This is a genomic window from Nocardioides sp. NPDC054178, from assembly GCF_055585005.1.
Genome location: NZ_JBVJKY010000004.1, coordinates 1 through 54686, shown reverse-complemented (window position 1 = coordinate 54686; position 54686 = coordinate 1). Strand labels below are relative to the sequence as shown.

46 protein-coding genes and 1 pseudogene are annotated in these 54686 nt (G+C 70.4%); 23 read left to right on the top strand and 24 right to left on the bottom strand.

Going from position 1 to position 54686, the window contains the following annotated elements:
• Positions 1 to 154: 154 nt before the first annotated feature.
• The 3 genes from ACZ6WN_RS16205 to ACZ6WN_RS16195 all read right to left on the bottom strand — a co-directional run bounded on the left by ACZ6WN_RS16205 (position 155) and on the right by ACZ6WN_RS16195 (position 2002).
• Positions 155 to 481: a plasmid stabilization protein gene (locus tag ACZ6WN_RS16205; RefSeq protein WP_465865919.1), complete on the bottom strand. Its 327-nt coding sequence runs from the start codon at positions 479 to 481 to the stop codon at positions 155 to 157.
• 176 nt (positions 482 to 657) lie between these two features.
• Positions 658 to 1194 carry a sigma-70 family RNA polymerase sigma factor gene (locus tag ACZ6WN_RS16200; RefSeq protein WP_465865918.1) on the bottom strand — a complete coding sequence of 179 codons (537 nt, stop codon included), beginning with the start codon at positions 1192 to 1194 and terminating at the stop codon, positions 658 to 660.
• Positions 1195 to 1381: 187 nt separating this feature from the next.
• On the bottom strand, positions 1382 to 2002 hold the full coding sequence (locus tag ACZ6WN_RS16195) for a helix-turn-helix transcriptional regulator (RefSeq protein ID WP_465865917.1): 621 nt from the start codon (positions 2000 to 2002) through the stop codon (positions 1382 to 1384).
• 187 nt (positions 2003 to 2189) lie between these two features.
• Between ACZ6WN_RS16195 and ACZ6WN_RS16190 the strand changes: the two genes are divergently transcribed.
• Together ACZ6WN_RS16190 and ACZ6WN_RS16185 are read left to right on the top strand one after the other, a co-directional pair.
• Entirely contained in the window at positions 2190 to 2765 is a 576-nt protein-coding gene (locus tag ACZ6WN_RS16190; RefSeq protein ID WP_465865916.1) for a hemerythrin domain-containing protein, read from the top strand.
• Between the two features lie 68 nt (positions 2766 to 2833).
• Positions 2834 to 3031, top strand: coding sequence for a hypothetical protein (locus tag ACZ6WN_RS16185; protein WP_465865915.1), 198 nt, complete (start codon positions 2834 to 2836; stop codon positions 3029 to 3031).
• A 3-nt stretch (positions 3032 to 3034) separates the two neighbouring features.
• Here the strand turns inward: ACZ6WN_RS16185 and ACZ6WN_RS16180 are convergent, their stop codons facing one another.
• Positions 3035 to 5056: a M3 family metallopeptidase gene (locus ACZ6WN_RS16180; protein WP_465865913.1), complete on the bottom strand. Its 2022-nt coding sequence runs from the start codon at positions 5054 to 5056 to the stop codon at positions 3035 to 3037.
• A gap of 61 nt (positions 5057 to 5117) precedes the next feature.
• Here ACZ6WN_RS16180 and ACZ6WN_RS16175 point away from each other — a divergent pair, with 61 nt between their 5' ends.
• The 5 genes from ACZ6WN_RS16175 to tuf all read left to right on the top strand — a co-directional run bounded on the left by ACZ6WN_RS16175 (position 5118) and on the right by tuf (position 13014).
• Positions 5118 to 5615 carry a beta-class carbonic anhydrase gene (locus ACZ6WN_RS16175; RefSeq protein WP_465865912.1) on the top strand — a complete coding sequence of 166 codons (498 nt, stop codon included), beginning with the start codon at positions 5118 to 5120 and terminating at the stop codon, positions 5613 to 5615.
• A 53-nt stretch (positions 5616 to 5668) separates the two neighbouring features.
• A complete protein-coding gene (locus ACZ6WN_RS16170) occupies positions 5669 to 6448 on the top strand; it encodes an ABC transporter ATP-binding protein (protein ID WP_378733015.1) in 780 nt (259 codons plus the stop codon).
• A gap of 63 nt (positions 6449 to 6511) precedes the next feature.
• Positions 6512 to 9142 carry an ABC transporter permease gene (locus ACZ6WN_RS16165; protein WP_465865910.1) on the top strand — a complete coding sequence of 877 codons (2631 nt, stop codon included), beginning with the start codon at positions 6512 to 6514 and terminating at the stop codon, positions 9140 to 9142.
• Positions 9143 to 9152: 10 nt separating this feature from the next.
• Entirely contained in the window at positions 9153 to 11417 is a 2265-nt protein-coding gene (locus ACZ6WN_RS16160) for an FdhF/YdeP family oxidoreductase (protein ID WP_465865909.1), read from the top strand.
• A 409-nt stretch (positions 11418 to 11826) separates the two neighbouring features.
• Positions 11827 to 13014, top strand: coding sequence for an elongation factor Tu (gene tuf, locus ACZ6WN_RS16155; protein WP_465865907.1), 1188 nt, complete (start codon positions 11827 to 11829; stop codon positions 13012 to 13014).
• Positions 13015 to 13070: 56 nt separating this feature from the next.
• Here the strand turns inward: tuf and ACZ6WN_RS16150 are convergent, their stop codons facing one another.
• Positions 13071 to 13523 carry a PaaI family thioesterase gene (locus ACZ6WN_RS16150; protein WP_465866603.1) on the bottom strand — a complete coding sequence of 151 codons (453 nt, stop codon included), beginning with the start codon at positions 13521 to 13523 and terminating at the stop codon, positions 13071 to 13073.
• Positions 13524 to 13562: 39 nt separating this feature from the next.
• Positions 13563 to 14510, bottom strand: a complete 948-nt coding sequence (locus tag ACZ6WN_RS16145) for an NAD-dependent epimerase/dehydratase family protein (protein ID WP_465865906.1) — start codon at positions 14508 to 14510, stop codon at positions 13563 to 13565.
• A gap of 82 nt (positions 14511 to 14592) precedes the next feature.
• On the opposite strand from ACZ6WN_RS16145, the gene ACZ6WN_RS16140 reads away from it, so the two are divergent.
• On the top strand, positions 14593 to 15489 hold the full coding sequence (locus ACZ6WN_RS16140) for an RNA polymerase sigma-70 factor (RefSeq protein WP_465865905.1): 897 nt from the start codon (positions 14593 to 14595) through the stop codon (positions 15487 to 15489).
• Positions 15490 to 15502: 13 nt separating this feature from the next.
• Here ACZ6WN_RS16140 and ACZ6WN_RS16135 read toward each other — a convergent pair whose 3' ends face one another.
• The 3 genes from ACZ6WN_RS16135 to ACZ6WN_RS16125 form a co-directional block, all read right to left on the bottom strand.
• Positions 15503 to 16840, bottom strand: coding sequence for an acetamidase/formamidase family protein (locus tag ACZ6WN_RS16135; protein WP_465865904.1), 1338 nt, complete (start codon positions 16838 to 16840; stop codon positions 15503 to 15505).
• Positions 16841 to 16927: 87 nt separating this feature from the next.
• Positions 16928 to 17350: a hypothetical protein gene (locus ACZ6WN_RS16130; protein ID WP_465865902.1), complete on the bottom strand. Its 423-nt coding sequence runs from the start codon at positions 17348 to 17350 to the stop codon at positions 16928 to 16930.
• A gap of 4 nt (positions 17351 to 17354) precedes the next feature.
• Complete coding sequence (locus tag ACZ6WN_RS16125) at positions 17355 to 19418, bottom strand: DNA gyrase/topoisomerase IV subunit B (protein WP_465866602.1); 2064 nt, start codon at positions 19416 to 19418, stop codon at positions 17355 to 17357.
• A 386-nt stretch (positions 19419 to 19804) separates the two neighbouring features.
• Here ACZ6WN_RS16125 and ACZ6WN_RS16120 point away from each other — a divergent pair, with 386 nt between their 5' ends.
• The 5 genes from ACZ6WN_RS16120 to ACZ6WN_RS16100 all read left to right on the top strand — a co-directional run bounded on the left by ACZ6WN_RS16120 (position 19805) and on the right by ACZ6WN_RS16100 (position 23369).
• A complete protein-coding gene (locus ACZ6WN_RS16120) occupies positions 19805 to 20011 on the top strand; it encodes a DUF7455 domain-containing protein (RefSeq protein ID WP_040756289.1) in 207 nt (68 codons plus the stop codon).
• Between the two features lie 88 nt (positions 20012 to 20099).
• On the top strand, positions 20100 to 20600 hold the full coding sequence (locus tag ACZ6WN_RS16115; RefSeq protein ID WP_465865900.1) for a DUF456 domain-containing protein: 501 nt from the start codon (positions 20100 to 20102) through the stop codon (positions 20598 to 20600).
• A 94-nt stretch (positions 20601 to 20694) separates the two neighbouring features.
• Positions 20695 to 21462, top strand: a complete 768-nt coding sequence (locus ACZ6WN_RS16110; RefSeq protein ID WP_465866600.1) for an ABC transporter ATP-binding protein — start codon at positions 20695 to 20697, stop codon at positions 21460 to 21462.
• Positions 21459 to 22316, top strand: coding sequence for an ABC transporter permease (locus ACZ6WN_RS16105; RefSeq protein WP_465865899.1), 858 nt, complete (start codon positions 21459 to 21461; stop codon positions 22314 to 22316). The genes ACZ6WN_RS16110 and ACZ6WN_RS16105 overlap by 4 nt, the downstream gene beginning before the upstream one ends.
• Before the next feature lie 51 nt (positions 22317 to 22367).
• On the top strand, positions 22368 to 23369 hold the full coding sequence (locus tag ACZ6WN_RS16100) for an ABC transporter substrate-binding protein (protein WP_465865897.1): 1002 nt from the start codon (positions 22368 to 22370) through the stop codon (positions 23367 to 23369).
• Positions 23370 to 23382: 13 nt separating this feature from the next.
• On the opposite strand, the gene ACZ6WN_RS16095 is transcribed toward ACZ6WN_RS16100, so the two are convergent.
• From ACZ6WN_RS16095 to ACZ6WN_RS16085, 3 genes are all read right to left on the bottom strand, one after another.
• Positions 23383 to 25344 (bottom strand): N-acetylmuramoyl-L-alanine amidase, encoded by a 1962-nt coding sequence (locus tag ACZ6WN_RS16095; protein ID WP_465865895.1) that lies wholly within the window; start codon positions 25342 to 25344, stop codon positions 23383 to 23385.
• A 142-nt stretch (positions 25345 to 25486) separates the two neighbouring features.
• Entirely contained in the window at positions 25487 to 27004 is a 1518-nt protein-coding gene (locus ACZ6WN_RS16090) for an RNA polymerase sigma factor (protein WP_465865894.1), read from the bottom strand.
• Between the two features lie 196 nt (positions 27005 to 27200).
• Entirely contained in the window at positions 27201 to 27779 is a 579-nt protein-coding gene (locus ACZ6WN_RS16085) for an HhH-GPD-type base excision DNA repair protein (protein WP_465865893.1), read from the bottom strand.
• A 118-nt stretch (positions 27780 to 27897) separates the two neighbouring features.
• On the opposite strand from ACZ6WN_RS16085, the gene ACZ6WN_RS16080 reads away from it, so the two are divergent.
• Together ACZ6WN_RS16080 and ACZ6WN_RS16075 are read left to right on the top strand one after the other, a co-directional pair.
• Positions 27898 to 28329, top strand: coding sequence for a nuclear transport factor 2 family protein (locus tag ACZ6WN_RS16080; RefSeq protein ID WP_465865892.1), 432 nt, complete (start codon positions 27898 to 27900; stop codon positions 28327 to 28329).
• Positions 28330 to 28431: 102 nt separating this feature from the next.
• Positions 28432 to 28935, top strand: a complete 504-nt coding sequence (locus ACZ6WN_RS16075; RefSeq protein ID WP_465865891.1) for a hypothetical protein — start codon at positions 28432 to 28434, stop codon at positions 28933 to 28935.
• Here ACZ6WN_RS16075 and ACZ6WN_RS16070 read toward each other — a convergent pair.
• Positions 28932 to 29858 carry a DUF4192 domain-containing protein gene (locus ACZ6WN_RS16070; RefSeq protein ID WP_465865889.1) on the bottom strand — a complete coding sequence of 309 codons (927 nt, stop codon included), beginning with the start codon at positions 29856 to 29858 and terminating at the stop codon, positions 28932 to 28934. The two genes, ACZ6WN_RS16075 and ACZ6WN_RS16070, sit on opposite strands and share 4 nt — an antisense overlap.
• A 136-nt stretch (positions 29859 to 29994) precedes the next feature.
• Here ACZ6WN_RS16070 and ACZ6WN_RS16065 point away from each other — a divergent pair, with 136 nt between their 5' ends.
• From ACZ6WN_RS16065 to ACZ6WN_RS16055, 3 genes are all read left to right on the top strand, one after another.
• Positions 29995 to 31305, top strand: a complete 1311-nt coding sequence (locus ACZ6WN_RS16065) for a DNA polymerase IV (RefSeq protein WP_465865887.1) — start codon at positions 29995 to 29997, stop codon at positions 31303 to 31305.
• Positions 31306 to 31454: 149 nt separating this feature from the next.
• Entirely contained in the window at positions 31455 to 33590 is a 2136-nt protein-coding gene (locus ACZ6WN_RS16060) for a S9 family peptidase (protein WP_465865886.1), read from the top strand.
• A 205-nt stretch (positions 33591 to 33795) separates the two neighbouring features.
• Positions 33796 to 34743 carry a sigma-70 family RNA polymerase sigma factor gene (locus ACZ6WN_RS16055; protein ID WP_406022630.1) on the top strand — a complete coding sequence of 316 codons (948 nt, stop codon included), beginning with the start codon at positions 33796 to 33798 and terminating at the stop codon, positions 34741 to 34743.
• A gap of 60 nt (positions 34744 to 34803) precedes the next feature.
• On the opposite strand, the gene ACZ6WN_RS16050 is transcribed toward ACZ6WN_RS16055, so the two are convergent.
• The 4 genes from ACZ6WN_RS16050 to ACZ6WN_RS16035 all read right to left on the bottom strand — a co-directional run bounded on the left by ACZ6WN_RS16050 (position 34804) and on the right by ACZ6WN_RS16035 (position 38998).
• Entirely contained in the window at positions 34804 to 35973 is a 1170-nt protein-coding gene (locus ACZ6WN_RS16050) for a DNA polymerase IV (protein WP_465865884.1), read from the bottom strand.
• A 35-nt stretch (positions 35974 to 36008) separates the two neighbouring features.
• Entirely contained in the window at positions 36009 to 37301 is a 1293-nt protein-coding gene (locus tag ACZ6WN_RS16045; RefSeq protein ID WP_465865883.1) for a glycoside hydrolase family 3 N-terminal domain-containing protein, read from the bottom strand.
• Between the two features lie 87 nt (positions 37302 to 37388).
• Complete coding sequence (gene coaE, locus ACZ6WN_RS16040) at positions 37389 to 37979, bottom strand: dephospho-CoA kinase (protein WP_465865882.1); 591 nt, start codon at positions 37977 to 37979, stop codon at positions 37389 to 37391.
• 41 nt (positions 37980 to 38020) lie between these two features.
• A complete protein-coding gene (locus ACZ6WN_RS16035) occupies positions 38021 to 38998 on the bottom strand; it encodes a helix-turn-helix domain-containing protein (protein WP_465865881.1) in 978 nt (325 codons plus the stop codon).
• A gap of 89 nt (positions 38999 to 39087) precedes the next feature.
• Between ACZ6WN_RS16035 and ACZ6WN_RS16030 the strand changes: the two genes are divergently transcribed.
• Positions 39088 to 39234 (top strand): hypothetical protein, encoded by a 147-nt coding sequence (locus ACZ6WN_RS16030; RefSeq protein ID WP_465865880.1) that lies wholly within the window; start codon positions 39088 to 39090, stop codon positions 39232 to 39234.
• Between the two features lie 69 nt (positions 39235 to 39303).
• On the opposite strand, the gene rpsA is transcribed toward ACZ6WN_RS16030, so the two are convergent.
• Positions 39304 to 40785 carry a 30S ribosomal protein S1 gene (gene rpsA / locus ACZ6WN_RS16025; RefSeq protein WP_008361841.1) on the bottom strand — a complete coding sequence of 494 codons (1482 nt, stop codon included), beginning with the start codon at positions 40783 to 40785 and terminating at the stop codon, positions 39304 to 39306.
• A 273-nt stretch (positions 40786 to 41058) separates the two neighbouring features.
• Here rpsA and ACZ6WN_RS16020 point away from each other — a divergent pair, with 273 nt between their 5' ends.
• Positions 41059 to 41946: a class I SAM-dependent methyltransferase gene (locus tag ACZ6WN_RS16020; protein ID WP_465865879.1), complete on the top strand. Its 888-nt coding sequence runs from the start codon at positions 41059 to 41061 to the stop codon at positions 41944 to 41946.
• Positions 41947 to 42025: 79 nt separating this feature from the next.
• Here the strand turns inward: ACZ6WN_RS16020 and pgfA are convergent, their stop codons facing one another.
• Positions 42026 to 42988 carry a cell envelope lipid trafficking protein PgfA gene (gene pgfA / locus ACZ6WN_RS16015; protein ID WP_465865877.1) on the bottom strand — a complete coding sequence of 321 codons (963 nt, stop codon included), beginning with the start codon at positions 42986 to 42988 and terminating at the stop codon, positions 42026 to 42028.
• A 110-nt stretch (positions 42989 to 43098) separates the two neighbouring features.
• Between pgfA and ACZ6WN_RS16010 the strand changes: the two genes are divergently transcribed.
• Entirely contained in the window at positions 43099 to 45021 is a 1923-nt protein-coding gene (locus ACZ6WN_RS16010) for a hypothetical protein (RefSeq protein WP_465865876.1), read from the top strand.
• Positions 45021 to 46034 (top strand): annotated as a pseudogene (locus tag ACZ6WN_RS16005) (acyltransferase family protein); the annotation flags it as partial. The gene ACZ6WN_RS16010 and the pseudogene ACZ6WN_RS16005, both read left to right, overlap by 1 nt.
• A gap of 56 nt (positions 46035 to 46090) precedes the next feature.
• Here ACZ6WN_RS16005 and ACZ6WN_RS16000 read toward each other — a convergent pair.
• On the bottom strand, positions 46091 to 50314 hold the full coding sequence (locus ACZ6WN_RS16000) for an alpha-(1->3)-arabinofuranosyltransferase domain-containing protein (protein ID WP_465865875.1): 4224 nt from the start codon (positions 50312 to 50314) through the stop codon (positions 46091 to 46093).
• Complete coding sequence (locus ACZ6WN_RS15995) at positions 50281 to 51066, bottom strand: class I SAM-dependent methyltransferase (protein ID WP_465865873.1); 786 nt, start codon at positions 51064 to 51066, stop codon at positions 50281 to 50283. The genes ACZ6WN_RS16000 and ACZ6WN_RS15995 overlap by 34 nt, the downstream gene beginning before the upstream one ends.
• A 174-nt stretch (positions 51067 to 51240) precedes the next feature.
• On the opposite strand from ACZ6WN_RS15995, the gene ACZ6WN_RS15990 reads away from it, so the two are divergent.
• Complete coding sequence (locus ACZ6WN_RS15990) at positions 51241 to 52359, top strand: glycosyltransferase family 4 protein (protein ID WP_465865871.1); 1119 nt, start codon at positions 51241 to 51243, stop codon at positions 52357 to 52359.
• Between the two features lie 67 nt (positions 52360 to 52426).
• On the opposite strand, the gene ACZ6WN_RS15985 is transcribed toward ACZ6WN_RS15990, so the two are convergent.
• From ACZ6WN_RS15985 to ACZ6WN_RS15975, 3 genes are all read right to left on the bottom strand, one after another.
• Positions 52427 to 52582, bottom strand: coding sequence for a hypothetical protein (locus ACZ6WN_RS15985; protein WP_465865869.1), 156 nt, complete (start codon positions 52580 to 52582; stop codon positions 52427 to 52429).
• A 20-nt stretch (positions 52583 to 52602) separates the two neighbouring features.
• Complete coding sequence (locus tag ACZ6WN_RS15980; RefSeq protein ID WP_465865868.1) at positions 52603 to 54306, bottom strand: MmpA family trehalose lipid delivery protein; 1704 nt, start codon at positions 54304 to 54306, stop codon at positions 52603 to 52605.
• Between the two features lie 9 nt (positions 54307 to 54315).
• The coding region (locus tag ACZ6WN_RS15975) for a hypothetical protein (protein WP_465865866.1) at positions 54316 to 54686 on the bottom strand (371 nt) is incomplete at its 5' end.

Sequence of the window (54686 nt, the reverse complement as noted above, 5' to 3'; positions counted from 1 at the left end):
CCCACCCCCCCCACCCCCCCCGAGGGGGGGGCGGGGCGCGCCCCCCCCCCCCCCCCGCCCCCGCCCCCCCCCCCCCCGCCCCCCCCCCCCCGACTCGGCAGAGTTACTACGCCGCCCTGCCACTACTGGTCGAGACAAGCTCGACCACCGAGAGCTACCGTCCAACCGCCTTCTCGAGCTCAGCCTTGTTCATCTTGGAACGTCCCTTGACGTTCTTGTCCTTGGCTTCTTCGTACAGCTGAGCCTTGGTGCGCCCGCCCGGGCCGCGATGGCTGCGTAAGCCACCGCGGCGGCCTGAGGAGATGTCGTCGGTCGAGGTACGGCTGCGTTCGCGAGACTCTCCTTCGCGAGCGCGCTCCTTGTTCACGGTCCGAGCGGCGATCTCCTCGGCTGTGTCCTCGTTCTCGCCGCGCTCGAGCAGACCGTCCTTGATGTGCTCGTACTGGCGTTCGCGCTTCTTGCTCCAAGCACGTTGCGGCATCTCAGTTTCTCCTCTCAGTCGGCTGATCGAACCGCTCGTCGTCGTCGGCGACGTGCTTGTTACGGCGGGCGTCGAAAAGCCAAGCGGCGATGCCGGCCAGGACGACGATCAGCCCGATCACGGTGAAGATGACGGCTGGGGTAGTCATGTCTCCCGGTACCCACCACGGGCCCGGGTTACGCGGCGACGGCGACTCGCATCCGGCGGATGATCCGAGCCAGGGTGCGCGAGACCTGCGCCTGGGTGGCGCCGATCCGCTCGCCGATCTCGGCCTGGGTCAGGCCGTCGACGAAGCGCAGCTGCAGGATCATCAGCTCGGTCTCACGGAGATCGCCGATCGCCTCCCCCACCAGGACCCGCGCCTCGGCACGCTCGAAGCCTGCGTCGACTTCCCCGAGCTGCTCGACGAGGGACTCCAGCCCGTCGTCCACCCGCTCAGGAGGTACGCAGCGGGCGAGGTCGCGGAAGCAGCGACGCATCTCACCCTTGGCCATCGGCACGGCGTAGCTCAGGAACGCACCCTGCGCGGGGTCGTAGCGACGAGCAGCCTTCACCAGCCCCATGTGGGCGGCTTGGCGAAGGTCGTCGACCTCGACGCCGCGGCCCGAGTAGCGGGCAGCGAGCGAGCGTGCCACCGGGAGGTGACGTACGACCAGGTCTTCCTGCTGAAGGGGAGCCAGAGGCAGCGGCGTTGCTTCCTGTGTCCTGTCCATGGCCCGAGTCTGTCGCGCAAACCGGCCCATGGCTCGGTTCGGCGAGAGAAATGGCCCCCAGGGGTGAGCTCAACCCCCACAGCGTACTCACCCCTGGGGGTTAGGACCGCGGTCCCGGGTCCGTTGCCGAGACCGCGGCACCGACAGCGCGGACGTGGTGTCACCCCAGGGCCGTAGCAGCGGGAAGTCACCCAGTCTGCTCTGTCGATACGGTATCGGTAACCATCCTGGCCCCTACGGATGCACCCGATTCCACGGAATTCTCGTCGGGTGGCGCGAACCCGTGCGTGATCGCCCAGCTGACCGCCTGGCTGCGGGTGGTGACCTCGATCTTTCGGTAGGCCTGCCGGATGTGGCTCTTGAGCGTGTTCACGCTCACCACGAGCTTGGCGGCGATCTCCTTGTTGGAGAGTCCCTGGGTGATCAGGGCGAGCACCTCCACCTCGCGGGTGGTGAGCCCGGCGACCGTGCCGAGCCGGTCCTGGCGCTCCTCCAACGGCTCGCCGGCGCCGGTCAGCTCGATGGAACGGACGAGCTCACCGGCGTGCACACTCATCGAGACCCAGGCCTTGGCGCCGAGCGAGTAGGCCTTGACGCGCAGGTCGGGGCGCATGTCGCGGCTGAAGATCAGCACCTTGGCGTCGGTCTCGCGCAGCAGGTGCACGAGGTCGGACCCGTCGGCCAGATGCAGCCCGAGGGTGTCGTACAGGATCACGTCGACTCCCGGCGCACGGCTGCGTACGGACGGCAGGGCCGTCACGACCAGCCGGTCAGGGTAGTCCGCGAGCATGCTGGTGAGACCCCGCATGACAACTTCCTGCGGGCTGACCACTGCTACCCGCAATACCGCCGAACGAATCACAATTGAACTTTCTCAGATCGGTGGTCGGTTGGACAGGTGTATGGCGACAACACGCCGTGGGTACCAGAACTGGCGTCCATCCAGAAGCATATTTCAGAAGCCCATTCCAGGAGCACTGAGACAGGAGCAACCCATGTCCCATGTGACCGAAGACCTCAAGAAGGCCTCCGAGCTACCCGAGGGCGACGTGGTCAGGATCCTGCTGCAGCAGCATGCCGGTATCCGTCAGCTCTGCTCGACGGTGGGGAACTCCGAGGGACCGGCCAGACGTCAGGCGTTCGACGACCTCCGGGTCCTGCTCGCGGTGCACGAGGCCGCCGAGCAGCTCGTCGTCCACCCGGTCACCTCGACCCATGGCGGCGAGATGCTCGCCAAGGCGCTCAACGCCGACGAGAAGGAGGCCACCGAGATGCTGGCCAAGCTCGAGGAGGTCGGCGTCGACAGCCCGGAGTTCGACGAGACCTTCCCGATCTTCCGGATCGCCGTCGAGCAGCACGCCGAGGAGGAGGAGCGCGTCGAGTTCCCGCTGCTACTCACCACGATCGACGAGACGTCGCGGCACATGATGGGCAAGCGGCTGACGGCGACCGAGTTCATCGCCCCGACCCACCCTCACCCCGGCTCCGCCGGGTCGATGCCTAAGCAGTTGGCCACCATGCCGTTCCACTCGATCGTGGACCGTGTCAAGGACGCGCTGAGCCGGTCCTGACATGGCACAGTGGATGCCGAACGGCATCGACGACAACATCGAAGTCTTCAGATGGGAGTAGAAGAACAATGGTCGAGAAGGAAACCAAGGACCCCGTGACCGGCGCGGACGAGAGCACGGAGGCGCCGATCCCCTTCCCCACCCCGGAGCGGGTCGAGGAGGAGGGCGAGGAGCGCGATCGCCAGGACGAGGCGGAGGAAGAGACCTTCCCCGCCAGCGACCCGCAGTCCAGCTGGGCAGGCCCGGCCGACCCTCGGGACCGCTGACCCTCAGGCCAGGCCCCGGCGCTCCAGCAACGGAGCGATCGGGGCCGGCCGCCCCCGCCACTCCGCGTAGGACTCCAGCGGGTCCCGGGTGCCGCCGATGCCGATCACGTAGCGGACGTACGCCTCGCCGTTCTCCCTGGTGAGGCCGCCATTCTCCTTGAACCACGCGACCGTGTCGGCGTCGAGGACCTCGGACCAGATGTAGGAGTAGTAGGCCGAGGCGTAGCCGCCGAAGATGTGCTTGAAGTACGCCGTGTAGTAGCGCGGCCGCACCGCCGGGTTGTCCAGGCCGGCCGCCGCGAGCGCGGCCGCCTCGAACTCCTCCACCGCCTCCGGTGAGGTCGGCACGTCGGCCGGACCGAGCTCGTGCCAGGCCAGGTCGATGAGCGCGGCGGCCAGGTATTCGGAGGTCGCGAACCCCTCGTTGAACGTGGCGGAGGCCTCGAGCTTGCCGAGCACGTCGGCCGGGATCGGCTCGCCGGTCTCGTGATGCACGGCGTAGTTGGCGAGCACCTCGGGCCAGAGCATCCACATCTCGTTGACCTGGGACGGATACTCGACGAAGTCGCGGTAGACCGACGTCGCCGCGAACCGCGGGTAGGTCGCCCGCGCCAGAAGCCCGTGAAGCGCATGGCCGAACTCGTGGAAGAGCGTGTTGACCTGGTCGAACGTGAGCAGCGTCGGCTCGCCCGGCGCCGGCTTGGGCACGTTGAGGTTGTTGGTCACGATCGCCGAGGGCTCACCCAGCAGCGTGTTGGCGGTGACGTAGGAGTTCATCCACGCACCGCCCTTCTTCGAGTCCCGGGTGTAGAGGTCGAGCAGGAACAGCCCGATCGGCTCGCCGTCGCGGGCGACCTCGAAGACGCGTACCTCGGGGTGGTAGCCCTGCAGGTCGGGGCGCTCCTCGAAGGTCAGACCGTAGAGCCGGCCGGCGGCGAAGAAGACGCCGTCGCGCAGCACCCGGTCGGCCTCGAACCACGGCCGCAGGACGGCCAGGTCGACGTCGTACTCCGAGACCCGGACCTTCTCCGCGTAGAACGGCCAGTCCCAGGCCTCGATCGGTCCGCCTGCCGAGGCCTCGAGCGCGGCCTGCTCGGCCCGGACGTTGCGCGCCGCCGGCGCCGCCAGCCGCTCCAGCATGTCGCGGACCGCCTTCGGCGTACCGGCCGTGTTGTCGGCGGTCACCAGGCCGGCGTAGCTGTCGAAGCCGAGCAGCTGCGCCTTCTCGGCCCGCAGCCGCAGCGCGTCGAGCGCGATGCCGCGGGTGTCGTTGGCGTTGCCGCGCGAGCCGCGGGCGAGCTGTGCCTCGAACAGCCGCTGTCGAAGCTCTCGGTTCTCGAGCACCGAGAGGTAGGGGTGGGCGGTGAACAGGGTCAGTGTGATCAGGAACTTGCCCGCCAGGCCCCTGCCCTCAGCGGCCGCCGAGGCCGCGGAGATCTCCCCCGGGGTCAGCCCGGCGAGCTCCTCGACGGTGTCGACGACCACGGCGAGGTCGTTGGAGTCGGCCTGCGCCGCCTGGCCGAAGGCGGCCTCCAGCCCGGAGATCTCCTGGTTGAGCTCCCGCAGCCGTGCCTTCTCCGCGGGCCCCAGGGCCGCGCCGGCGAGCACGAAGTCGCGGTGGTAGCGCTCGACCAGATAGCGGTCCTCACCCTCCAGCTCGGCCCGCTTGTCATAGACCGCGTTCACCCGCGCAAAGAGCGCGTCGTCGAGGAGCAGCGCGTCATGGTGGGCCGCCAGCCGCGGAGCGTACGCAGCATGGAGCTCGTCCAGATCGTCGTCGGAGTCCGCGGAGAGGAGCGAGAAGAAGATCCGCAGGACCCGGTCCAGCCGCTCACCGGACCGCTCCAGGGCGACGAGGGTGTTCTCGAACGTCGGCTCCTCGGTGGCGGACGTGATCGCGGTCAGCACGGCCAGCTGCTCGGCCATCCCCTGCTCGATCGCCGGGCCGTAGTCCTCGATCGAGATGTCCGCGAAACGGGGCAGACGGTGGGGCAGGTCACTGGGCTCGAGTAGGGCGTCGATCACATCGCGCACGCTATCTGACACAGGCCGCGGACGTCCCCGCGATATCGGCTACCTTGGCACCATGGCCGATTTCGATGACCTGCTTGCTGCGAACCGCGACTATGCCGAGAAGTTCGAAAAGGGAGGCTTCGACGGCGTCGCCCACGCCGGGGTCGCCATCGTGACCTGCATGGACTCCCGCATCGAGCCGCTCGCCCTGCTGGGCCTGGGCCTCGGCGACGCCAAGATCTTCCGCAACCCCGGCGGCCGGGTGACCCCGCAGGCGATGGAGGCGCTGGTGCTCGGCGTGCACCTCCTGGGCGTCAAGCGCATCCTGATCGTGCCCCACACCCGGTGTGCGGTCGCCTCCAACACCGAGGCCGAGCTGCGCGCCAAGCTCGCCGAGTCCGCCGACCAGGACGCCTCCTGGCTCGACCTGACCGTCGTGGTCGACGACCAGGTCCGCGCGCTCGCCGAGGACGTCGCCAAGGTCCGCTCGCATCCGTTCGTCCCCGAGGACATCAAGGTCGGCGGGTTCATCTACGACGTCGACACGGGTCTGCTCAACCAGAAAATCTGAAATCGGTGTGAACCCCGATGCGCGCTCACCATGGGTGCGCGAGAGTTGGGGTCGTGACCGACGCAGACCGACTCGAGATCGCCGCCCAGGCGATCGACCTGCACAAGACCTACGGCAAGGGTGCCGCTGAGGTCCGCGCGCTCGACGGCGTGAGCCTGGACCTCTACGCGGGGCAGTTCACCGCGATCATGGGGCCGTCGGGCTCGGGCAAGTCGACGCTGATGCACTGCCTGGCGGCGCTCGACAAGCCCACGACGGGCGAGGTGGTCGTCGGCGGTCGCAAGCTCGGCAAGCTGCGCGACCGCCGCCTCACCTCGCTGCGGCGCGACAAGATCGGGTTCGTCTTCCAGGCGTTCAACCTGGTGCCGACGCTGACGGCGCAGGAGAACATCCTGCTGCCGCTCTCCCTGGCCCGGAAGAAGCCGGACCCGGGGTGGTTCGACCAGGTCATCGACACGGTCGACCTGCGGCCGCGGCTCTCGCACAAGCCGAGCGAGCTCTCCGGTGGCCAGCAGCAGCGAGTCGCCTGTGCCCGCGCGCTGGTCTCCAAGCCCGACATCGTCTTCGCCGACGAGCCGACCGGCAACCTCGACTCCACCTCGGCCGCCCAGGTGCTCGACTTCCTGCGGCACAGCGTCGACGACCTGGGCCAGACCATCGTCATGGTCTCCCACGACCCCGTCGCCGCCTCCTACTGCGACCGGGTGATCTTCTTGGCCGACGGCCGCATCGTCGACGAGCTGGCCAAGCCGAGCCGCGAGGAGATCCTGGCCCACATGGCCGACCTGCAGGCGCGGGCGATGGGCCTGGCTCCGATCGGCGAAGGCGCCTGAGGTGAACGAGCGTCAGCGAGTGAACCAAACGATCGGCACGCCGCCACGTCCGTACCCTGGCGCTTGCGCAACGGAGGTGGCGACGTGCTCCGGCTGACGCTGCGCAACCTCGCCGCGCACAAGGTGCGCCTGCTCATGTCGACGCTCGCGATCGTCCTGGGCGTGGCGTTCCTGGCCGGGGTGCTCACCTTCTCGCACGGCCTCGACCGCACCTTCTCCGGGATCATCAACGGCTCCACGCCCGACGGCCAGGTACGCCCGACCAACAGCGCCAGCTCGGCCGAGGCCAGCCGTCCCGGCGCGGGCGGCGCGGCCACGTTGGAGCCGGAGGCCATCGAGAAGCTGCGTACGCTGCCGGAGGTCGCTCGCGCCGACGGGGTGGTCCAGGGAGCGGGGCTCTATGTGCTCGACACCGACGACAAGCTGGTCAGCAGCTCAGGTGCACCGACGCTGGCCTTCAACCACACCGGGACGCCCAACCTGCTCGGCGAGCCGTCGCTGGAGCTCATCGAAGGAAGCTGGCCGACCGGGAAGAAGGAGCTCGTCCTCGACGAGGCGACCGCGGAGAAGGCCGGATATCGGGTGGGAGACTCCGTCACCCTGATCGCACCCCAGGGCGAGACCCGCCGCAAGGTCACCCTCACCGGCACCGCCTCCTTCAACGGCGGTGGCACGGCCGGCGCGCAGCTGCTGATCTTCAGCACCGTCGGCGCCCAGAGCCTGTTCACCGACGGCAAGGACGTCTACTCCGGGATCTCGCTGACCGCCGCCCCCGGCGTCAGCCAGAAGGAGCTCGTCGCGGCTGCGAACACGGTGGTCCCGAAGGGGTTCGAGGCCGTCACCGGCGACAAGATGGTCGAGGAGTCCGAGGATGCGATCGGTGAGTTCCTCGACGTGATCTCGGTCTTCCTCATCGTCTTCGCGGTGATCGCGGTCATCGTCGGCGCCTTCATCATCGTCAACACCTTCTCGATCCTGATCGCGCAGCGCTCCCGCCAGCTGGCGCTGCTGCGCGCCCTGGGAGCCTCCCGCCGCCAGGTCACCACCTCGGTGCTCTTCGAGGCGCTGGTGATGGCGCTGATCGCGGCCACCATCGGCATCCTCGCCGGCTGGGGGCTCGCCCACGGCCTGGCCGCCGCCTTCCGTCAGGCCGGTCTGGAGATCGCCTCCGACGTCCTCGTCCTCACCCCGCGCACCATCTGGATCTCCTACGCCGTGGGCGTCCTCGTCACCCTCGCCGCGGCCCTGCTCCCCTCCCGCCGGGCCGGCAAGGTCCCGCCGGTGGCGGCGATGCGCGAGGACACCCAGCCTCCGGCCCGATCCACCGTCCTGCGTACGTCGGTGGGGCTCGTCCTGCTGGTCGCCGGGCTCGCGATCGCGGCGGTGCCGCGGATCGGGGTCCCGCAGATCAGCCTTCCCGGCGGGTTCGACGTGCCGACGAGCCCGGCGCTGTGGGTGGGCGTCGGCGCCGGCGTCTCGATCCTCTCGGTCGCCTGGATCAGCGCGTTCCTGGGCCGCCCGGTGCTGGCGGCGCTGCGTACGGTCTCGGGGGCGCTCTTCGGGATGACCGGCAAGCTCGCCGGCCAGAACGCGATGCGCGACCCACGGCGCACCGGTGCCACCGCGTCGGCGCTGATGATCGGGCTGGCCCTGGTCTCGCTGATCGGCGTGCTCGCCGCCTCGATGAACGCCTCGATCTCCGACGTGGTCGAGGAGCAGTTCAAGCCCGACCTGGTGGTGCAGAGCCCGACCTTCACCCCGTTCCCGACCTCGATCGGTGACGAGATGGAGAAGGTGGAGGGCGTCGCGACCGTCTCCCGTTCGCAGATCGCCCAGGCCGTCGTCGGCAAGGTGGACCTGCAGAACCCGAAGAAGAACGAGGTCGCGTTCCTCTTCGGGGTCGACGAGCACCTGCCGCAGGTCTACGACCTCGACGTGCTCGAGGGCAGCGCGGACGTCAAGCCCGGCCAGGTGCTGGTCACCGACGAGGCCGCGAAGGAGCACGACTGGCAGCTCGGCGACCGCATCGACCTCACCTTCGTCAGCGGCCGCCAGTCGCACCCGCAGATCAGCGGCATCATCGCGCGCACCCAGGTCACCGGCGACATCACGGTGCGGATCGAGGACCTCGTCGCGGCCAAGGTGCCGCGCGAGGACGCCTCGCTCAGCATCCTGCTCGCGCGCGGAGCCGATCCCGCCGTCGTCCACGAGCGTCTCGACAAGCTCGTCGAGGACCGGCCGGTGGTCGCGGTGCAGGACAAGGACGAGTTCGCCGAGTCGATCAAGGGACAGGTCAACCAGCTCCTCTACATGATCTACGGCCTGCTCGCGCTGGCGATCGTGATCGCCGTGATCGGCATCGTCAACACCCTCGGCCTCAGCGTCATCGAGCGCACCCGCGAGATCGGCCTGCTCCGCGCCATCGGCCTCTCCCGCGGTCAGCTGCGCCGGATGATCACCCTGGAGTCGGTGACGATCGCGGTGCTCGGCGCGGTCCTCGGGCTCGTTCTCGGGGTGCTGTTCGGGGTGCTGCTGCGCGACGCCCTGCGCGAAGATCTCACCAGCCTGTCGGTGCCGCTGGACCAGCTGGCCGTCTTCCTGGCGATCGCGGTGGTCGTCGGCGTCCTGGCAGCGCTCCTCCCGGCCATCCGCGCGGGGAGGGAAGACGTCCTCAAGGCGATCGCCTCGGAGTAGTGTGCCTCGCGTGAGCACCGAGCACTCCGTAGACCTGCCCGAACCCACCCTCCGCGTCAGCGAGCCGGAGACGGCCGCAGTCGGGATCCCCGGGGTGGCCCACTCGATGGAGTACGCGCTACGCGAGATGGGACCCCGGCGGAGCCTGCAGACGCTCCTCAAGGTCAACCAGGTCGGCGGCTTCGACTGCCCCTCGTGCGCCTGGCCGGACCCCGACCACCGCAAGGCGGCGGAGTTCTGCGAGAACGGCGCCAAGGCGGTGGCGTGGGAGGCGACCCGCAAGCGGGTCGACCGCGACTTCTTCGCGGCCAACTCGGTCGCGTCGCTCAACGAGCGCGACGACCACTGGCTGGAGTCGCAGGGCCGGCTGACCGAACCGATGTACCTCGCCCCCGGCGCGACCCACTACTCCCCCATCACCTGGTCCGACGCGATCTCGCTGATCGCCGACCGCATGCGCGCGACCACCCCCGACCGCTCGGTCTTCTACACCTCCGGTCGCGCCTCCAACGAGGCCGCGTTCGTCTACCAGCTGCTCGCCCGCCAGCTCGGCACCAACAACCTGCCCGACTGCTCCAACATGTGCCACGAGTCCAGCGGCACCGCGCTCGGCGAGGTCATCGGCATCGGCAAGGGCACCGTCACCTACGACGACCTCGCCGAACACTCCGACCTGATCTTCGTCGTCGGCCAGAACCCCGGCACCAACCACCCCCGGATGCTGACCGCGCTCGAGTCCGCCAAGGAGAACGGCGCCAAGGTCGTCTCGATCAACCCGCTGCGCGAGGCCGGGCTGGGTCGGTTCCGCAACCCCCAGACCGTACGCGGCGTCACCGGCGTCGGCACCCAGCTCGCCGACGTCCACGTGCCCGTGCAGGTCAACGGCGACCTGGCCCTGTTCGCCGGGATCAACAAGCTGCTCGTCGAGCGCGACGCCGTCGCGCACCCGTTCCTGGAGGAGCACACCGACGGCTTCGAGGTCGCTGCGCAGGCGTGGGCGGCGATGGAGTGGGACGAGATCACCCGGCTCAGCGGCATCTCGCGCGAGGAGATCGAGTCCCTCACCGACCTGGTCGAGTCCCGCGAGCGCGTCATCGTGTGCTGGGCGATGGGCCTGACCCAGCACAAGAACTCGGTCGCCACGATCCGCGAGATCGCCTCGTTCCTGCTGCTGCGCGGCAACATCGGCAAGCCCGGCGCCGGCGCCTGCCCGGTCCGCGGCCACTCCAACGTGCAGGGTGACCGCACGATGGGCATCTGGGAGAAGCCGCCGGCGTGGTTCCTCGACGCGGTCGGTGCCGAGTTCGGCATCACGCCGCCGCGTGAGGAGGGCTACGACGTGGTCGCCGCCATCGAGGCGATGCGCGACGGCGCCGTCGACGTCTTCCTCGCCCTGGGCGGCAACTTCGCCGCCGCGACCCCCGACACCGCCGTCACCACCGCGGCCCTGGCCAACGTCGGCCTCACCGTCCAGATCTCGACCAAGCTCAACCGCAGCCACCTCCACCACGGTCGCGAGGGCCTGATCCTTCCCTGCCTGGGGCGCACCGAGCGCGACGAGACCGGCGGTCGCGAGCAGTACGTCACCGTCGAGGACTCGATGGGCATGGTCCACGCCTCCTACGGCCGCCTGCTCCCGGGCTCGAAGGAGCTGCGCAGCGAGGTCGGCATCATCTGCGCCCTCGGCGAGGCGCTGTTCGGCTCGGACCAGGGCATCGACTGGGCCACGATGGGCGTGGACTACTCCCGGATCCGCTGGCACATCTCCGCGGTGGTGCCCGGGTTCGAGGACTTCGAGACCCGGCTGAAGGCGCCCGGTGGCTTCGCCCTGCCCAACCCTCCGCGCGACTCGCGCACCTTCACCACCACGACCGGCCGGGCCCGGGTGACCGCCAACCCGCTGACCGCGGTCTCGGCTCCCCCGGGCCACCTGCTGCTGCAGACGCTGCGCTCCCACGACCAGTTCAACACCACCGTCTACGGCTACAACGACCGCTACCGCGGCATCAAGGGCGGCCGCCACGTCGTCTTCGTCAACCCCGAGGACCTCCTCGAGCTCGGCATCGCCGACGGCGACACCGTCGACATCGTCTCGGTCTGGACCGACGGCGAACGCCGCGCCGCGGGCTTCCGCGTCGTCGCCTACGCCACCCCGCGCGGCTCCGCCGCGGCGTACTTCCCGGAGACGAACGTCCTCATCCCGCTCGACTCCTACGCCGACGGCAGCCGCACGCCGACCTCGAAGTCGGTCGTCGTACGCCTCGACCCCCGCTGAGCCGGCCCGTCCTGACCCAAAAGCCCGCCGAGTCGGCGGGTCTTGACCCAGATCCTCGCCGAGTCGGCGCGTTATGACGCGCCGACTCGGCGATGGATCCGGTCAGGACGAGCCGACTCGGCATCTCGCGGGGAATTCCTTTGCCGGGGCCCGCGTTGATGCCTATCGTGATGCGCATGTTCCGCGTGGTTTCCGAGTTCGACCTGTCAGGCACGAGCCTGCCGGGCGCTCCCACGTGGACTCCGTCAGTCGATTGCACCGGCGCGCGAAGCTGACCCTCCTCCTGCTCTGCAGGACCCGCGGAGGAGGGTGGCCCGCACCGGCCCCCTCACCGCGGTGACAGCGCTGTGAGGGCTTGCCGGAGGGTCCTGGCTCACCCGTCAATCTTCTGACAGACAAAGGAACACTCATGGCCAAGGGCCAGTTCGTGCGGACCAAGCCGCACCTCAACATCGGGACGATGGGTCACGTCGACCACGGCAAGACCACCCTGACCGCCGCGATCACCAAGGTGCTCGCGGAGCGCGACCCCGACGTGAACCGCTTCATCGCCTTCGACGGCATCGACCGTGCCCCGGAGGAGCTGCAGCGCGGGATCACGATCAACATCTCGCACGTCGAGTACGAGACCGCGACCCGGCACTACGCGCACGTCGACATGCCCGGGCACGCCGACTACGTGAAGAACATGATCACCGGCGCCGCCCAGGTGGACGCCGCGATCCTGGTCGTCTCCGCCCAGGACGGCGCCATGCCGCAGACGCGCGAGCACGTGCTGCTCGCGCGCCGGGTGGGCGTGCCGTACCTGGTGGTGGCGCTCAACAAGGCCGACACCGTCGAGGACCCCGAGCTGCTCGACCTGGTCGAGCTGGAGGTCCGTGACCTCCTCTCCGAGTACGGGTTCCCCGGCGACGACGTACCTGTCGTCCGGGTCTCCGGGCTGAAGGCGCTGGAGGGCGAGCCGGAGTGGACCGCCGCGATCGGCGACCTGCTGGACGCGATCGACGACTACGTGCCGGTGCCGGAGCGTGAGCTCGGCGAGCCGTTCCTGATGCCGATCGAGAACGTCGTCACCATCACCGGCCGCGGCACGGTCGTCACCGGGGCCGTCGAGCGCGGCTCGCTGAAGGTCGGCGACGCGGTCGAGGTCGTGGGGCTCGGCGCGACGCTCACCAGCACCGCCATCGGTCTGGAGACGTTCGGCAAGTCGCTGGAGTCCGCCGAGGCGGGCGACAACGCGGCCGTGCTGCTGCGTGGGGTCAAGCGCGACGAGGTCCGTCGCGGCCAGGTGGTGGCGCTGCCGGGCAGCGTACGGCCGCACCGGAGATTCCGGGCGAACCTGCACGCGCTCTCCACCTCCGAGGGTGGCCGGCACACCCCGTTCGCCGCGGACTACCGGCCGCAGTTCTACTTCCGGACCACGGACGTGCCCGGCGGGATCGACCTGGGTGAGATCGCGCTGGTCATGCCCGGCGACACGATCGAGCTCGGGGTGGAGCTGGAGAAGCCGATCGCGATGGACGTCGGCCTCGGTTTCGCGGTCCGCGAGGGCGGTCACACCGTCGCCGCCGGCACCGTCACCGAGCTGCTCGACTGAGCTCGACCGAGAGACAGGAACGGCCCTCACCTGGTGGGGGCCGTTCTCTCATCTTCTCAGTCGCGCGGGCGCCAGCGCTTCCACAGCGCCTCGCCCTCGGCGCGGACCTTCCCGTCCCACTCCAGCCGCACCAGCGAGGTGATCTGGTCCTCGCTGGCCTCCTTGGTGGAGGCGATCAGCGTGACCGGCTCCTTGAGCGGAGCCGGCCGCCGGTAGCGTACGTCGATCCCGGCCGTCACATAGGCCAGCGACTCCCCCTCGGCCGGCATCCAGCCGTTGAGGAAGGCCTCCTGATGCACCGCGGCGGCGCTGTGGCAGTCGAGCAGGGTCGCGATGATCCCGCCGTTGAGGAACCCGCCGCCGTTGTCGTGCTGCGGCCACGGCTGGAAGGTCGCGGTCACGCTCCCGTCCAGCTGCGGATAGCTCTTCAGCTGGAGCCCCTGGGCGTTGGCCGGCCCGCACCCGAAGCAGGTCATCGTCGGCCACCACTCGTCCTGCAACGCCATCATCTTCACCGCGCCACCATAGCCACGAGAACGCTGATCCGCTCAGCCGATCCCGGTCCGGAAGCCCTCGCGCCAGGTGGCGTACGACGGCGTCCAGCCGAGCTCCCGCTTCGCCTTGGCGTTGGACGACCCCCGCACGGAGGTCATCAGCGCGACGCCGAACTCGCCGATCAGCGGCTTGGCCAGCCACGCAGGGAGCCGCATCGGGTTCCGGCCGCCGACCTGCTCGGCCAGGAACGGCATCCACTGGTTCACCGGTGCGGGCTCGTCGTCGACGATGTTGTAGAGGCCCGGGGCACCACGGTCGACCGCGGCGACCGTCGCGGCGCCGACGTCGTCGATGTGGACGAACGACCACACCCCGGTGCCGCCACCGACCACCGGCATCTTGCCCGTACGCAGCAGCTCACCGATGGCGCCCTCGCGCGAGGCGGCGTTGCCGGGGCCGTAGAAGTTCCCGTAGCGCAGCACCACGCCCTCCAGGTCCGCCGCCGAGACCACCGCCTCCTCCAGGTGGCGGATCGCCGCCAGGGTGCCCCGCGCCTCCTTGCCGGGGTCGGCGATGAGCGGGGTGGTCTCGTCCTTGACCCAGCCGCCGGTGCGCTCATAGGCCCATCCCCCACCGAAGCTCTGCGCGATGAACCGGCGCGCTCCGACCGCCCGGGCCGCGGCCAGCAGGTGGTCGGTGCCCTCGGTACGCAGCCGGTTGGTCATCGCGAAGTCCTGGTCCCACTTCTTCAGGTTGCCGCTGAGGCCGCCCAGCGCGGTGAGCTGGTGCACGACCACCTCGGGTGCGGCCTTGGTGACCGCGTCGGCGACGCTCTGCGCGCTCAGCGGGTCCATCACGATCCCGGTCGCGCCCATGTCGGCCAGGGTCTCGAGCCCCGGCTCGTGCCGGGTCGAGCCGTAGACCTCGTGCCCGGCAGCCACCAGGAGCGGCACCATCCGGATGCCGACCGCGCCGGTTCCACCTGCGATGAAGATTCGCATCGTTCGTTCCTCTCGTCGATGTCTGATCCCACCGACGAAACAACCTGCGCTCCTGTGACAGCTGGCGTAAGGTCCTGCACTCGTGGACCTCGCAAGCGCCCATGACGGGCTCCGCCCGCTGATGTTCTCGATCGCCTACCGGATGCTCGGCAGCGTCGCCGAGGCGGAGGACATCGTCCAGGAGGCGTTCCTGCGGATGCACCGCAGCACCGATGAGGTCGACAACCTCGATGCGTACGCCACCACCGTCACCACCCGGATCGCCATCGACACCCTGCGCTCGGCCCGCCACCGCCGAGAGCAGTACGTCGGGCCCTGGCTGCCCGAGCCGATCCTGGTCTCCGACGAGGACCCCAGCCACCGCCTCGAGCTCGACGAGACCGTCAGCACCGCGTTCCTGGTCCTCCTCGAGTCGCTCACGCCGGTCGAGCGTGCGGTGTTCGTGCTGCGCGAGGTGCTGGGCTACGACTACGAGGACATCGCGCCGGTCGTCGGCAAGAGCGCGACCAACTGCCGCCAGATCTTCACCCGTGCCCGCAAGCGGATCGCTGAGGGCACTCCCCGCTTCGACCCGTCCCGCGAGCGCCGCGACCAGCTGGCCTCCCAGTTCGTCGCCGCACTGTCCGCCAGCGACATCGCCGGCCTGGAGCGGCTGCTCGCCGACGACGTCGTGTTCGTCGCCGACGGCGGCGGCCGGGCCCCGGCGATCCAGAAGCCGATGCTCGGCGCCGTCGCCGTCACCCGCTTCCTGCTCGGGCTCATGCGTCAGGGCGAGCGTCTCGGCGTGCGCCTCGAGCTCTCGCACGCCAACGGTCAGCCGGCCATGCTCACCCGCGGTGCCGACGGCGCCCTGCTCGGCGTCATCGCGCTCGACGTCGAGGGTGGCCGGATCGTACGCATGCACAACGTCCTCAACCCGGACAAGCTCGGCCACCTGGGCGAGGTCGGTGACCTCTTCGCCCTGCTGGCCGAGCGCTGACCGGCGCCTCGGATCAGGAGAGGTCGGCCTTGCTGATGATCCCGTGCACGCCGACCGTGCGGTCGACGACCTGCGAGACCACGAAGTCGGAGGCGGCCGAGAGGTAGGCGTACGCGATCGCCCGGTCCAGACCCTTGTCGTGCTCGAGGAAGTCGAGGGCGTTGACGACCGCTCGCCTCATCGCGACATCGAGATCGCTGCCCTGGCCGCCGACCGACCCGTCAGGGTCGGAGAGGCCGATCGGGATGTAGGCGCGGTCCGTCTCGGCGAACGGGTAGTCGTAGGCCACCGATGGAGCATCCCCCGACCCGGGCTTGCACACCGTCAGCCGGAACGTGCCCCGCAGCGAGCCCTCCAGCGCCGTGAGCGCGACCTCGCCGTTGCCCATGGCCATGTGCGGGTCGCCGACGTAGAACAGCGCCCCCTCGGCCTTGACCGGGAGGTAGAACGTCGAGCCCGCCCCGAGCAGGTTGATGTCGATGTTGCCGCCGCCGAGCGTCGGCGGGATCGAGTTCGCCTCCGGAGCGGTCAGCTCGGTCGTCTCGGCGTAGGCCACGCCCATCGTCCCGAAGAAGGTGTTCACCGGGAAGCTCACCGGGCCCATCCTCACCGTGTCTCCATGGAGCTCGGCGAAGACCGACACGTTTCCGTAGGCCGTGGGCTCCCCGGTCCCGCGCCCGTCGGTCGCCACCGGCGGCATCACCTCGCCCAGCGTGATCCCCGCGGGCGCCGCTCCGTCCCTGGTGAGCGCGAGCGCGCCCTTGCCGTGACGCGAGGAGACGATCCCGTACGGCACCCGCGGCGTCGCCTCGAGCGTCTCGATCTTGAGCACGTCGCCGGGCTCGGCGCCCTCGACGAAGACCGGCCCGGTGATGACGTGAGGCCCGTCGACGTCGAAGTTGCGCCGGGTGCGGTCATAGGAGGCGGCCACCTCCACCGCGTCGCGGAGCACGTCCTTGCGGCGTACGCCGTGCTCACCGAACCACGCGACCGGGTCGCGGCCCTGATCCTCGAGGATGCCCTCGTGGGAGATGGAGTCGATCGTCACCGTACGCCCGGACCGCACCCGCGCCACCGCCGTAGCGTGCACCGATGGGACGTAGCCCCACAGCACGTCGTCGGTCTCCGAAGGCAGGTAGACGTCGCCTGCGATCCGGCCCTCGCCCGGCTGCAGGATGCCGCCGAAACGTCCTGGTTTCCGCGGTGCCGCGGAGCCATGGGCGTGAGCCGCACCCGGAGCACCGACCGCTGCCGCACCGGCACCGGCGACACCCAGTGCCGCCTGCACGAGCCTTCGTCGTCCCAGACCCGCGGCAAGGTGCTCGGCAGCTCTGCGTCCGTCATGCGTCATCGTCGTCTCCTCAGCCTCGGCTACAGCGAGCCCGACGCTAAGGAAGCCGCATTTCCGGCCTGTGACACCCGCGGGTCAGCGGCGTATCTACTCCTCCAGGAACGTACGCAGCGACTGGTCGACCAACGGCCGCCCCAGCGCTCCCTCCGTCAGCGCGTCGCGCAGCGCGGCGACGGAGTCGAGGTCGGCGACGAGCGTCACCAGGTCACCGACCTCCTCGCCGATCTCGGCGGGCGTGGTGGCGGCGACCGGCCGGTCCAGCAGCAGCGGGCAGTCGACCGGACCGCCCTCGGGCTCCGGGTGGCCCAGCGCCGCGACCCAGCAGCCGATCTCGTAGCGCAGCGGCGCGCCCGGTCCGGCCCCCTGGGCGCGCAGGTCGATGTACCACACGATGTCGTCGCTCTTGGGGTCACCGAGCCGGTGATGGCCCTTGCGCAGCGGCATGCCGCCGGTCTTGAACGCCTTGGTCGCCGCTGTCCGGGCTGCCTTCTGGTCCATCGCTGAGGTCACGGCCCTAGAAGTCGAGGTCGGTCTCGGAGAGCTGACCGCCTCCGGCGACGATGAACTCCTTGCGCGGAGCGACGTCGGAGCCCATCAGCAGGTCGAAGACCGCCGCGGCCGCGTCGGCGTCGTCCAACGTCAGCCGGCGAAGCGTGCGGTGGCGCGGGTCCATGGTGGTCTCCGCCAGCTGGTCGGCGTCCATCTCACCCAGACCCTTGTAGCGCTGCACCGGGTCCTTCCAGGTGACGTTCTTCTTCTTCAGCTCGGCCAGCTTCCGCTGCAGCTCCGGGTCGGAGTAGGTGTAGATGTACTTCTCCATCCCCTTCTTGGGGTTGGAGATCTCGATCCGGTGCAGCGGCGGGACCGCGGTGTAGACCTTGCCGGCGGCGATCAGCTCGGGCATGTACTTGAAGAACAGGGTCGCCAGCAGCGTCCGGATGTGGGCGCCGTCGGAGTCGGCGTCGGCCATGAAGATGATCTTGCCGTAGCGCGCCGCGTCCAGGTCGAAGCTGCGGCCGGTGCCGGTCCCGACCACCTGGATGATCGAGGAGCACTCGGCGTTCTTCAGCATGTCGCCGACCGAGGCCTTCTGGACGTTGAGGATCTTGCCGCGGATCGGCAGCAGCGCCTGGAACTCCGAGTTGCGGGCCACCTTGGCGGTGCCGAGCGCGGAGTCACCCTCGACGATGAACAGCTCGGCTCGGTCGTCGGTGGTGCGGCAGTCGGCGAGCTTGGAGGGCAGCGCGGAGGACTCCAGCGCGTTCTTGCGCCGCTGGTTCTCCTTCTGCTGACGCAGCGAGAGCCGGGTCTTGGAGGCGGCGTACACCTTCTCCATCACCAGCTTGGCCTGCTGCTTCTGGGCGCCGCGCGACTCGGTGAGGAACGTCTTCATCTCCGCGGCCACGACCTTGCGCACCACGCTGCGGGCGGCCGGGGTGCCGAGGATCTCCTTGGTCTGGCCCTCGAACTGCGGCTCGGCCAGGCGCACCGTCACCACGGCGGTCAGCCCCTCGAGGATGTCCTCCTTGACGATGTCCTTGTCGTTGACCTTGAGCACCTTGGCGGCGCGCATGGCGTCGTTGAACGTCTTGGTCAGCGCGTTCTCGAAGCCGCTGACGTGGGTGCCGCCCTTCGGGGTGGCGATCACGTTGACGAAGGAGCGGATCTCGGTGTCGTAGCCGCTGCCCCACCGCACCGCGATGTCGACGCCGAGCTCGCGCTCGACGTCCTGCGGCGTCATGTGGCCGGCGTCGTCGAGCATCGGCACGGTCTCGGTGAAGGTGTCCGACCCCTGCAGACGCAGTACGCCGCTGACCGGCTCGTCCTTGGCCAGGAAGTCGACGAACTCGGCGATGCCGCCGTCGTGGCGGAACTTCTCCTCGACCGGGTCCGAGCCCGACTGGTCGCGGATGACCAGCTCGAGCCCGGGGACGATGAAGCTCGTCTGCCGGGCCCGGCCGAGCAGCCCCTCGAGCTCGAAGCGAGCGTCCTTGGTGAAGATCTGCCGGTCGGGCCAGAACCTGACCCGGGTGCCGGTCTTGCCCTTGGCGACCCGCTTGCCCTTGCGGGTCAGGCCGCTCTGCGGCGTGAAGGCGGCCGTGGGGCCCTCGCCGTCGAAGACACCGGGCACGCCACGACGGAACGACATCCCCTGCTGGGCCGGGGAGCGGTCCACGTCGATGTCCATCCGGCTCGAGAGCGCGTTGACGACCGAGAGGCCGACACCGTGCAGACCGCCGGTCGCGTTGTAGGAGCCGCCACCGAACTTGCCGCCCGCGTGCAGCTTGGTCGCGACCACCTCGACGCCTGGCAGCCCGGTGCGGGGCTCCTTGTCGGTCGGGATGCCGCGGCCGTCGTCGTAGACCTCCACCGAGCCGTCGGGGTGCATCGTGACCTCGACGTGGCCGGCGACTCCGGCCAGCGCCTCGTCGACGCCGTTGTCGATGATCTCCCACAGGCAGTGCATGAGGCCGCGGGTATCGGTCGAGCCGATGTACATACCGGGACGCTTGCGCACCGCCTCCAGACCCTCGAGGACGAGGAGGTGCGCTGCGTTGTAGGTGTTGTCAGAGATGATCGGCTCCTGGCTGTACTGCGTTACTGCGTGGTCCCGCTGGGGCGTTGCATGGGGGTGGCCCTCGGAGGAAATCTACCGTGCGACACGCCCGGGTCTCACGCAGGCACGCGGCAACCGGCTCACGCGCCATCGGGCGGCACACGTACGTCGTGATCGGTCCGTTACGTGGAACTTGTGGGTTTCGATGCACGAAATGGTCGGTCGACAGGTAAGAATGTCTGTCACGGACAGCGATGTCCCGCGGGGTAGGTCCGACCCGGATCCCCAACCCGGAGCGACAACTGCAAGGATTAGAGGTGCGACCGCGGTAAGAGTCCAGGCTAGGGAATCTTCCAGGACTCACGTACGTTATCCCGGCGCAATCATGATTCAGAAATGAGGCCGATGTGACCACTGCCGTTGCCACCAGCTCGCCGCTCACGTCCGAGGACCGTTGCGACCGGTGCGGAGCGCAGGCCTACGTACGTGCGGAGCTCCACTCCGGCGGCGAACTGCTGTTCTGCGCCCACCACGCCCGCGAGCACGGTGAGAAGCTCAAGGAGATCGCGAGCTCGATCACCGACGAGACCCACAAGCTCACCGAGAAGAACTGACCCCACCCACCGACTCCCCGAAGGCCCGGACCACGACGGTCCGGGCCTTCGGCGTGTCATACCACCCCGCAGGGCTAGGGTTCGCTCCGTGAGTCCCGTCCCTGAATCGGTCGTCGTCGGCCTCGTCGCTCTGGTGATCGCCTTCGGCATCGCCGGCATCATCGTCCCGATCCTCCCAGGCGGCGCCCTGCTCGTCGCCGCAGCGATCCTCGGGTGGGCCATCTGGCTGGGCGAGCCCACCGGGTGGGTGATCTTCGGCATCTCGGCCGCCTTCATCGCCATCGGGCTGATCACCAAGTACGCCATCCCCGGCAAGCGCCTCAAGGACTCCGGGATGCCGCTGTCCACCCAGATCGTCGGCGCGATCCTGGCCATCGTCGGGTTCTTCGTGATCCCCGTCGTCGGCGTCTTCGTCGGCTTCCCCGTCGGCGTCTTCCTCGCCGAGCTCCGTCGTCACGGGGGCAACGCGGGTGAGGCCTGGGCCTCCACCTGGACCGCCCTGAAGGCGATCGGCCTGTTCATCGTGATCGACGCCACCGCCGCCACGCTCGCCACCATCACCTGGGTCGTGGGGCTGTTCATCACCTGAGCCCCGATCAAGCGGGTTCCTCCAGATCGCTATAGTCGAGTGACTTAGTTTTCTAAGTCGACTCTGACCACCATCCCTGGAGGCATCCGTGTCCATGCTCGAGGTCGACGACGTACGCCTCGGCTACGTCGTCGACGGCACACCTCATCTCGCCGTCGGCGGGGTCTCGTTCACCGTCCCGCGCGGATCGACCACGATGCTGCTCGGTCCCTCCGGCTGCGGGAAGTCGACCATCCTGAAGGCGGCCGCCGGGTTCCTGCGGCCCTGGTCGGGCACGATCACCGTCTCCGGCCGCACCTCCGTCGCCGCACCCGGGCCCGACCGGGCGGTCGTGTTCCAGGAGTTCGACCAGCTCTTCCCGTGGCGCACGGTGCGCGGCAACCTGGAGTTCCCGCTGCGCGCCAACGGCCGCACCCGCGAGCAGGCCCGGGAACGCGCCGGCCACTGGCTGAGCGTGATGGGGCTCGACCGGGCCGCGACCCGCTACCCGCACCAGCTCTCGGGCGGCATGAAGCAGCGCGTCGCGATCGCTCGGGCGCTGGCGCTCGAGCCCGACGTGCTGCTGATGGACGAGCCGTTCGGTGCCCTCGACGCCCAGACCCGCGACCGGCTCCAGCGCGAGCTCAAGCAGGTCGCCGCCGACACCGGGATCACCGTCCTCTTCGTCACCCACAGCATCGCCGAGGCGGTCTACGTCGGCGACCAGGTCGTCGTCCTCTCGACTCCCCCGTCGCACGTCGTGGAGACCCTCGACGTCCGTGGCCTCGACGACCCCACCGACCCGGCCTTCGTCGCCGCCCAGACGCGCCTGCGCTCGCTGCTCGCCGGAGACGCCGGCACCGAGGGAGAGGTGGCGGCATGACCCAGACCGCTGCCCCGCCCACCGCGTCCGCCGCGGCTCTCGACGCCCCCGCCGACCTGCCGCGGAGACTCCCCCGCTGGGGCGACCTCCCCACCGTCGTACGCCGCGGGCTCCTGCTCCTCCTCCTGCTCCTGGCCTGGGACCTCGGTGTCCGGTTCGGCGGGGCCAGCCCGCTCGTCCTGGTGGGCCCTCTCGACGTCGCGAAGGCGATGGTCGAGGGCGTACGCAGCGGAGCGCTGGTCGACTCGACCCTGCTGACGCTGCGCATCCTCGGCCAGGCTCTCGTCATCGGGATCGTGGCCGCCGCGATCCTGACCACACTGGCCACCTGGACGACGATCGGCGAGGACCTGCTGGTCCTGCTGACCTCGATGCTCAACCCGCTCCCGGCGGTCGCGATCCTGCCGCTGGCGATGCTGTGGTTCGGCATCAACACGACAGCGCTGATCGTGGTGATCGCCAACGCGGTGATCTGGCCGATCGCGATCAACGTCAGCCAGGGCTTCCGCACCGCGAACCCCACCGTGGTCGCGGTCGGCCGCAACATCGGCCTGCGCGGCGTACGCCTGGTCTGGTACGTCCTCGTCCCCGCCGCGCTCCCCCACACCGTCTCCGGCCTGAAGAGCGCCTGGGCGTTCGGCTGGCGCACGATCATCGCCGCCGAGCTGGTCTTCGGCGTGGCCGGCGAGGGCGGCGGACTGGGCTACTTCATCAACAACGCCAAGACCTACCTGCACATCGCCGACGCCTTCGCCGGCCTGGTCACCATCGCGCTGATCGGGATCGTCTTCGACCTCGTCTTCACCTGGCTGGAGCGCCGCACGGTCGTCCGCTGGGGCATGAAGACCGCCTGACCAGCCCCTTCTCCACCACCCCTCTCCCCACCCCACGTAAGGAGCTCCGCCATGTCCTCCCACCGCCGATCCCACCGAGGCGTACGCAGCCTGGCCGCCGTCTGTGCCGCGACCCTGCTCGCCGGCGTACTCACCGCCTGCGGTGCCGGCGGGGCCGACGACGGCCCGGCCGAGACGATCACGATCGGCTACCAGCCGGGCCTGGGCTACGCGACCCTGCTGATCATCAAGGAGCAGAAGACGCTGGAGAAGGCGCTGCCCGACACCGAGATCAGATGGCAGGAGCTCGACTCCGGCGGTGCGCTGCGCGACGCGGTCATCGCCGGCGACGTCCAGGTCGCCTCGATGGGCGCCTCCCCGTTCCTGGTCGGCGTCGATGCCGGCGTCGGCTGGAAGACGGTCGCCGCGATGAACCAGATGAACCTCCAGCTCATGGTCACCGACCCGGCGATCAAGACGCTCAAGGACCTTCCGAAGGACGCCAAGATCGCCATGCCGGCGCCCGACTCCATCCAGTCGCTGCCGCTGCGCAAGGCCGCCGGCGAGCAGCTCGGTGACCCGCACGCGCTGGACAGCAACATCGTCGGCATGGGCCACCCCGACGGTCTCCAGGCGCTCGTCTCGGGCCAGATCGCCGGCCACCTCACCGCCCCGCCGTTCGTCGCGCAGGAGGCGGAGGCCGGTGCCCACCCGATCCTGAAGAGCTACGACCTCTTCGGCCGCACCACCTTCAACGCCATCTACGCCCAGCCCGACTTCCTCGACGCCAACCCCGACTTCACCGAGGCCTTCTACGCGGCGCTGAAGGAGTCCAACACCCTGCTGACCGACGACCCCGACCAGGCCTCCGAGCTCCTCTCCGCCGAGTCCGAGGGCGAGCTCACCGCCGCCGAGGTCAAGACCCAGATCACCGACCCCGACGTCACCTGGTCCCTGACTCCGACCGGTTTCGGCGAGTTCGCCGACTTCATGGCGTCGGTCGAGATGATCAAGAAGGCGCCGGCCGACGAGGACATCTACGTCGACAACGAGTTCAACGCGGACGCCGCCTGAGCCTCGCCGACGCTCAGCCGTCGGCGACCGTCACGTCCTCGGCCATGACGTACGCGATCCGGTGGTTGAACCAGATCTGGTAGTAGGTCGTGCCGCCCCTGATCACGAGGCAGTCGGGCACGCCGTCGACGGTGGCGCAGTTGAAGTTGACCGCCTTGTAGTAGTCGGTCGGAACCGTCGCGTCGGCCAGGACGTACTTCTGACCTGCGGGGATGGTGTACTGCAGCGGCGCGATCGTCCTCGGCGTGACCCCGTCGGGGTAGTCGCTCGCCTCCGTCGGATAGGCCGTGCCGTAGATCTTCGCGGTGGTGCCGGCCTTCGGCGTGACGACCCTGCCGTCGGAGGGCAGGAGTACGTCGCGAGGGTTCTGGATCCAGCCCTGCTTGCCGCCGAACCAGACTCCCCACCATCTCGAGCGGGTCCGGTCGTTGACGACGACCTTCTGCCCGGCCGCCAGGCGCGGGCCCCAGTTGGAGACCTTGGCGGAGCCGCCGACGACGGTGTCCGCCAGCAGCGGCGCGTCGGTGGAGGGCTCGGCGTAGACGTTGACGAAGTTGGTGCCTCGGTCGCCCGGGCACGGCGCGCCCGCCTCGGTGCAGCCGGTCATCACGTTGCCGGTGTTGGTGTCGAAGTCGGGGGCGACCGTCCAGATCTCGCTGCGCGAGTGCCGGTCGGCCTCGATCGGCGAGCGCAGCAGGTCGAAGTAGTGGCTCCAGTCCCAGTAGGGGCCCGGGTCCCAGTGCATGCCGGCGACGTTGGCCGGCGCGACGCCCTGGACCTGGTCGTGGCCGATGATGTGGGCCCGGTCGAGCGGGATGCCGTAGCTCGTGGCCAGGTAGCGGACCAGCGTGGCGGAGGTCTGGTACATGGCCTCCGTGTACCAGGCACCGTCGGCGGCGTAGCCCTCGTGCTCCAGCCCGATCGAGTGGCTGTTGACGTACCAGTTGCCGGCGTGCCAGCCGACGTCCTTGCCGGGGATGTGGTGAGCGACGTGGCCGTCGACCGAGCGCAGCGTGTAGTGCCAGCCGAGGTAGGTCGGGTCCTGGACCAGCCTCACGGTGCCGTCGTAGGAGGTCTCGGTGTCGTGGATGACGATGTAGTCGACCGAACCCTCTTCGGGCCGGCTGGCGAGGTCGTGGTTGCCGTAGTCGCCGATCGTGTCGCCGGTCTGCTCGTAGGGCGCCGGCAGCGACTCACAGCCGAGCACCGCCGGACACTCGACCTCCTGCCCGGGGGCCGACTCGGCGAGGTCGAGCCGTCCGATCGCCTCCTCACTGACGGTGACCGGCGTGGCGGGCAGGCTGACTCGGTGGCCGTCGTTGGTCGTACGCGACTCCCCCGTGCTCAGCGTCGCGAACACCTGCCGGGCGAACTTCAGCGCGGTCGCCTCCTCGGCGGCGCCGCTGTAGCGGCCGAGCGCCGCGCTCCAGTCCGCCAGGCTCTCGGCCCCGCCCGCGGCCTCCTGGTAGTCGGCCAGCACCGCGGCGCCGCCGCAGATGTTGGCGACCGCGTCCGCGCGCAGGTCGGCGACCGGTATCCCCGTGATGTCGTTGGCCGTACGCAGCGTCTCGACCTCACCCAGCCTGACCGACTCCTCGCGCTGACGCGTGGTGCGGGCCTGGTGGGAGCCGTCACCCTTGCCGAGCGGGTCGGGATGGGCCTCGATGTCCTTCGCCAGCGCCGGCAGGTCGGTCAGGTGCATCGGCCCGTAGCCGCCCGACGTGCTCGGCGCCTCGCCATGGGCGTCCCAGCGCGACTCCATGTAGGAGACCGCGAGCAGCACCTCGGCCGGCACGCCGCTGGTCTCGGCCGCTCGCTCGAAGACCGACTGCCGGTCGGTGGTGCCCTCCAGGCACGCGTTCCAGTCGGGTCCGGAGGCCGAGGCCACCGCCGTGATCGGCACCGCGACGAGCAGGCCGCCGAGCAGCGCTCCAGCCGCGGCCAGGGCGAGCCGACGTGGACGTGAGAGACGCATAGGCACGAGGAGACCTCCCGAGACGCGGACGACCGACCCGTGCAACCTAGCCGAATCCGCAGCCGCGGCAAGGCGAGTCTGCGGAAATGGCGAACGCCCTCCCAGATGTCCGGGAAGGCGTTCGGAGGAGATCTTAGCCAGATCAGTCCAGATAGTCGCGCAGAACCTGCGAACGCGACGGGTGTCGCAGCTTCGACATCGTCTTGGACTCGATCTGACGGATGCGCTCGCGGGTGACCCCGTAGACCTTGCCGATCTCGTCTAAAGTCTTCGGCTGACCGTCGGTCAGGCCGAAGCGCATGCTCACGACGCCGGCCTCACGCTCGGAAAGCGTGTCGAGCACCGCGTGCAGCTGCTCCTGGAGCAGCGTGAAGGAGACGGCGTCGGCCGGGACGATCGCCTCGGAGTCCTCGATCAGGTCGCCGAACTCGGAGTCGCCGTCCTCACCCAGCGGGGTGTGGAGCGAGATCGGCTCGCGGCCGTACTTCTGGACCTCGATGACCTTCTCCGGGGTCATGTCGAGCTCCTTGGCCAGCTCCTCCGGGGTGGGCTCGCGGCCCAGGTCCTGGAGCATCTGGCGCTGGACGCGCGCGAGCTTGTTGATGACCTCGACCATGTGCACCGGGATACGGATGGTGCGGGCCTGGTCGGCCATGGCGCGGGTGATCGCCTGACGGATCCACCAGGTGGCGTACGTCGAGAACTTGTAGCCCTTGGTGTAGTCGAACTTCTCGACCGCACGGATCAGACCCAGGTTGCCCTCCTGGATCAGGTCGAGGAAGAGCATGCCGCGGCCGGTGTAGCGCTTGGCCAGCGAGACGACGAGCCGCAGGTTGGCCTCGAGGAGGTGGTTCTTGGCGCGCTTGCCGTCCTCGGCGATCCACTCGAGCTCGTCGAGGATCTTCGGGGTGATCTTGCCGCCCTTGCCGAGCTTCTCCTCCGCGAAGAGGCCGGCCTCGATCCGCTTGGCGAGCTCGACCTCCATCTCCGCGTTGAGCAGCGGGACCTTGCCGATCTGCTTGAGGTAGTCCTTGACCGGGTCGGCGGTCGCGCCGGCGACCATGACGGTCTGCTCGGGCTCGTCGGTGTCGTCGGAGGTGGAGACGACGAAGCTCTGCTTCTCGGCCTCCTTCTCGTCCTCCTTGATCGTGGGATCGGCGGCGACGTCCTTCTCGAACTGCTCGTCAGGGATGTCGGGCAGGATCTTCTTGCCGTCGGGGCCGAGCTGGACGACCGGGGTCTCGTCGTCGGTGTCGGTGTCCGAGTCGTCGTCCTCGATGTCGTCGACATCGACCTCGACGTCCTCGAGGACGATCTCCTCGCCGTCCTCGTCGATCTCGGTCGTCTTCTTCGGCTCGGGCTCGGCGGCCTTCTTCGCCGCGGCCTCCGTGGCCGGCTTCGTCGGCTCAGGCGCCACCTTCTTGGCGGCGGCCTTCTTCGCCGGCGCCTTGGCCGTGGTCGTCTTGCGGGTCGAGGTCGTCGCCGCCGCGGCCCGGCCGGTCACGGCGGTGCCGAGGTCCACCGAGATGCCGAGCGTGCTCAGGTGACCGAGCAGTGCCTTGAGATGCCTGGGCTCGACCGCGGCATCCTCGCTGGCCTGGCGGACCTGGTCGGGACTGACCCGCCCGGTTGGCTTGGCCTGGTCGATCAGTGCCTTCACGGCAGGGTGGGCGAGTACCTCAGCGGGTATCTTGCGCGCGTTCGAGGACACGAACACCTCTCCGTCGAACTTGGTCGAGACTTAACAAAAACTGGGTTTGGGCGCGGCAGGGCCCGGGGTCGTCAAGAGCCGCAGATTCATTCTGCCACGGTGGTGGTGAACAGTCCCCATCCGGGGCATCATGTCCCCCAGCAACTCATCCGGCTGCTTTGGCTGCGGCCTTCTTCTGCTGTTTGTAGTCGCGCACCTTCTGCAACGAGGCAACGTCGACGACGTCAGCCACAGAACGGTAACCGTCGAGCGCGTAGTCACCAACCGCCTCCTGCCAGCCGTCGGGCTGCACCCCCAGCTGCTTGGCCAGCAGCGAGACGAAGATCTGCGCCTTCTGCTTCCCGAAGCCCGGGAGCGCCTGGACCCGCTTCAGCAGGTCCTTGCCGCTGGTGGCCTCGGTCCACAGCCGGGTGACGTCGCCACCGTACTCGTTGGTGACGATCGTCGCGATCCCCTGCACCTTCGCCGACATGGAGCCGGGGAACCGGTGGATCGCGGGCGGTGTCGAGGCGATCGTCTTGAACTCCTCGGGGTCCATCTCGGCGATCTTGGCCGGATCCAGATGGCCCAGGCGGGTCACCAGCTTGTGACCTCCCTTGAACGCATCCTCCATCCGGTACTGCTGATCCAGGGCCATCCCCAGCAGCAGCGCGAACGGATCCTCGGAGAGCAGCTTGTCAGCGGCCTCGTCGCCGGTGATGTGGAGCGAAGGCATGAGAGACATCTTGCCTCATCTCGTGACGTGGCGCGCGGTCGTCGCAGCGACCCGGAGACCCGGGACAGCGGATGACCATGTCCGTTCTCCGCCAGCCGCACGGGCAGCCCAGCGCTACGCTCGCGCGATGACAGACAACCGGGACAGGATCAAAGCGGCCTGGCGCGCGTTCGCGAGCCATGACGCCGACGAGATCGCACCCTTCTTCACCGCCGACGCGGAGTGGCTTGCCCCGGCGGGGAACGCGACGGCGGTCGCTCTCGGCGCGTCGAGCCACATCGTCGGCCGAGACGCGATCACCCGCTTTCTCGCCCATGACTTCGGTCGGTTGTTCGTGCGCGACGTCGTCGTGGACTTCCGAGGCATCTACGCCGACGGCGACCGGGTGATCGTGGAGGAGACGATGAGCGCGATCCTGGCGAACGGGAACTCCTACACCAACGACTACTGCTTCGTCTTCGAGCTGCGAGACGGGCTCATCCACCGCGTCCGGGAGTACATGGACACCGCCCGCGGGCATCGCGACATGTTCGCCGGATCTGCGTCGCAGACGACATGAGTGCCTGAGACGGACCTTCGCCGCAGGTTCCGGAGATCAGGTACGCGCCGAGCCTGTGGATAGCCGGTCGCGTGAATCAGGTATCCGTTGCACGCTAGGGCCATGGCCTCCACGCCCGCCCTGTCTGCCCTGTCCGAGCCGTCCGAGACGTCCGTCGAAGGGCTGCACGAGCCGCTCTCGCCCGTGCTCGAGAAGCGGCTGCGTCGGGCCGTGCTCGACCACACCGCCACCGAGCACCGGCGCTCGTTCCTGGCGCTCGTCCATCTCGGCATCCCCGGCGGCAGGGAGGTCGCCCACGCGCACCGCGAGGACGAGCCCACCGACCAGTGGCTGCGCACCGACATCCTGCACAGCATGCGCCGCCGGGTCGGCGTGCCGGACCCGATCGTGTGGCTGACCCGCCCTTCAGGAGCGAGCCCCGAGGCGATCGGCACCGGCGACCTCAGGATCGAGGACGTAGACCTCCGCTGGCTCGCTGCCGCGCGGCAGGCGTTCCGCGAGATCGGAGCGCCGTTGACGTACGTCGTGGTGACCCGCAACGCCTGGATCGACCCGCGCTCGGGGCTGAGTCGCAGGTGGAAGCGGCTGCGCTACCGCAACGGCTAGGCCGGACGGTCCGACCAGGTGAGCGCCTCCTCCCAGGCCGTCGGCGGAACGGCTCCGTCGAGCATCTGGGCGACGAGCACCCCGAGACCGTGGTGAGGCTCGCTCGCGAAGCACCGGTCGAGCGCACACCAGGCGAGCGCCCCGTCACCGCTCAGCCAGGCCGCGAAGGCCAGCACCGCGGCCGGGTGGGCGACGTGGTCGTCGGGGCTGCGGCGTACGACATCGGTCCACAGACGCACGTGCGCCCGGGCCTCCTCCCGGGTCATCCCGCCCCAGGCGGCGTCGCGGCACTGCGGGTCGCGCAGCGCGAGCAGCAGGGAGGCGATCTGACCGGCCGACGGCACCGTCCCGGCGATCGCGTCGTCGACCACGCGGCCGACCTCGTAGATCTTCAGGGACGACGCCTGCGCCAGGGCCGTCTCGGTCTCGGAGACGGCGACAGGCACCGCGGCGATCGAGGCGGCCAGCTCGGTGCGCGAGCGACGCACCAGATGCCCGTCGTAGACCGCCTGGGCGCGGAACGGGTGCGCGCCGACATCGAAGGGGACGCCGTCGTCGGGGACGTCGTGGAGACCGAGCGGGTCGAACCACCGGCCGTCCTGCACGCGCAGGCACCCGACGAGGTCGATGTCGCACTCGGCGAGCCTCTCCGCCAGGCGGCGGGCGAGCTTCACCCCGAAGCGCGGCCCGCTGTCGTAGAGGACGAGCAGGGCGCCGCGCACCTGGTGGCGCACAGCCGGCAGCAGCAGGCTGTCCAGACAGCGCTCGACCTCGCCCGGCGGCGGTAGGTCGATCCTGCCGTGGACCTGGTGCTCACCGCCGAAGGTCAGCATGACGATCGACTTCTCGGGCTGGAAACCGAGCAGGACAGGGACGGCGGCCAAGACGTCCTCGGGACGGGCGATGGAAAGTTTCGTGGTCATACCGACACACTCCCCGCGACCCACCGACAGTCTCGGCGCCAATAACCGTGCCTGTGGACAACCGCCTCCCCAACCTCGCCTGTGGATGGTCAACGGCCCGGGCCAGACTGTCCCCGCTGCCAGATAGGTTGCCACCATGAGAGCGCACGCGTCGGTGATGCACCTCGACCTCGACGCGTTCTTCGCCTCGGTCGAGCAGCGCGACAAGCCGTCCCTGCGTGGCAAGCCGGTGGTCGTGGGCGGCATCGGCGGGCGCGGCGTCGTCAGCACCGCCTCTTACGAGGCCAGGACCTTCGGCGTCCGCTCGGCGATGTCGACGCGCGAGGCCCGCGCGCTGTGCGGACACGCCGCCTTCCTCTACCCGCGGTTCCATGCCTATAAGAAGGTCAGCGAGCAGGTCTTCGGCATCCTGCGCGACCTCTCCCCGCTGGTCGAGCCGCTCTCGCTCGACGAGGCCTTCGTCGACCTCGCCGCCGCCGACCTCCCCGACCTCGAGGTCGAGACCGTGACCGCGACCGCCTCCCGGATCCGTGCCGAGGTCGCCGAGGTCACCGGTGGGCTGAGCGCCAGCGTCGGGCTGGCCAGCTCGAAGTTCATCGCGAAGATCGCCAGCGACCTGGACAAGCCCGACGGCCTGGTCGTGGTGGCGCCCGGCACCGAGCTCGACCTGCTGCGACCGATGAACGTCAAGGTGATCCCCGGCGTCGGCCCCGCCACCGCCGAGCGCCTGCGCCGGGCCGGCATCCACACCGTGGCCGATCTGGAGCAGGTCAGCGTGGAGGAGCTCGTACGCCTGGTCGGCAAGTCCCACGGCACCAACCTCTACAAGCTGGCCCGGGCCCAGGACGACCGGCGCATCGAGCCCGAGCGCGAGACGAAGTCGGTCAGCGTGGAGGGCACCTACGACACCGACCTGACCGACCGGCCGCTCATGGAGCAGATCCTGACCCGGCAGTCCGGCGAGGTCGCCGCCCGGCTGAAGAAGAACGGGCTCTCGGGTCGCACGATCACGATCAAGGTCAGGCTCTACGACTTCACCACGATCAACCGCTCCACGACCCTGCCGGCCCCGACCGACCAGGCCGGCACCATCGCCCGCCTGGCTCGGACTCTGCTCGGCGAGCTCTTCACCGCGGGCGAGACGGCCGGCGGCGTACGCCTTCTCGGGGTCGGCGTCTCGGGGCTCGCCGACTGGATCCAGGAGGACCTCTTCGGCGAGGACATCGACGAGGACGCCGAGCCCGACCTCCCCCTGCCGGAGCCGGTGCGGCGGCCGACCTGGGCGGCCGGGATGGACGTCGTCCACGCCGAGATGGGCCGCGGCTGGGTCTGGGGCTCGGGCCGCGGTGTGGTGACCGTGCGCTTCGAGACCGCCGAGACTCCCGCCGGGCCGGTGAGGTCCTACGCCGCCGACGACCCCGACCTGCAGCCCTTCAACGAGTCCTGAGCCGCTCCCCCGGCTCGGTCCTCGCCGTCGCGGCGACGGGGTGCGGTATCGCGCCGAGCGACCAGGGTGTGCGATAGCGCGTCGCGATGCGCCCGGCGCGTCGGTCCCGTGCTCGGGGCTTCGAGGGTCGCGGGGATAGGGTCTCGTTCATGTCTGCCGACCTCTCCTCGACGCCCTGGCCGATCGCCCCCAAGAAGCCCTCGTCCAAGCAGTTCCACGGCCTGACCCGGGCCGATGACTACGAGTGGCTCCGGGAGAAGGAGAACCCCGAGGTCATCTCCTACATCGAGGCTGAGAACGCCTACACCAAGGAGCAGACCGACCACCTCGCCGACCTGCGCACGCAGATCTTCGAGGAGATCAAGGCACGCACCCTCGAGACCGACCTGAGCGTCCCGACCCGCTCGCGCGGCTACTGGTACTACGGCCGCAGCTTCGAGGGGAAGCAGTACGGCGCGAGCTGCCGCGTGAAGGCCGGCGACCCCGACGACTGGACCCCGCCGACCCCCGCCGACGTCACCGCCGATCAGCCCGCCCTTCCCGGCGAGGAGGTGCTGCTCGACCTCGACGCGCTCGCCGAGGGCCACGACTTCTTCAGCCTCGGCGGCTCCTCGGTGAGCCCGAGCACCACCCTGCTCGCCTACGCGATCGACGTGACCGGCGACGAGCGCTACACCGTACGCGTCAAGGACCTCACCACCGGCGAGCTGCTCGACGACGAGCTCACCAACGTCCACGGTGGCGCCACCTGGGACCGCGACTCCGCCAACCTCTACTACACGACCGCCGACGAGTCCTGGCGCGCCGACAAGATCTGGCGCCACTGCCTCGGCACCAGCCAGGACGAGGACGAGCTCGTCTTCCACGAGACCGACGACCGGTTCTGGGTCGGCGTCGGGCGCACCAAGTCCGACCGGTTCATGTTCATCGGCACCGCCGCGAAGATCACCGCCGAATACCGCTTCCTCGACCTCGACGACCCCGACGCCGGGTGGCAGGTCTTCGCCGCCCGCGAGGAGGGCGTCGAATACTCGGTGGAGCACGCCACCGTCGCCGGCGAGGACGTCTTCCTGGTCACCCACAACGCCTCCGGACCCGACTTCGAGATCTCCACCGCGCCGATCGCGCCGACCCCGCGCGCCGAGTGGCGCCCGCTCATCCCCCACACCCCCGGCGTACGCCTGGAGGATGTCGACGCCTTCGCCGGCCACCTGGTCGTGCACCAGCGCAGCGAGGGGCTGACCCAGCTCCGCATCCTGGAGCTCGGTGCGGACGGTGTCGCCGACGACTACCTGGTGAAGTTCGACGACGAGCTCTACACCATCGGCTCCGGCTCCAACCCCACCTTCGAGAGCCCGGTGGTACGGCTCGGCTACACCACGATGCGCACCCCGGCCTCGGTCTACGACTACGACGTACGCAGCCGCGAGCTGACGCTGCTCAAGCAGGCCCCGGTGCTCGGTGGCTACGACCGCGACGACTACGAGGAGCACCGCCTGTGGGCGACGGCCGAGGACGGCGTACGGGTGCCGATCTCGATCGTGGCGAAGAAGGGGCTCCACGAGACGGGGCCGATCCCGGTGCTGCTCTACGCCTACGGCTCCTACGAGGCCAGCATGGACCCCTACTTCTCCATCGCCCGGCTGAGCCTGCTGGACCGTGGGATCGGGTTCGCCATCGCCCACATCCGCGGCGGCGGCGAGATGGGCCGGGCCTGGTACGACGACGGCAAGATGCTCAAGAAGCAGAACACCTTCTCCGACTACATCGCCTGCGCGCGCCACCTCGCCGAGTCGGGCTGGTCGACGCCGTCCACGATCATCGCGGAGGGTGGCTCCGCCGGCGGGCTGCTGATGGGCGCGGTCGCCAACCAGGCGCCCGACGCCGTCGGCGCAATCGTGGCCGCGGTGCCCTTCGTGGACGCGCTGACCACGATGCTCGACGCGACCCTGCCGCTGACCGTCACCGAGTACGACGAGTGGGGCAACCCGGAGGCCGACAAGGAGACCTACGACTACATGTCCTCCTACGACCCCTACACGAACGTCACCGCCCAGCACTATCCGCCGATCCTGGCCGAGACCAGCATCAACGACACCCGGGTGCTCTACGTCGAGCCCGCGAAATGGGTCGCCAAGCTGCGCGCGACGGCAGAGAATCCTGGTGACGTACTCCTGAAGACGGAGATGGCGGCCGGTCACGGAGGAGTCTCGGGGCGCTACAAGGCGTGGGAGGACCGGGCGTTCAGCCTTGCCTGGATGATCGACCAGGTGACCGCTTCCTAGGGCATATCTGCGGGGATCTCGGGGTACTCCATGAGAAACCCCTGAGATTCGCCCCACGATGCAACTTATCGCCCGCGGCGTACGTCGAACCGGACAAGAGATCGAAGACGGATTCGATGACAAGGCGCTCTACCAGGGAACACCTGGGAGGGGCGAAGCGTTGAAACCACCGTGGGGCCACAAACCTCACCGTGAGGAGGTTCCCATGGCGACACGCACCGCAACCGCCACCCGAGAGATCGAGGGCCGTGACAGCGTCGGGCTGTATCTCGACGAGATCGCCCGCAACGAGCTCCTGGATGCCGCCAAAGAGGTTGAGCTGTCCAAGGCCATCGAGGCCGGCCTGATGGCCGAGCATCTCTTGGCCGAGGGCCGCGTCGGCCGCAAGAAGGCACCCGGTGGAGCCACCCGAGCCGAGCTGGAGTGGCTGGCCGAGGAGGGCCACCGCGCCACGCGGCAGTTCATCAACGCCAACCTGCGACTGGTGGTGTCCATCGCGCGGAAGTACGGCCGCGCGCAGATGCCGATGCTCGACCTGATCCAGGAAGGAAATACCGGCCTGATCCGGGCCGTTGAGAAGTTCGACTACACCAAGGGCTACAAGTTCTCGACCTACGCGACATGGTGGGTGCGCCAGGCGATCACGCGTGGCATCGCCCAGCAGGCGCGTGTGGTGCGGCTCCCCGTCCACGTCGTCGAGGAGCTCAACCAGGTCGGCGGCGCCCGCCGCACCCTGGAGCGGCAGCTCGGCCGTGACCCGGAGCCGGAAGAGATCGCCGGCGAGCTCGGGATGGACATCGACCGAGTCCTCGACCTGCTCTCCTGGGGTCGTGACCACGTCTCTCTCGACACCCCGATCGACGAGGACGGCGACACGTCACTGGGTGACCTGATGGCGCAGGAGTCGACCCCGTCGCCCGACATGGACGTCATCGACGTCGAGTCGCGCGAGCGGCTCAACTCGCTGGTCGGCCAGCTCGACGAACGGTCCGCCGACATCGTCCGCTCCCGCTACGGGCTCACCGACGGCCGTCAGCACAAGCTCGCCGACATCGGCGTCAAGCACGGCATCTCCGCCGAGCGCGTACGCCAGCTCGAGCGCGAGGCCCTGCAGAAGCTGCGCCGCTTCGCAGACCCCGACCTCGCGGCCTGATCCCCAACCACCGACTCGGCGTCCCTTCGGGGGCGCCGAGTCTTTCCATGCCGAGGCGGGTCAGTAGCCGCCGGGCGGCGGGGCCATCTCCAGACGTACGCCGATGAGGCGGATCGGGCGGTCCTTCTCGACGCGCTCGAGGAGCGCCTCGGCCTCGTCGGCGAGGCGATCACGGTCGAGGGTGGGCTCGGGGAGCTTGTGGCCGCGGGTGACGGTGAAGAACGGCTTGAGGCGCACCTTGATCTCGACCCGGGTGACCGGGCGGCCCTCCTTCAACACGTCCTCGAGACACTCGCCGCACAGGCGGCGGGTCGCAGCGACGATGTCGGGCCACTCGACGAGGTCCTGCTGGAAGGTCTCCTCGTGGCCGTGGCCGCGAGCGACCCACGGCGAGGGGTCGACGGGGCTGGTGTCGGCGCCACGGCCCAGGCGGCGCAGCCAGGGGCCGGTCGTGGGGCCGATCTCGGCGGCCAGTCGCTCCGCCGAGGCCGCACCCAGGTCGGCGACCGTCTCGATCCCGAGCCCGGCGAGCCGCTTCGCGGTCTTCGCCCCGATCCCCCACAGCGCATCGGTCGGCCGGTGACCCATCTCCGCGTCCCACGAGTCCCCCGTGATCCGGTAGACGCCAGTCCCCCGCAGCTGGCCGTCGGGACCGGGCTCGTGGCCGCCCGCCCCGGCCTCACGCGCGAGGGCACCGTCGACCCGCTGCTTGGCGAACCCTGTGGCGAGCTTGGCCTGCAGCTTGTTGTCGCCGACCCCGACGCCGCTGCGCAGCCGAGTGCGTTCGAGCACGACGTCGCGTACGTCCTGGGCGAAGGCCACCGGATCGCCGAGATCACCGTGGTCGGGGCCGGGCCCGAGGAACGCCTCGTCCCAGCCGAGGACCTCGACCAGGACCGGTACGCCACCCCACTCCAGCGACCGCAGCGTGTCCATCACGCCCGCGGAGGCCTCGTCATAGGCCGCATGGTCGACCGGCAGCAGAACCGCCTCGGGGCACTTGCGCACCGCCAGCCGTAGCGGCATCCCGGAGCCCACCCCGTGCGCCCGGGCCTCGTAGGAGGCGGTCGAGACCACCGCCCGCTCGGACGGGTCACCGCGCCCGCCCACGATCACCGGCTTCCCGGCGAGCTCGGGCCTGCGGAGCACCTCCACCGCCGCGATGAACTGGTCCAGGTCGACGTGCAGCACCACGCTCGTGCCGGTGGTCGCTCGCTGGCGATCGCTCATGCACCGATGGTGCCACGAACGGGCGCAGCGAAGGGTCAGCCCTGCGAGGCGGCCTCGGAGAGTGCTGCGGAGGCCCGCTCCGCCTGCTCGCGTACGTCACCGGGCACCGGCACCGCGCCGGCGGTGCGCTGCTGCCACATCTGCATGGCGACGACCTTGGCGGCCGCGTCCTGGACGCGAGCGTGGTCGAGGCGGCCGGACCGGAGAGCCTTCACGACGCTGCGGTGGGCGGCCCTGGAGTTGGCCGGCATCAGCAGCAGGTCGGCGCCGGCCTCCAGCGCCGCCACCGAGGGCTTCTTGGTCGTGGTCGTGACCGCGCCCATGCCCAGCGAGTCGGTGACGGCGACGCCTTCGAAGCCGAGGTCGTCGCGGAGCAGGTCGTAGATCGGGGCCGCCATGCTGGCCGGCTTCCCCGGAGCCACGGCCTTGACGTCGACGTGGCTGATCATGACGGCCGGCGCGCCGGCGTCCACCGCGGCATCGAACGGCACCAGGTCGCGGCGCTTGAGCTTCTTCTTCCCGAAGTCGAGCTCCTGGAGCCCCAGGTGGGTGTCACCGGTCACCGCGCCGTGGCCCGGGAAGTGCTTGGTGGTGGAGACCAGACCGGCGGCGTTGTAGCCCTGCACGGCCGCGGAGACCGCCGTCGCGGCGATCCTCGGGTCCTCGCTCGGCGAGCGCGAGCCGATCGTCGGATCGGCAGCGCCGACGGTCACGTCGGCGACGGGCGCGAAGGCCCAGGTGAAGCCCAGGTCGCGCAGCTCGAGCGCGGTCGTCCGGGCGGCCTCGGTCGTCACCGTGACGCCCTTGCGCGGCTTGGCCTCGATGGCGTCCCCCGTGCGCGCGAACTCGGGGAACTCGGTGGCCACGCCGCGCAGGTGGGAGACGACGCCACCCTCCTGGTCGACGCCGATCACGGCCGGGAACGAGCGGCCGTCAGCCGCCACCGCGCGGGAGACCGCTGCGGTCGTCTCGCGCACCTGGGCCTCGTCGACGACGTTCTCACCGGTCACGCTGACCCCGGCGAGGTGGAGCTTGCGCACCATCTTGGCGGCCTTGGCCGGATCGGTGCCGTGGTAGCGGCCGACGATCACCTGTCCGGCGAGCCGCTTCTCGTCCCAGCCCGCGACCAGCTCGCGGGCGGTCGCCAGCTCCCCGCGCGTCGGACCCCAGGCCAGCGGCGTGGTGTCGTCCTTCGGGTCGGTCTTCGTGGTGGCAGCGGCCGGCCTGCCCGGCTCGACCTCGGCCCTGGTCGGCATCCCGACGGTCACCGCTGCCGCGCCCGCGCCGGCCGCCAGGGCCAGCACGGCCCCCGCGATCACCGGTCGCATCCAGCGCCTCGGACGACGTCGCTGATCCTCTGAATCGGTGTGCTTGCCCCCAGTCACGCGGCCGAGTATGTCAGCAACCCCCACCCGTTAACACGTTCCGGCGAGTGCGTCGTAGATCTCCCGCACCCGTTTCCGCAGGTCGTCGAGGGTGCCGGTGTTGTCGATGACGTACGTCGCCGCGGCGAGCCGGTCCTCGCGGCTGGCCTGCGCGGCGATCCGGGCGCGGGCGTCGGTCTCGCTCATCCCGCGTGCGATCGCCCGCTCGACCTGGGTCTCGACCGGGACGTCGACGACGATCACCTCGTCGAAGAAGGGCGCGTATCCCACCTCGACCAGCAGCGGGATGTCGTTGACGACCAGCTTCCCGGCCTCGCGGCCGGTCTCCTCGAGCTCCGCGGAGCGCGCCCCGACCAGCGGGTGCACGATCGCGTTGAGCCGCTCACGGGCGCCCTCGTCGGCGAAGACGATCTCTCCTACCTTGGCCCGGTCGAGCGCACCGGACTCGGTCAGCACCGAAGGCCCGAACTCCTCGACGACGGCCGCGAGCCCCGGAGTGCCCGGCTCGACGACCTCCCGGGCGATCTTGTCCGAGTCCACGATCACCGCCCCGAGCCCGGCCAGCAGCTCCGACACCGTGCTCTTCCCCGAGGCGATCCCGCCGGTGAGTCCTACGCGCATGGCCCCAACCTAATGGGGCCGCCGCCGGCGCCTCACAGCGCCTAGGCGGGCATGGCCGAGTCGAGGCCGTCGCTGCAGGCGAACCGGCGCCGGTAGGCCTGTGGCGAGAGCCCCCGCACCCGGGTGAAGTGGTGACGCAGCGCGGCGGCGTTGCCGAAGCCGACCTCGCCCGCGATCCACTCGACCGACCGGTCGGTGCGCTCCAGCATCTCCTCGGCCCGACGCACCCGCTGGGCGGTGATCCAGGCATAGGGCGTCGCCCCGGTCTCGGCGCGGAACCTGCGTGCGAACGTACGCGGCGACATCAGCACCTGCCGGGCCAGCGAGTCCACGTCGAGCTCCTCGTGGAGATGGGCCGTGATCCAGGCCAGGAGGGGACCCAGGGTCTCCGCGTCGGGCTCGGGCACGGGGTGGGAGATGAACTGCGCCTGTCCCCCGTCGCGCTGCGGCGGCACGACCATGCGCCTGGCCACCGCGGAGGCGACCGCGGCGCCGTACTCCTGGCGCCAGATGTGCAGCGCCGCGTCGAGCACGGAGGCGGTGCCGGCGCTGGTGACGATCTGGCCGGTGTCGACGTAGAGCACCTCGGGCACGACCTTCGACTCCGGGAAGCGGCGCTGCAGCTCGGTGGCGTACTTCCAGTGGGTGGTGCACTCGATCCCGTCGAGCAGGCCCGCCTCCCCCAGCGCGAAGGCGCCGGAGCAGGCGGTCAGGAACCGCGCCCCGCGGGCGTGCGCACGCAGCAGCGCATCCTTCACAGCGACGGGAAGGGTGCCGCTGGGACCGCCGAAGGCCGGGATGGCGATCAGATCGGCCTCCTCGAGGCGCTCGAGGCCGTGGGGCGCCTCGACCCCGAAGCCGAGGTTGGTGCGGACCATCCCGGCCGTCGGGGCACACACCGCGAACTCGAGGTAGGGCACCCCGTCGTCGCGCCGGTCGATGGCGAAGGCCTCGCAGACCGCACCGAACTCGAAGGGGGCGACACCGTCCCAGATCACCGCAGCCACGTTCCTAAGCACCTCAGAAGGGTGCCAGTTGGCAGGAAATCACGCAACTTAGGCATTTCTGCCAATGTGGCAGGAATACCTGGTAGCGAAGAATTACTGCCATGAACACAGCACTCATCGTCCTCATCGCCCTGCTCGCCGTCGCCGCCTACGCCACGTTCGCCGTTGTCCACGGAGACCGCCCCAAGGCCGCTCCCCGGTCCCACGCCATCGACCCGGACTTCCAGCCCGCGGCCAGGCTCCCCTAGAAAGCCGAATGCCCGGCCCCTCGAAAGGGGCCGGGCATTCGCGCGTTTTCAGAGCGTCAGCTCAGGCGTTCACTGACCGCCGGTCAGCTTCTCGCGAAGAGCCTGCAGCGCCTCGTCGGAGGCGAGGGAGCCGCCCTCGTCCTCGGAGACGGTCTCGTCGACCGAGCCACCCGAGGAGTAGGAGGTGGCCTCGCCGGCCTCGGCAGCCTTCTCGGCGGCCTCCTGCTGCTGCTTGATGTGGGCCTCCCAGCGAGCGTGGGCCTGAGCGTACTGCTCCTCCCACTTCGCGCGCTGCTCGTCGTAGCCCTCGAGCCACTCGCCCGTCTCCGGGTCGAAGCCCTCGGGGTAGATGTAGTTGCCCTGGTCGTCGTAGGTCGCCGGCATGCCGTAGAGCGTCGGGTCGAACTCCTCGACGTCGGTCGAGGTGACCGTCTCGTTGGCCTGCTTGAGCGAGAGCGAGATGCGACGACGCTCGAGGTCGATGTCGATGATCTTGACCATGACGTCGTCGTTGACCTGGACGACCTGCTCGGGGATCTCCACGTGGCGCTCGGCCAGCTCGGAGATGTGCACCAGGCCCTCGATGCCCTCCTCGACGCGGACGAACGAACCGAACGGCACCAGCTTGGTGACCTTACCCGGGACGATCTGGCCGATCTGGTGGGTGCGGGCGAAGTGCTGCCACGGGTCCTCCTGGGTCGCCTTCAGCGACAGGGAGACACGCTCGCGGTCCATGTCCACGTCGAGAACCTCGACGGTGACCTCGTCACCGACGGTGACGACCTCGGACGGGTGGTCGATGTGCTTCCAGGACAGCTCCGAGACATGGACGAGACCGTCGACGCCGCCGAGGTCCACGAACGCACCGAAGTTGACGATCGAGGAGACGACACCCTTGCGGATCTGACCCTTCTGGAGCTGGGTCAGGAAGCCGTGGCGAACCTCGGACTGGGTCTGCTCGAGCCAGGCACGGCGCGAGAGGACCACGTTGTTGCGGTTCTTGTCGAGCTCGATGATCTTGGCCTCGAGGGTCTGACCCACGTAGGGCTGCAGGTCGCGGACGCGACGCATCTCGACGAGGGAGGCCGGGAGGAAGCCACGCAGGCCGATGTCCAGGATGAGACCACCCTTGACGACCTCGATGACCGCGCCCTCGACGACGCCGTCCTCCTCCTTGACCTGCTCGATCGTGCCCCAGGCGCGCTCGTACTGCGCGCGCTTCTTGGACAGGATCAGGCGGCCTTCCTTGTCCTCCTTCTGGAGCACCAGGGCCTCGACCTTGTCGCCGACCTCGACAACCTCGGACGGGTCGACGTCGTGCTTGATCGAGAGCTCGCGCGACGGGATGACACCTTCGGTCTTGTAACCGATGTCGAGCAGGACCTCGTCCCGGTCGACCTTGACGATGACACCGTCCACGATGTCGCCGTCGTTGAAGTACTTGATGGTCTCGTCGATCGCGGCGAGGAAGTCCTCTTCCGACCCGATGTCGTTGATCGCGACCTGAGGCGCGTCGTAGTCGGGAAGAGGAATGTTGAGCGTGCTCGTCATAAGGGAGGTGGTTTCCTTGGGTGGACAGATATCGTCGGGTCACACACGTCTGAGATCTCAGGTCGGCAGCCCCTCGCCGGCACCAGCACAACAGGCTTCGTCGCCCGGTGTGAGCCGGCAGCCGAGGTAGCAAGCCAAGGTCCTCTAGGTCCGGGACCTCGGCAGACTTCAGACGCAGTTTCTTAGCCTACGCTCCCGCCACAGGCCCCGTCCAACTGTCGAGGCCCGTTGCCGCATTCCCGGGTTCAGGCTGGGAGGCATACCCTGTAGAGCGTGGACCAAGCCATCAGCCCGGTCGTTCGACCGGAGGCGCCCATCGATCCCTTCGGCGCGATCGAAACCATCGGAACGACCGGCCCCGTGGTCAGAGCGGAGCGGCGTACGGTCAGCGAGGCCGAGTCGCGCCGCGCGAACGGCCCCGACTGGGACCGCTACGCCGACGAGTACCAGGCCACCCACGGACCTTTCCTCGGCGAGGCCGGGTTCGTCTGGGGGCCGGAGGGCCTGACGGAGGCCGATCTCGGCATCCTCGGCGACATCGCCGGCAAGGACGTGCTCGAGCTCGGCTCCGGCGCCTGTCAGTGCTCCCGATGGGTGAACACCCAGGGCGGACGCGCGATCGGGCTGGACCTCTCGGGCCGCCAGCTCCAGCACTCCCGGCGCCTCGACGAGCAGACCGGCGTGGTCGTCCCCGCGGTGCAGGCCACCGCCACGGACCTGCCCTTCGCCGACGGCTCCTTCGACGTGGTCTTCTGCTCCTTCGGGGCGCTGCAGTTCGTCAGCGACATCGCCCACGCGCTCGCCGAGACCGCCCGCGTCCTGCGACCCGGCGGTCGCTTCGCGTTCTCGATCACCCACCCGACGCGGTGGATGTTCCCCGACGACCCCGGCCCCGAGGGCCTCATCGCTGCGCAGTCCTACTGGGACCGCACCCCCTACGTCGAGGTCGACGACGAGACCGGCGAGGTGTCGTACGTCGAGCACCACCGCACCCTCGGCGACTGGGTCTCGCTGCTGGCCGGTGCCGGGTTCCGGATCACCGACCTGGTCGAGCCCGAGTGGCCCGAGGACCACGAGCGGGTCTGGGGCGGCTGGTCGCGCACCCGGGGGCTGCTGACTCCCGGGACCGCGATCTTCGGCGCAGACCTGACGAGCAGCTAGCCCCTCAGGAAGCCGAACGCGGGCCCGGGAGCTGTCAGCTCCCGGGCCCGCGTTCGTCGACGCTGTTGTGGGCTGCGCCTCAGGCGTCGACCAGCGTGCGGTCGTCCGCGGCGGCGTGGGAGCCACCGTTGGGCTTGCGGCCGCGCAGGACCAGCCAGAGGCCGATCAGCAGGAAGATCAGGCCGACGACGAGGCCGCCGACGGGGATCCAGGTGCCGATCAGGTTGAGCTGGGCGATGTTGGCCTTGGCGTCCTCGGCGTTCTTGGAGACGGTCTCGTCGGAGTAGCTCATCTCGGCGTCGACGAGCACCAGGCCGCTGCTGGTGACCATCTTCTGGGTGGCGCTCTGGTCGATGTAGGAGCCGGTGGTGGGCTCGACGTAGATCGTCTGGGTGGCCTCGTAGGTGCCCCGGACGTCGTCCTCGGTGTCGGTCTCCTCGTCGTCGCCCGGCGAGAGGATCGCGTCGTCGGAGGTCGCGTTGACCTCGTACTGGTAGGTCTTGACACCCTTGATCTCGACGTCGTCGACGTACTTGGCGACGACGGTGCTGCCGAGGGTGCCGTCCCAGTACTCGTAGTCGTGGCGCTGGGTGTCGAACGGGAACTTGCCGGCCAGGCCCTTCATCCCGGGGACGGCCTGCTCCTCACCGACGTACTTGGCCTGGTCCTCGACGACCTCGGAGGTCTTGCGGTCCATGGCGTAGGCACGGGTGGTCACGAGCACCGCGCGCTCGTCCTGCTCGGGGTCGAGGCAGGGCGGCGGGTTGTTCTCCTGGATCACGATGCAGCCGGCCTCGATGAAGACGACCACGTCGTCGGTCGAGTCCTTCGGCGCCGCCTCGGTGGTCCGGGTGTACTTCACCGGAACTGGGGTATCCGACTTGGCCAGCGCGCCGCTGGCAGTGCCGTCCAGAACGGTCGTGGTGTCGACGTTGAGCGGCACGGTCGCCGCGGCGTCCCGGCCCCAGAAGCCCGCTACCGCGGCGGCGACCAGCGCAAACGCGCCGACCAGCAAGAAGACGTAACCAATCACTCTTCGCATGTTTTTGCCCCTCCCAAGGCCTCAGTTCCCCCCTCGATCCGCGAACCGTAGCAGCAATACCCGGATAGGTGTGCAACGGGTCACAAACTGCTGTGCGACACTTCCTCTTCGTGTCCACTCCCGATTCCACCACCACCGCTGCCGGGCACACCGGCGGGCCAGCCGACGCGCCCGCTGCCGACGGCTTCCTGACGACTCCCAGAAGTGTCGTCGCGGCCGCGCTCGCCCTGATCGTGGCCCAGCTCGCCTTCCGTGCGTGGGCGCTGAGCGGCTCGTGGTACCGCTTCGACGACGCCAACTTCATGTCCAAGCTGATGTCGGACGGGCTCTCGGCCGACCTGCTCTTCCATGGCTTCGCCGGACACCTGATGCCGGGCGCGTTCGCGCTGACGGCCTACAACTTCGGCCTGGACCCGTACGCCTGGGCTTACCCGGCCGTCGAGCTCCTGGTGCTGCAGGCGATCGCGAACCTGGGCGCACTGGTCTTCCTCTGCTCCGCGTTCGGGAAGCGGCGCGGGATCCTGCCGCCGCTGGTGCTGTTCCTGTTCTCCTCGATCAGCCTGCCGGCGTTCCTGTCCTGGGGTCCCGGGATCACCCAGCTGCCGTTCCTCGCCGCGATCTTCTGGGGTTCGTGGGCACACCTGAACTACCTGCGTACGCGGCGGTTCCGCTGGGCCCTGCTGACGATGCTCATAACGCTGGCCGCGATCGCCTTCGGCGAGAAGGCGATGCTGCTGTTCTGGCCCTACGCCGTGCTGGCCCTCGGCTGGTTCGCCACCGGCGACATCCTGACCCGGATGAGGACGATCCTGGGCCGCTACCTGCCCGGCGTGCTCCTCTACGGGGTCGTCTCGATCGGCTCCGTGGTCGCCTACCTCACGCTGGGCGCGGGATCGTCGAAGGCGTCGGGAACCTCCGACGCCAACGGGTTCGCGCTGGTCGCCCAGCGGTTCCTCTTCGAGTCGTGGGCGCCCGGCGTGGTCGGCGGGCCGCTGCGCTGGACGTGGCTGGAGGGCAACTCGGCCGGCTGGGCCGAGCCCGGCGCTGTGGTCTCGGTGCTCGCCGTCGTTGTGCTGGCGCTGCTGACCTACGAGCTCGCGCGCACCCGCTCGATCGCGCTGCGGGCCTGGTGGCTGGTCGGCGGCATCCTCGTCCTCGACATCGCGCTGATCAGCGCCATCCGGGCCGGCGGGGTAGGCGCCGACATCGCTCTCGCCTACCGCTACCTGACCGACACGATCGCGGTCACCGCGATGGCGCTCGCGCTGGCCACGCTGCCGTTGCGCGGGGCGGTCGAGACGCTCACCCCGACGCGCAGGTCTGCGTTCCTCGACGAGCCCAAGCGGGTGGCCGTGGCCACCGCGATCCTCGCGGCGCTGGGGCTCTTCTCGTCCTACTCCTACGCCCAGGGCTGGCACGAGGACGACAACACCCGGCGCTACATCGACACCGTCCGCGCCGATCTGGCCGACGTCGAGGAGCCGCTGCCGATGGCTGACGGGCCGGTGCCCGAGTGGATGGTCTGGGGCGCGTCCCACCCCTACAACCAGGTGAGCCGGGTGCTGCGGCCGCTCTCGGACAAGATGGCGTTCCCCCGGGCCAGCACCGACAATCTCTACATGGTCGACAAGGACGGTCACATCCGGCCGGCGCTGGTCGACCCCGAGCGACGCTCGGTCGGCGCTGTCGACCCGACGCCGAGCCTGGACCAGTGCCCGCTGCGGGTGCGGCAGACGCCGCTCCAGGTCGGCCTGGACGGCGGCGTCGACGGTGCCGGGTGGTGGGTCCGGATCGCGTACGTGGCCGCCGACGGGGACGCGGGCCGGATGCGGGTGACCGCCGGCGACCACTCCTACGACGTCGAGGTCGAGCCTGGGTTCCGCAGCCTCTACCTGCGTACCGGTGAGGGACGCTTCGACAGCATCGGCTTCCAGAGCCTGACGCCGGGATCGAAGCCGTGCCTGGGTGGCATCGAGGTCGGCAGCGTGGTGCCCTTCGGCGACCCGATCTCGGGTCCTGAGGGGGACGGGTGATGACCGGCCGACGCGAGATCGACCGCCGGTTCCTCACGCTCGACGCGCTGCGCGCCGTCGGGGCGCTGATGGTGGTGCTGACCCACGTCGGGTTCCACACCGGCCGCTACCCGCAGGGGTGGACCGGGGCGATGCTCGCCCACTTCGACCTCGGCGTGGCGCTCTTCTTCGTGGTCTCCGGGTTCCTGCTGGCCAGGCCGTGGTTCGCGGCCAGCGCCGCCGGAGCCCCGCCGCCGAGCACCGGACGCTACCTGTGGAAGCGGGCGCTGCGGATCCTGCCGCTCTACTGGGTCGTCGTGGCCGTCTGTCTGCTCGCGGCGCCCGCGAACTCCGACGTCGGTGTCGGCGGCTGGATCGCCAACCTGACCCTGACCCAGATCTACACCCAGGACACCCACGCCTACGGCCTGGCCCACATGTGGAGCCTGTGCACCGAGGTCGCCTTCTACCTCGCGCTGCCGCTGGTGGTGCGGCTGCTGACGCCGCGCAACCGCCTGGACCTGCGCCGCGTGCTGATCGGCTCGCTGCTGCTCTCGATCGGTGGCGTGGCCTTCTCAGCCGGCGCCCGGACCTGGTTCGAGCAGCCGTTCGCGGCCGAGTGGCTGCCGGCGTACCTGCCCTGGTTCCTGGCCGGCACCGCGCTCGCGGCCTGCTCGGTCGACCCGGGCATGCGGGCGCGGTTGGACGCGGCGGCCCGGGACCTGACCGGCTGGTGGCTGCTGGCCCTGGGGCTCTTCGTCGCGGCCTGCACCCCGATCACCGGGCCGACCGGGCTGGTCGACGCGCCCACGCCGGCCGAGTCGGCGCTCAAGTGCGTTCTCTACGGCGCGGTCGCGGTGTGCGTCATCTTCCCGCTGGTCTTCGGGCCCGAGCTCGAGGGGCCCGTACGCCGCTGGCTCGCCGGTCCGCTGCCCAGCGCGCTGGGCGAGATCTCCTACGGGGTCTTCTCGATCCACATGTTCGTGCTGCTGATGGGCATGGAGCTGCTCGGTTTCGGCACCTTCAACGACCGTTTCTGGACGGTCCTGGCGATGACGGTCGCGGTCACCATTCCGGTCGCGGCGCTGTCCTACGTCTTCTTCGAGCGCCCGATGATGCGGCTGCGCGGCTGGCGTCCCTCCGGGCGCCGACCCGAGCGGCGAGCGGAGCCCAACTCCGCCTCGGCACCGGGGGTCACCGAGGCGGCCGCGGCGACCAGCACGACCGCGACCAGCGAGAGCGCCTGAGCCGTCCAGGCGGGCGGGTCCCAGGGCAGGTCCCAGGCGGTCGGGAGGATCTCGACGGCCAGGGCCCCGGCGAGCAGCGCCGCACCGGACCCGGCGGCCAGGAGGCGTACGAGACCGGGCCGGCGGCCCAGGAGGCGCGGCAGCAGCCAGGCCACCACCGCGGCCAGGGCTCCCCACCAGCCGGCGAGCAGGCCGGCGACCAGGACGAGCACGCCGCCGTCGTACCAGCGCCACGGCGCGGCCTCGGGGAACAGCTCCAGGCTGGGTGGGGTGCCGCGACGGCGCCATGAGGTCACCAGCGCGAGCGCCAGGACCAGGACCGCGCCGCCGGCACCGGCGAACAGCCCGGCACGGTAGGTGGCCTCGGGGGCGAAGCCGAAACGTACCTCTCCCTCGGTGCCGGCGGGCACGATCCAGCCCTGCTGCCAGCCGTCGACCCGCTGGGCCCGCAGGACCTTGCCGTCCAGGGTCGCGGTCGCGCCGGTGTTGATGTTCTGCGGGAGCACGAGGACCCGGTCGTAGGCCTCGGCGGAGACCGTCGCCGAGACCGCGGCGTCGCGCTCGTCGCGCTCCACCTCGACCGCCTCCGGCGACTCCGCGTCCGCGATCACCTCCGCGCTGAGCTCGAGGCTGTCCACGCGGAGCGCCTGCACGGGCTCGGCGAGCAGGGTGTTCTCCCCCGCGGTCAGGTTGATCGGGGCCGTACCGCAGACCTTCAGCGGCAGCTCGCCGCCGCGCAGCAGGTCGGAGAGCGACCCGTGGACCGAGGTACGCAGCACCCGCTCGCCCACGCGGATACGGGGCCCGTCGGCGCAGCCGGCCCGCAGCGTCCCGTCGCCGAGCGGACGGTCGTTGACCTCCAGCTCGGAGATGCCGGCGGGCAGCTCGGTCGCGTCGGCCATGCTGGAGGGCTGGTCGTAGGCGGCTTCGGTCTCGGTGATCCGGATCCGGAGGCGGTCGGTGCGCCAGCCGCCCGGGACCGCGACCCCGCCGTTGGCACGGACCTCGCGGGTGACGGTGCGCTTGGGCCGGCGCAGGTCGGTGACCTCGACCTCGGTGGGGACGCTGACGGGGGCGGCGTCGTCGACCACGAGCCGCAGCGACCTGATCCGCTGCCGCTCGGGCAGCTCGAGGGTGATGTCGGCCGGATCGGTCGACGGAGCCCGCCAAGAGGTGCCCTCGTCGCCGTCGACCATGGCGAGCTCCGACTGGGCGATGTCGCCGCTGCTCGGGGCGGTGATGTCGACGCCGGCGAGCTCGGCCGCCGCGGCGGCGTAGGCGTGGTCGCGACGCAGCGACACCGTCCCGCTGACGTCGAACGTCTGCCCGCGGGTGAGGGTGACGAGCCGGTCCAGGTCGTCGCCGTCGTCGCCGGTGGCGGCCAGGAACGGCTCGCAGTAGAGCACCCCGTCCTGGTCGATACAGCCGCTGCGGTCGGTGTCGCGGCCGAGCCGGATCTTGCGGATCGTGGCGTCCTGCGGCGGTTCGGGCAGCGCGACCAGGCGCTGGGCCTCGACTCCCTCGATGTCGAGCTCGCTGATCCCCCACGGCCCGTAGGCGGTGGCGCCGCGAGCGGTGATGGTGAGGTTGCGCGCGCTGAACCCGGTGAGGTCGTACGTCGCCTCCTCCCCCGGCTGCGGGGCGTAGACCTTGCGCATCTGGGCGCCGGCGACGAGCTCGAGCCGCTCGACCCCGACGACGTTCGCGGGCAGCGTGACGGTGACCTTGCCGAGGTCGGTCTCGTCCTCGAACCGCACCCGGAGCCAGGCTCCCTCGGGGTTGTGGTCCCATCCGGTCTCGGTGCGCCAGGCGGTGTCGGGATCGCCGTCCAGGGCCGCCGAGGGCGCCCGGCCGCGGTCGACGGGGACCTCGTCCGGGGTCGCCGCCGAGCTGGAGGCCTCCACGGCCTCGACCCCGCGCCAGACCACGGTGCTCTGCCACCGCTCCTGGTCCTCCAGGTAGCGGTGGAAGCTCTCGGGCTTGTCGGAGTCGACGCCCTCCTCGGCGGTGCGGGTCGCGGAGGAGTTGGCGCGGACGCCGGAGAAGAGGGTCGTGCGCCGCCGCTGGCCGTCGGTCAGGATGACGTCGGCGCGTTCCTCGGTCCCGTCGGCGGTGGACCGGGTGTCGTCGGCGGTCAGCACCGCCGGTGCGCCGCTGGCGGGCTCGCCGGGGTCACCCATCACGGTCGTCCGTGCGGGGATCAGGGTGGCGCCGGACTCGGCGTCGTCGACCTCGTAGATCTCGATCGGGGGGTACTCCCCGGCCAGTCCCCCGTCGACGAGGACACGGGTGCCCTTCTCGCGGTGGAAGGTGGTGTTGCCGAACTCGGTGCCGAAGCTCTCCTCCCGGGTCAGCCCCGGCGACTGGGCGAGCGTGGCGTGCACCAGCGAGGGCGGTGGGGCGCCGGTGGTGCCCCAGTGCAGGTCGTTGCGCACCAGCAGCCTGGTCACGCCGGCCTTGGCCAGCATCGGCGCGAGGTCCGCGCTGGGGGTGCCGCGCTCGATCTCCTCGGTGACCCGGTCGAGCCAGACGACGTTGCCGGGCTCGGCCAGCGGCACCACGCCGCGTACGGCCCAGCGGGAGTCGGCGTAGGGCTGCAGGACCTCGTCGTGGGTGCTGCCCCACAGGTAGTCGCCGAACCGCGCGGCCGGGACCACGAGCGTCACCCCGCCGTCGTCGTTCTCGGAGAGGTAGTCGGCGGCATCGGTCCAGAAGCTCGGCACGTTCTCGATCGACCCGGGAGGCGGCACCTGGCCGCGGACCCACGGCACCGCCAGGCCGGCCAGGGAGGCGACCACGGCGATGACGAACACCCTCCGCAGCCACTGCGCGGCCTTCGTGCTGGCGCCCGAGGCCCGCGCGAGCTCGGCGCGGAACAGGATGGTCTCGACGGTGAGCACGACCCCGGCGGCGAGCCCGAGGCGGAGCACGGCGTCGTACTTGTGGCTGTTGCGCACCGCGGCCAGGGCGCCGTCGACGAGGTCCTGCCGGGTCTCGGCTCCCCAGCCGGCCAGCGCGCCGGTGTAGCCGATCCCGACCAGGACGACGCCGGCCAGCACGCAGCCGATGAGGAACCGGCTCTCCGGGTGGCGGCGCGCCCGGCCCACCCCGGCCAGCCCGGCGAGCCCGATGGCGACGACGGCGGCCGCGTCCAGGACCAGGTAGGGCGTGGCGTGCAGGCTCTGTCCGGCCGGGTAGTAGAGCGGGTCGGCGTAGGCGACCCAGTCGGAGGTGCCGAGCAGCGTCGGCAGGAGGCCCGTGGTCGAGGCGGTGACCGCGGCGGTCTCGATGTAGTCGAGGAAGGGCGGGATGTAGCGGCCCTGGAGCACGAGCGGGATCGTCCACCACAGGGTGGCGAGGACGGTGAACACACCCCACAGCGCCAGCGCGGCGAAGCGACGGGCGCCGGTTCGGGTCAGCAGGAAGACCACACCCGGGACCAGCACCGCCGAGACCGCGGTCGCGTTGACGCCGCCCGCGCAGGCGACGGCGAGCGCGGCCACGGCGCACCAGCGCACCAGGTCCTTCGTCGTGGTGGTGCCGCTGGCCCGGATGACGGCGAGCAGCACCCACGGCGCGACCGCGGTCGGCCACAGCTCGGCCGAGTTGGCGCCCAGGATGGTCATCACGCGTGGCGTCAGGACGTACGCGGCGGCACCCGCGACCTGCGCCCACGGCCGCCCCAGCCGCAGCTCCCGGGCCACCGCCAGGACCCCGAGGAACGCCAAGTTGAGCAGCAGCGCCCACCAGAGCCGCTGGATCACCCACTCCGGCAGCTGCGCCAGCTGGCCCAGACCGTAGAACGGGCCCATCGGCCACAGGTAGCCGATCGCCTGGTTCTGCACCTGGCCGAAGGCGCCCTGGGCGTCCCACATGTTCAGCGCCCGGGCCAGGAAGGCCCACGGGTCGGCGCTCAGGTCGAACTTGGTGTCCGCGACGATCCGGCCCGGGGCCTGGGTGAACGTGATCGCGGTCAGGATCGCGACGTAGGCGGCGACCCGGAGTCTGGAGGTGGCGCTGGGTGGATCCGGGGTCACGTCTTGCGGAGCACGAGCAGGAGGTTCCATGAGAGCACCTCCCTCACCACCGGGACCCGCATCAGCCACGCCGCCCACGCCGGGTGGTAGCGCGGGACCGCGGCCAGGATCTCGGCGTTGCCGGCCCGGCGCTGGGCGCGCGCCCAGCGCAGCCCGGCCGACGCGGTCGCGGCGTACATCGACTCGCCGAACCTGTTCTTGGGCTCGTGGCCGTGCTTGCGCAGGTAGCGGCGGCGCGCGAAGCGGCCGCCGAGCAGGTGCCACGGGCTGGTCTCATGACCGCCCCACGGGCCCCACCACAGCGTGTAGGAGCAGAAGACGACACCACCGGGCTTGGTGACCCGGAGCATCTCGTCGAGCATGGCGGCCGGGGTCGGGACGTGCTCGAGCACGTTGGAGGAGTAGCAGGCGTCGACCGAGCCGGTGCGGACCGGCAGCCGCATCCCGTCGCCCAGCATGCTGCCCTCGGCGACGATCCCGGCGCCCTGCATCTCACCGGCGTCGGCGTCGAGCGCGAGGTAGGTCGCGCCGGCCCTCATGAAGGCGTCGCGGAAGTAGCCCGGACCACCGCCGACGTCGAGCAGGACGGTGCCCTCGAGCGTCTCGCCGTCGGTGTAGTGCGCCAGCTGACCGACGGAGTCTGCGGCCAGGGCGGTGTAGAAGCGTGCCGGGTCGGTCTGCTCGACGCGGAAGTCGCTGAAGAGACGTACGGAGCGCCCGAGCGTCGCCTTCCAGCCGTTGCCGGCGGCGGCGTCGCGCTGGGAGTCGAGGAGGTTCGGCACGGCGGGAACCCTAACCGATTACCCCAACGGGTGTGCATTTGATCACGAAATGTCCTACTCTCCAGTAACTGCGTTGCCCCTGGGGAGGGAGCACTCAGCAGCGGGGAACTGCGAGATTCAGGGGAGCACCGTATTTTGCGCGCCAACGAGGGAGCGCAGCTGAACGGCGGCCACGTGGCCGTGTTCAGCTGGCGCGATGCTGACAACCCTGAGGCCGGTGGGGCCGAGCACTACCTCCACCAGATCACCGCCGGGCTGGTCGAGGCCGGAGCGCGGGTGACGGTCTTCACCGCGGCCTACCCGGGCGCCTCCGCTCGGGAGTCGCGTGACGGCATCCGTTACGTACGCCGCGGCGGCAAGCTCAGCATCTACCTGTGGGGCGTGCTGCTGCTGGCGCTGGGCCGGCTGGGCCCGATCGGCCGCGTCGACGCCGTCATCGACGTGCAGAACGGGCTCCCGTTCTTCACCCCGCTCGGCACCCGGGCGCCGGTCACCGTGCTCGTCCACCACGTCCACCGCGAGCAGTGGCCGGTCGTCTACCCCGGGCTGTCCGGGCGGATCGGCTGGTGGGTCGAGTCCTGGCTCGCACCGCGGCTCTACCGCCGCAAGCAGTACGTCGCGGTCTCCCGCGCCACCCGGGCCGAGCTGGCCACGCTCGGCGTCGACCCCGCCCGGGTCGCGGTCGTGCACAACGGCGCCGCGCCGGCCCTGAGCGATCGGCCGGCGAAGACCGAGCACCCCTCCATCTGTGTCGTCGGGCGGCTCGTGCCGCACAAGCGGGTCGAGCTCGCCGTCGACGCGGCGGTGGCGCTGCGCGCCTCCTACCCGGACCTGAGGCTGAGCATCGTGGGCGGCGGCTGGTGGGCCGACGAGCTGGCTGCGTACGTCTCCCGGATGGGGGCCGAGGACTTCGTCGAGATGCTGGGGCACGTCGACGAGGAGACCAAGGAGGCCGTCTACGAGCGCTCCTGGCTGATGGCGCTGCCGTCACTGAAGGAGGGCTGGGGCCTGGTGGTCACCGAGGCGGCGCAGCACGGCACCCCGACGGTCGCCTTCCGCGACGCGGGCGGCACCACCGAGTCGATCGACGACGGCGAGTCCGGGGTGCTGGTCGATGACCAGGCCGGGTTCGTGGCCGCGCTCGACCACCTGCTCGGCGACGAGATCCGCCGCAAGGAGCTGGCCGAGGGCGCCCGCTGGCACGCGCGCAAGCACACCTGGGAGCAGAGCCAGCTCAACTTCAACGCCGTGCTCGCCTCCGCGCTGCAGGGGCACGTGGTCGGCGCGGACTGAGCTGTCGTCCTGAGGACGGAGAAGGGGCCCGGCGGATCACCGCCGGGCCCCTCTCAGTTTGTCGCGCTCAGTCGTTCGTGCCGTACTGAACCGTCGACTCAGAGACGCTCGGAGGATTCTCGACGGTGTCGTCCGTGCTGCTGGTGACGACTCCGACGATGGTCGCTGCGGCGACTCCGCCGCCGACAAGAATGCTGGCGACGATGGCAATGATGTTGCCCATGGATATGTGACCTCCCTCTCCTAGCGGCGAACTCTAACAGCCGGCCGGCGAACAATACTGATCAGTAGCAGAACTGTTGATGTTGTGGCTCCGAGCCAGGCCAGGCCGTACGCCACCCACGCGAGGGCCACCGCCGTCAGCGTCACCGGACCGATCGCGTGCCCGCCCATCGGGGTCGCCTCCCCCGGCAGCCGCTGCAGGAGCAGGTCGCCGTCGTCGTGGACCGTCTCGCCGGCCACCTGCGACGCCTCGCCCGCGGTGCGGTCGGTGATGACGTACGCGATCCCGAGGCGGCTCAGCTCGGCCGCCCGTGCCTCGGGGTCCGGTGCGGCCAGGGCCTCGGCGGCCGCGGCCGCGCGTGGGTCCTCGCCCGCGATCGTGGTCGTGCCGATGACGAGGTCGCCGTTGATCACGCTCGCCCGGGGCAGCATCCTCGGCAGCGGGTCCAGGACCGGGCGACGACCGTTCCAGGCCGCGGCCCGGTACGCCGACCAGGGCAGGACGAGTACGTCCCCCGGCGCCGTCTCCTCGGCGAGCGCCGCGCCGGCACGTTGCCAGGATGACGGGTAGTCGGCCGTGCCGATGCCTCCGGACAGGCCCCAGGCCGCGTCGGGGAGCACGGCGATCGGGGCAAGGACCACGACGACGGCTGCGGCCCATCGGGGTGCGGTGCCGTGAAGCCGCTCACGTAGCACGTCGACCCCGGCACCGGCAGTCATGACGAGCAGCGGCAGGCACAGCGGAAGCAGGCGGCTGCTGTCCCTCAGCAGCGCGAGACCGGGGAGGTCCTGGGCCAGGGCCTCGAGCGCCTGCGGTGCGGCCCAGCCGGCGACCGCGACCGCCATCCCGGCCACCCACAGCGCCAGGATCGCGGTGCGCTGGCTCTCCGACGTCCACCACCGCCTCAGGCCGGCACCGGCCAACGCCACCAGGAGCACCAGGGCCACCCAGGCCAGCCAGCCCTCGCGGCTCGCGGGGACGACCGAGGTGTTCCAGATCCCGCCGAGCGTGAGGGCTGCCAGCGGCGCGGGCAGGGCGTCGCCTCGCAGCGCGAAGACCTCGAACCCGGCGGCGGAGGCCGCCTCCGCCGCGTGCGCCAGACCGGTGACCACCCAGGGCGCGTTGACCGCGGCCACCGTGGCGAGCAGCCGGACCGGCCGCCGGCCCCGGCGCAGGCCGGTCGCGAGCAGCACCGCGGCCGACACGATCCCCGCGCTGGCGCTCAGGCTCCCTACGAGCAGCACCGGGAGCATCCACACCGGGCTGGGCCCGATCGAGCCGGGCTCGCTCGCAGCCCGGCGGCGGCCGGCCAGCACCAGCCAGGGCACCGCGGCATAGGCCAGCAGCATCGGCCAGTGGCCCATCCACAGCCGCTCGGCGACGTACGGGCTCCACACGGTCAGGCTCACCACCGCCAGCCGCGCGGCGAGAGAACGCTCGCGCACCAGCTCCGCGGCCCCCGCCCCGGCGAGCACCAGCGCCCCCACCAGCACGAGCTTCTGCAGCACCAGACCCGGCACGATCTCGTCCAGCACCGCGACGACGGCGTCCGAGGGCACCGCCCGCGGCAACCCCGTCCCCAGCCCGAGCACATCCCTGGTCAGCGCGAGATCCGGCACCCACACCATGTCGTAGCTGAGCACGAACCCCGACCCCAGCGCCGGCCCCAGCATCAGCACCGCGAGCACGCCCGCCCACACCGTAGGCACCACCCGCTCGCTCACGCGGCAACCCTACCCAGCCGAGACGTCACCCCCGTCGGCCGAGACGTCACCCCGGTCGGCCGAGACGGCACGCGCGTCGGCCGAGACGGCACGCGCGTCGGCCGAGACGGCACGCGCGTCGGCCGAGACGGCACGCGCGTCGGCCGAGACGGCACGCGCGTCGGCCGAGACGGCACGCGCGTCGGCCGAGACGGCACGCGCGTCGGTCGAGGCGGCACGCGCGTCGGCCGAGACGGCACGCGCGTCGGCCGAGACGGCACGCGCGTCGGCCGAGACGGCACGCGCGTCGGCCGAGACGGCACGCGCGTCGGCCGAGACGGCACGCGCGTCGGCCGAGACGGCACGCGCGTCGGCCGAGACGGCACGCGCGTCGGCCGAGA

Bases quoted from the DNA above. Each gene is read 5' to 3' on its own strand.
- ACZ6WN_RS16205 (WP_465865919.1), bottom strand. From the start codon at position 481: ATGCCGCAACGTGCTTGGAGCAAGAAGCGCGAACGCCAGTACGAGCAC.
- ACZ6WN_RS16200 (WP_465865918.1), bottom strand. From the start codon at position 1,194: ATGGACAGGACACAGGAAGCAACGCCGCTGCCTCTGGCTCCCCTTCAG.
- ACZ6WN_RS16195 (WP_465865917.1), bottom strand. From the start codon at position 2,002: ATGCGGGGTCTCACCAGCATGCTCGCGGACTACCCTGACCGGCTGGTC.
- ACZ6WN_RS16190 (WP_465865916.1), top strand. From the start codon at position 2,190: ATGTCCCATGTGACCGAAGACCTCAAGAAGGCCTCCGAGCTACCCGAG.
- ACZ6WN_RS16185 (WP_465865915.1), top strand. From the start codon at position 2,834: ATGGTCGAGAAGGAAACCAAGGACCCCGTGACCGGCGCGGACGAGAGC.
- ACZ6WN_RS16175 (WP_465865912.1), top strand. From the start codon at position 5,118: ATGGCCGATTTCGATGACCTGCTTGCTGCGAACCGCGACTATGCCGAG.
- tuf (WP_465865907.1), top strand. From the start codon at position 11,827: ATGGCCAAGGGCCAGTTCGTGCGGACCAAGCCGCACCTCAACATCGGG.
- ACZ6WN_RS16150 (WP_465866603.1), bottom strand. From the start codon at position 13,523: ATGATGGCGTTGCAGGACGAGTGGTGGCCGACGATGACCTGCTTCGGG.
- ACZ6WN_RS16145 (WP_465865906.1), bottom strand. From the start codon at position 14,510: ATGCGAATCTTCATCGCAGGTGGAACCGGCGCGGTCGGCATCCGGATG.
- ACZ6WN_RS16135 (WP_465865904.1), bottom strand. From the start codon at position 16,840: ATGACGCATGACGGACGCAGAGCTGCCGAGCACCTTGCCGCGGGTCTG.
- ACZ6WN_RS16110 (WP_465866600.1), top strand. From the start codon at position 20,695: ATGCTCGAGGTCGACGACGTACGCCTCGGCTACGTCGTCGACGGCACA.
- ACZ6WN_RS16105 (WP_465865899.1), top strand. From the start codon at position 21,459: ATGACCCAGACCGCTGCCCCGCCCACCGCGTCCGCCGCGGCTCTCGAC.
- ACZ6WN_RS16100 (WP_465865897.1), top strand. From the start codon at position 22,368: ATGTCCTCCCACCGCCGATCCCACCGAGGCGTACGCAGCCTGGCCGCC.
- ACZ6WN_RS16095 (WP_465865895.1), bottom strand. From the start codon at position 25,344: ATGCGTCTCTCACGTCCACGTCGGCTCGCCCTGGCCGCGGCTGGAGCG.
- ACZ6WN_RS16085 (WP_465865893.1), bottom strand. From the start codon at position 27,779: ATGTCTCTCATGCCTTCGCTCCACATCACCGGCGACGAGGCCGCTGAC.
- ACZ6WN_RS16080 (WP_465865892.1), top strand. From the start codon at position 27,898: ATGACAGACAACCGGGACAGGATCAAAGCGGCCTGGCGCGCGTTCGCG.
- ACZ6WN_RS16075 (WP_465865891.1), top strand. From the start codon at position 28,432: ATGGCCTCCACGCCCGCCCTGTCTGCCCTGTCCGAGCCGTCCGAGACG.
- ACZ6WN_RS16070 (WP_465865889.1), bottom strand. From the start codon at position 29,858: ATGACCACGAAACTTTCCATCGCCCGTCCCGAGGACGTCTTGGCCGCC.
- ACZ6WN_RS16065 (WP_465865887.1), top strand. From the start codon at position 29,995: ATGAGAGCGCACGCGTCGGTGATGCACCTCGACCTCGACGCGTTCTTC.
- ACZ6WN_RS16060 (WP_465865886.1), top strand. From the start codon at position 31,455: ATGTCTGCCGACCTCTCCTCGACGCCCTGGCCGATCGCCCCCAAGAAG.
- ACZ6WN_RS16055 (WP_406022630.1), top strand. From the start codon at position 33,796: ATGGCGACACGCACCGCAACCGCCACCCGAGAGATCGAGGGCCGTGAC.
- ACZ6WN_RS16050 (WP_465865884.1), bottom strand. From the start codon at position 35,973: ATGAGCGATCGCCAGCGAGCGACCACCGGCACGAGCGTGGTGCTGCAC.
- ACZ6WN_RS16045 (WP_465865883.1), bottom strand. From the start codon at position 37,301: ATGCGACCGGTGATCGCGGGGGCCGTGCTGGCCCTGGCGGCCGGCGCG.
- coaE (WP_465865882.1), bottom strand. From the start codon at position 37,979: ATGCGCGTAGGACTCACCGGCGGGATCGCCTCGGGGAAGAGCACGGTG.
- ACZ6WN_RS16030 (WP_465865880.1), top strand. From the start codon at position 39,088: ATGAACACAGCACTCATCGTCCTCATCGCCCTGCTCGCCGTCGCCGCC.
- rpsA (WP_008361841.1), bottom strand. From the start codon at position 40,785: ATGACGAGCACGCTCAACATTCCTCTTCCCGACTACGACGCGCCTCAG.
- pgfA (WP_465865877.1), bottom strand. From the start codon at position 42,988: ATGCGAAGAGTGATTGGTTACGTCTTCTTGCTGGTCGGCGCGTTTGCG.
- ACZ6WN_RS16000 (WP_465865875.1), bottom strand. From the start codon at position 50,314: ATGGAACCTCCTGCTCGTGCTCCGCAAGACGTGACCCCGGATCCACCC.
- ACZ6WN_RS15985 (WP_465865869.1), bottom strand. From the start codon at position 52,582: ATGGGCAACATCATTGCCATCGTCGCCAGCATTCTTGTCGGCGGCGGA.